Below are 57,671 nucleotides of genomic sequence, written 5' to 3'. Positions count from 1 at the left end.
CCCATTGCAATGCCAAGTCCTGCAAACTGAAGCATTTCGATATCGTTATTGGCATCGCCCATGGCCATAATTTCTGAGGGCTCGATTTTTAAAATCGCTGCTAGTCGTGAAAGAGCAGTAGCCTTGGTCGTTCCAAGGGGCATGGCTTCATATATGACAGGCTGCGAACGAACTCCACTAAATCGTTGGCAGAGCTCCTTAGCGAATCGCCGCTCAAAATCATCTGTTTGCTCTTTTGTTCCTAAAAACATGCCTTGGAACATACGATACTTACCACTAGTAGCTTCCTCAAGGGAAATTTCAGTCAGGTTTGAAAAGACTAGTTTGGCATCATTTTGAACGATTTGATTAGGCTTACCACTGAGAACAAAATAATGTTCCTCATCAAAAAGAGTCAACTGGACGTCGCTTTTTTCAGCTAGGTCATAGAGGTATTCAATGTCAGCTGGACTGAGTTCTTGCCAGTCAACTAGACTCAAATCACTGGTCTGGTGGGTTGAGCAACCATTGTTAGCAATGAGGTATTCGTTTTCTAGATCTAGACCAAGTTTTGCATAGTAAGGTAGGACACCAAAAAGAGGACGACCTGTACAGAGAACCAATTTCACCCCTTTTTCGATAGCTTGATGAATGGCAGTAATGTGGGCTTGCGGTATTTCCTTGGCTTCATTAAGGAGGGTTCCGTCCATATCCAAGGCTAGTAGTTTAATCATAAGACTTCCTTTTCTAGATGTTTTGCTTTTATTATAGCATATTTTGGTAATGAGGAGACAGAATCTTCTGTTAAAACATGGTATAATAAAAGGTAATGAAAAATTCCAACGAGGCTGAGATGAAATTACTTTATACTGATATTCGGACTTCTTTGACTGAAATTTTAACGAGAGAAGCGGAAGAGCTAGTTGCTGCGGGCAAGCGGGTCTTCTACATCGCGCCCAACTCTCTTTCATTTGAAAAAGAACGCGCTGTGCTGGAATGCTTGTCCCAGCAGGCTTCTTTTGCGATTACCGTCACGCGTTTTGCTCAGATGGCTCGTTATCTAGTTTTAAATGATTTGCCTACAAAGACCAGTCTAGATGACATCGGTCTTGGGATGGCTTTTTATAAATGTCTTGCAGAACTAGATCCTAAAGAGTTGCGAGTTTATGGTGCGATTAAACAAGATCCTCAGTTTATCCAGCAGTTGATTGAACTTTATCATGAGATGATGACTGCTCAGATGAGTTTTTTGGACTTGGAAAGTTTGACTGATGAGGATAAACGAGCAGATTTACTCTTGATTTTTGAGAAAGTAACTGCTTATCTCAATCAAAGCCAGTTGGCTCAGGGAAGTCAATTGTCCCATTTGATTGAGGCTATTGAGAATGACAATGTAAGTAGTGATTTCAGTCAGATTGCCTTGGTTATTGATGGCTTTACCCGTTTTTCTGCTGAGGAAGAGCGTGTAGTGGATCTACTCCATCGCAAAGATACCGAGATTGTTATTGGGGCCTATGCAAGCAAGAAAGCCTATACCAGTCCGTTCACTGAAGGAAATCTCTATCAAGCCAGTGTGGAATTCCTCCATCATTTGGGGGCAAAATACCAAACACCTGCTCAGGATCGTTCTCAGACACATGAGAAAATGGATAGTTTTGACAAGGCTTCTCGTTTGCTGGAGTCTTCTTATGACTTCTCAGAACTCGCTTTGGATATCGATGAGAAGGACCGTGAAAACCTGCAAATTTGGTCTTGCTTGACGCAAAAAGAGGAGTTGGAGCTGGTAGCCCGTAGCATTCGTCAGAAATTACATGACCATCCAGAACTAAGTTACAAGCATTTTCGTATTCTCTTGGGTGATGTAGCTTCTTATCAGTTATCTCTCAAAACCATTTTTGACCAGTACCAGATACCATTCTATCTTGGTAGAAGTGAATCCATGGCCCATCATCCCTTTACCCAGTATGTCGAATCTATTTTTCGTTTGAAACATTACCGTTTCCGTCAGGAGGATTTGATTAATCTCCTCAGAACTGGTTTGTATACTGACCTTAGCCAAGCGGATATTGATGCTTTTGAACAATATCTCCGCTATCTTGGCATCAATGGCATGCCAGCTTTTCAGCAGACCTTTACCAAATCCCACCACGGAAAATTTGATTTAGAGCGTCTAAATTCTCTTCGTCTGCGAGTTTTGGCACCACTTGAAACCTTATTTGCCAGTCGGAAGCAAAAGACTGAAAATCTCTTGCAAAAGTGGACTATTTTTCTAAAAAATGCTACCTTAAGCAAGCAGATGCAAGAATTGACAGCTACTATGGATACTCTAGAACAGGAAAGACAAGCCGAAGTTTGGAAAGCCTTCTGTCATGTTTTAGAACAATTTGCGACGGTTTTTGCTGGTTCACAAGTTAGTCTAGAGGATTTCCTATCCTTGCTCCATTCTGGAATGAGTTTGTCCCAGTATCGCACCATTCCAGCGACAGTGGACACCGTTCTGGTGCAGAGTTACGATCTGATTGCCCCTCTGACAGCTGACTTTGTCTACGCCATCGGGCTGACTCAGGATCATTTACCAAAAATCGCGCAAAACACCAGTCTTTTGACAGACGAAGAAAGACAAAGTTTAAACCAAGCAACTGAAGAGGGAGCGCAATTACTAATTGCAAGTAGTGAAAACCTCAAGAAAAATCGCTACACCATGCTTTCCTTAGTTAATGCTGCCCGCAAGCAGTTGATTTTGTCAGCTCCAAGTCTTCTCAATGAAAATGAGAGCAAGGAATCGGCCTATCTTCAGGAACTGGTGAGTTTTGGATTTAATCGGATAGAGAAGAAGATTCATCACAAAGGTCTGTCTAAGGATGATATGGGTTCTTATCACAGTCTTTTGTCTAGTCTGGTTGCTTATCATCAGCAGGGCGATACGGGTGAAAGGGAGCAAGATTTGACCTTTGTTAAGGTTCTGGCGCGTGTCATGGGTAAAAAACTTGATCAAAAAGGCCTTGCAAATCCTGCTATCCCAACTAGCCCAAGCAGCAAGCCATTAGAGAAAGAGACCTTGCAGGCTCTCTATCCAGCTGACAAAGAGTTTTACCTGTCTACCTCTGGTTTGACGGAGTTTTACCGCAATGAATATAGTTATTTCCTCCGTTATGTCTTAGGTTTGCAGGAAGAAGTGCGCCTGCGTCCGGATGCCCGCAGTCATGGTAATTTCTTGCACCGTATTTTTGAACGTGCCTTGAAACTCCCTGCTGAAAATCCATTTGACCAACGTTTGGAGCAAGCCATTCAAGAAACTAGTCAAGAACGGGAATTTGAAGTCATTTATCAAGAAAGTTTGGAAGCCCAGTTTACCAAGGAAGTTCTGCTTGATGTCGCTCGGACAACTGGGCATATCCTTCGGCATAATCCAGCTATCGAAACCATTCAAGAGGAGGCAACATTTGGTGGCAAGGATCAGGCCTTTATTCAATTGGATAATGGTCGGAGTGTGCATGTTCGAGGAAAGGTTGACCGTATTGACCGCCTGAAAGCTGATGGAGCACTGGGAGTGGTAGACTACAAGTCTAGTTTGACCCAGTTCCAGTTTCCTCATTTCTTCAATGGGCTTAATTCCCAACTGCCTACCTATCTTGCTGCCCTAAAAAGTCAAGGGGAGCAGAACTTTTTCGGCGCTATGTACTTAGAAATGGCTGAACCTGTCCAATCTCTGTTGACCGTTAAGAGTTTGGCTGGAGCAGTAGCTGAAGCCAGCAAGTCAATGAAATACCAGGGACTCTTTTTAGAAAAAGAAAGCAGTCATTTGGGCGAATTTTACAACAAAAACAAGGCCAATCAGCTGACAGACGAGGAATTCCAGCTCTTACTAGACTACAATGCCCATCTGTACAAGAAGGCTACTGAGAAGATTTTACAAGGCCAGTTTGCCATCAATCCCTATACCGAAAATGGCAGAAGTATTGCCCCATACGTCCAGCAACATCAGGCTATTACTGGCTTTGAGGCTAATTACCACTTGGGACAAGCCCGTTTCCTAGAGAAGTTGGACTTATCTGATGGCAAGCGTCTGGTCGGAGAAAAACTCAAGCAAGCTTGGTTTGAGAAAATGAGAGAGGAGTTGAATCGATGAAGCCCATTTCCTTTTTAACTGAGGAAGAAATTCAAAAACTGCAAGAAGCAGAAGCGAGTTCGAACAAGGAACAGAAGAAAACTGCCGAGCAAATTGAAGCCATTTATACGGCAGGGCAAAATATCCTAGTTTCAGCGTCTGCTGGTTCAGGGAAGACCTTTGTTATGGCCGAGCGCATTCTTGACCAATTAGCCCGTGGTGTAGAAATCAGTCAACTCTTTATCTCGACCTTTACCGTTAAGGCTGCTACTGAACTCAAAGAGCGCTTGGAGAAAAAAATCAGCCAACAAATCCAAGAAAGTAACGATGTCGATCTCAAACAACACTTGGGACGCCAGTTGGCAGATCTACCAAACGCTGCCATCGGAACCATGGACTCCTTCACACAAAAGTTTCTCGGCAAACATGGCTATCTGATTGATATTGCACCAAATTTTCGTATTTTACAAAATGAAAGTGAACAGTTAATCTTAAAAAACGAAGTTTTTCGTCAAGTTTTTGAAGCCCATTACCAAGGTGAGAATAAAGAGAAATTTAGTAGCTTAGTGAAGAACTTTGCTGGACGTGGCAAGGATGAACGAGGTCTACGCCAACAAGTCTACAAAATCTATGATTTCCTTCAATCCACCAGTAGCCCCCAAAAATGGCTGAACGAGTCTTTTCTCAAAGGGTTTGAAAAAGCTGACTTTGCAAATGAGAAAGACAAACAAACTGAGCAAATCAAGCAGGCGCTTTGGGACTTGGAAAGTTTCCTCCGTTATCATCTGGATAACGATGCTAAGGAGTTTCCAAAAGCTGCCTATTTAGAAAATGTGCAGCTGGTTCTGGATGAAATTGGCTCCTTAAATCAAGAGTCCGATAGCCAGGCTTATCAAGCAGTGCTTGCGCGTATTGTTGCAATCTCGAAGGAGAAAAACGGTCGAGCTCTGGCTAACTCCAGTCGTAAGGCCGATTTAAAACCACTGGCTGATGCCTATAACGATGAGAGAAAGGCCCAGTTTGCTAAACTAGGACAACTGGCGGACCAGATAACGATTCTCGACTACCAAGAACGTTATCATGAAGATACTTGGGAGCTAGGTAAAACCTTCCAAACCTTTATGAGCGATTTTGTAGAGGCTTATCGAGAACGTAAACGCCAGGAAAATGCTTTTGAATTCGCTGATATCAGTCATTGCACCATTGAGATTTTAGAGAATTTTCCGCAAGTCCGCGAGGCTTATCAGGAACGATTCCACGAAGTCATGGTCGATGAGTATCAGGATACCAATCACATTCAAGAACGGATGCTGGAATTGCTGTCTAATGGCCACAATCGCTTTATGGTGGGGGATATCAAGCAGTCTATCTACCGTTTCCGTCAGGCAGACCCGCAGATTTTCAATGAAAAATTCCAACGCTATACGAAAAATCCTCAAGAAGGCAGGTTGATTCTTCTTAAAGAAAATTTCCGTAGTAGTTCAGAAGTGCTGTCAGCAACCAATGATGTTTTTGAACGTCTCATGGACCAAGAGGTCGGCGAAATCAACTATGACAGCATGCACCAGCTTGTTTTTGCCAATACCAAACTAACTCCTAATCCAGAAAACAAGGCAGAATTTCTCCTCTACGATAAGGACGATAGTGGGCAAGAAGAGGAAGAGAGCCAAACAGAAACGAAACTCACAGGAGAAATGCGCCTAGTCATCAAGGAAATCTTGAAACTTCATCAGGAAAAAGGTGTTGCCTTCAAAGAAATTGCCCTTTTGACTTCCAGTCGCAGTCGAAATGACCAAATTCTCCTCGCCTTGTCTGAGTATGGGATCCCTGTCAAAACCGACGGTGAGCAAAACAATTATCTCCAATCCCTAGAAGTGCAAGTCATGTTGGATACGCTGCGAGTCATTCACAATCCCCTGCAAGACTACGCCTTGGTTGCCCTTATGAAGTCTCCAATGTTTGGTTTTGATGAGGACGAGTTGGCACGCTTATCCCTTCAGAAAGCAGAGGACAAAGTCCAAGAAAATCTCTATGAGAAACTGGTCAATGCTCAAAAACAGGATACCGTCCAAAAAGACTTGATTCACACAGAACTAGCTGAGAAACTAAATCAATTCATGGATATTTTGGATTCTTGGCGCCTCTATGCCAAAACCCACTCTCTCTATGACTTGATTTGGAAGATTTACAATGACCGTTTTTACTATGATTATGTTGGCGCATTGCCAAACGGTCCAGCTAGACAGGCTAATCTCTATGCCCTAGCTCTGCGCGCTGACCAGTTTGAAAAGAGTAATTTCAAGGGCTTGTCGCGTTTTATACGTATGATTGACCAAGTCCTAGAAGCCCAGCACGATCTCGCAAGCGTAGCCGTCGCACCGCCTAAAGATGCCGTGGAACTTATGACTATTCACAAGAGCAAAGGGTTGGAGTTCCCTTATGTCTTTATCCTCAACATGGATCAGGACTTCAACAAGCAAGACTCGATGTCAGAAGTCATTCTCAGCCGTCAAAATGGGCTTGGTGTCAAATACATTGCCAAGGTGGAAACAGGAGCAGTGGAAGCACACTATCCTAAAACCATCAAACTCTCCATTCCTAGTCTGACTTATACGCAGAATGAGAAAGAACTACAACTGGCTAGCTATTCAGAGCAGATGCGTCTGCTGTATGTTGCCATGACGAGAGCTGAGAAAAAGCTCTATCTTGTCGGTAAGGGATCTCGTGAAAAGCTAGAAGTCAAGGAATATCCAGCAGCAAACAATGGAAAATTAGATAGCAATACCAGACTGCAAGCAAGAAATTTCCAAGATTGGATCTGGGCTATCAGTAAAGTATTTGCCAAGGACAATCTCAACTTTAGCTATCATTTTGTTGGTGAAGACCAGTTGACTAGGGAAGCTATCGGTGAATTGGAAAACAAGAGCCCTCTACAAGATAGTTCTCAAGCAGACAACCGCCAGTCTGAAACGATTAAAGAATCCCTTGAAATGCTGAAAGAGGTGGAAGTTTATAATACTCTTCACCGCGCAGCTATTGAGCTTCCTAGTGTTCAAACCCCAAGTCAAATCAAGAAATTCTACGAACCTGTTATGGATATGGAAGGTGTTCGAATTGCTAACCAAACTCAATCAACTGAGAAAAAAATCAGCTTTGATTTACCAGATTTTTCAACTAAAGAAAAGGTAACTGGAGCTGAGATTGGTAGTGCCACTCATGAACTTATGCAGAGAATTGACCTCAGTCAGCAACCAACACTTGCTAGTCTAACAGAAACACTCAAACAAGTTCAGATTAGTCCAGCTGTGAGAGACAAGATCAATCTTTCTAAAATTCTCGCCTTCTTTGAAACACCACTTGGTCAGGAAATTCTCGCTAATACCGACCATCTCTACCGCGAGCAACCTTTCTCCATGCTCAAAAAAGATCAAAAAAGTCAGGAAGACTTTGTTGTTCGTGGGATCTTGGACGGCTATCTACTTTATGAGGACAGAATTATTCTTTTCGACTATAAGACAGACCGTTACGATGAACCAAGTCAACTCATAGACCGCTATCGTGGTCAGTTAGCTCTATATGGTGAGGCCTTATCACGAGCCTATTTGATTGAAAACATAGAAAAATACTTGATTTTGCTCGGAAAAGACGAGGTTCAAGTTGTAAAAGTATAATCTAGAAAGGAGACCTCATGCCACTTCCAGTTAGAAAATCCCTGCATGATGCGGTTTTACAGGCTTCAAAAGCTGATACTTGGGAACAAGCTACCAAGGAATGGAATGAAGTTTCCTTGATTTTTAATGGTATCGGCCGTAGTAATTGTATCTGTGGAAATGCGATTAAGTACGCTTACGAACTCTTTAACGGAGTTACAGGACAACGCCTCTTTCCGATTGGTAGCGATTGTGTTCGCCATTTTCATCGTATTAGCCTCGATCAGCAACTGGAAGAGGAAGACAAGCTTCTCAGAAAACTTGAAAACCTAAGCAGAAAGGCTCAGAAAAAGGAAAAAATCAAGGTCAATAAAAGCGACTTTGACGAACGACTTCTAAAATGGTTTTGGGAAAAAGGTGTTTTCAAGCCCAATCGTGGCAATCAATTCGCACCTGAGAGAGACTATCAGCTCTTCCTAGAAGTCTTCCAAGGCGGAAGTTGGACCAAGGCAGAGCCAAAGAAGAAGGCTCGTATGGAAGAAGTCCTTGAAAAGTGTATCAAACCTTTTTTACTTGGTAAGTCCGATGATCAACTTTACCTTGTCAAACTAGGCAAAGAGAAGATTGACTACGAGCAGCATTTACGGATTCAGGCAGAGAAGGAACGCAAGAAAAGAGATAAAATCGCCAAGCAATACGCTGACAATCTCATTCTTGCCATGGGGCCGGCAGAGCGTGCCTACCAAGATTATTTTGGCTTTACAGAAACCTTGACCCAAGAAGAACGAAATTGGGAAAAAATCCTCTTTGGTAAGAATAGAGACGAACGGGCTTTCAAGGCTAAACAAAACCAAAAGGAGCTGGAAAAGGATCAGCGAATTGCAAATCAAGATCCTATTGAACGAAAGCAGAAGCAAACTTGGCTTCTTAATTCCTATTTTCGTGATTTACCTGATGAAAAAGCTAGATTTTCTCGTCTCTTATTAGAATATCGAAAAAGTGGAGAAGTACGCTTTTCAGATGAATACTTATCTGAGCATCTCATCGACTTTTTCTACAAGATGAAAGCCTTTGAGTTTGAAATTGTACCAGAACAAGTCCGCGATTTTCTAAAAGAATGCCTTCAGGCAGAACAGCTATCATCTGCACAAGAAAGCTGGATTAGAGGAATTCTCCTTAATTGCCTTCACCCGTTCTTAAATAGGTTACTCATATAGAAAAAATCCTACCTTGTCTATGCATGGTAGGATTTAATTATCTCCGAAGATGTACTGGTAAAGTTGGACGACTTTCTGAAAACACTGCGTGTCCATCCTTGTTATTTTTTGAGCATTGCGCATCCGAAAATCAAAGGTATACAGTTGAAATGGATTGACAGCGCCATCTACCTTGTCCGACGAGACAGGAACGAGTAAGCCTTTTTCTGTCAAACGTTGTTGGCCATGAGTGATGGGACAGACAGCCACAAAACCAGTTTGCAAAGCATATTCTCTCCTAGACACAACCAAGGCAGGGCGCCGTTTCTGAATCTCCCGACCAATTGATGGATCAAAGTCCAGCCAAATGATATCCTGCTTTTCAGGAATATAGTCAGATTTCGCTACCAAGTGACCTTACCCCTTCAAAATCGTTTGTCATTCTCAAATCAGTAATCCCATCAAAAGGATCTTTCAGTTTTGGAGCTAAGACAATGACTCCGTCAATCCCTTTGTAGACAACCATTTCTTGACCTTCTGTCATACCTAAATTTTTAGGAATAGTCACAGTGAGCGAATTCCCCACCTTTCGAGTCTTTACTATATTCATTGCTCTACCTCCACGAAACCGTATATACAAAGTATATACCAAACAGCAAATTAAGTCAAGCACACACTTAGTTACATAAATTAAGTTATGTATTATAATGTAATTTTATTTTAGTCAAAGCCTGTGCAAAAGTACCTAATTTATGATAGAATAGATGATGAGAAAGAAAACGTTTTATTACGTTTTTTTAGTCGGAAGGGGAAATGTTTATGGCTACTATTCAATGGTTTCCGGGCCACATGTCAAAGGCTCGGCGACAAGTTCAGGAGAATTTAAAATTTGTTGATTTTGTGACGATTTTGGTGGATGCTCGCCTGCCTTTATCTAGTCAAAACCCTATGTTGAACAAGATTGTGGGTGATAAACCCAAACTATTGATTTTAAACAAGGCAGACCTAGCTGATCCAGCAATGACAAAAGAATGGCGTCAGTATTTTGAATCACAGGGAATTCAAACACTGGCTATCAACTCCAAAGAGCAAGTGACTGTAAAAGTTGTGACAGATGCAGCGAAAAATCTCATGGCTGATAAGATTGCACGCCAGAAAGAACGCGGTATCAAAATTGAAACCTTGCGGACCATGATTATCGGAATTCCAAATGCAGGCAAGTCAACTCTCATGAACCGTTTGGCTGGGAAAAAGATTGCAGTTGTCGGCAATAAACCAGGTGTTACCAAGGGGCAACAGTGGCTCAAAACCAATAAAGACCTTGAAATCTTAGACACACCAGGGATTCTCTGGCCTAAGTTCGAAGATGATGCTGTCGCACTCAAACTAGCCCTAACAGGAGCGATTAAAGACCAGTTGCTTCCTATGGATGAAGTGACCATTTTTGGTCTCAATTATTTCAAAGAACATTATCCAGAAAAGCTAGCTGAACGCTTCAAACAAATGAAGATAGAAGAAGAAGCGCCTGTTATCATCATGGATATGACGCGCGCCCTCGGTTTCCGTGACGACTACGACCGTTTTTACAGTCTTTTCGTGAAGGAAGTTCGTGATGGAAAACTCGGCAACTACACCTTAGATACATTGGATGATATCGATGACGACGATTAAAGAAATCAAGGAACTTCTTGCTACTGTCAAAGAATTAGACGATTCCCTTTTTCTTGAACTGGAAAAGGATACTCGTTCTGGAGTTCAAAAGGAAATCAACAAGCGTAAAAAAGCCATTCAGGCAGAACTGGATGAGGATCTTCGTTTGGAATCTATGCTTTCCTATGAAAAAGAGCTTTACAAACAAGGATTGACCCTAATAGCAGGTGTTGACGAGGTCGGTCGTGGTCCTCTGGCTGGACCTGTAGTCGCTGCAGCCGTTATTTTACCAAAAAATTGTAAGATTAGAGGCCTCAACGATAGCAAGAAGATCCCCAAAAAGAAACATTTGGAAATTTATCATGCTGTTCAAGATCAAGCCTTGGCAATCGGTATTGGTATCATGGATAATCATATCATTGACCAAGTCAATATCTACGAGGCGACCAAACTAGCCATGAAAGAAGCAATATCCCAGCTCAGTCCACAACCTGAGCACCTTTTGATAGATGCCATGAAACTGGAGTTACCAATTTCACAAACCTCCATTATCAAAGGAGATGCTAACTCCCTTTCTATCGCAGCTGCATCTATAGTGGCCAAGGTGACACGGGATAATATTATGAAAGAATACGATCAGCAATTTCCTGGCTATGATTTCACGGCTAATGCAGGCTATGGAACAGCTAAACACCTAGAAGGACTGGAAAAATTAGGTGTCACCCCAATTCACCGAACCAGTTTTGAACCAGTCAAAACACTGGTTTCAACTAAGAAAGACAAGTAAGAGGAAATGATTATGGAGGAACAGTCAGAAACACTCAGTTCCAAGAAAGAATTTGCCTTTGCCTCAAGCACCATATTATCCCAAGTTGGACGAGGAATCATTGTTGGTCTCGTCGTCGGGCTAATCGTCGGATCTTTTCGTTTCTTAATCGAAAAGGGCTTCCACCTGATACAAGGACTCTATCAAGATCAAGCGCACCTAGTGCGCAATCTTTTTATCATTGGTCTATTTTATGTATTCGTTTACTGGCTCAGTGCGAAACTAACTCGGTCAGAAAAAGATATCAAGGGTTCAGGAATTCCTCAAGTCGAAGCCGAACTAAAAGGACTCATGGCTCTTAACTGGTGGAGTGTCCTCTGGAAAAAATATGTCCTAGGGATTCTTGCTATTGCCAGTGGACTTATGTTAGGACGAGAAGGGCCAAGCATTCAACTTGGAGCTGTTGGTGGTAAAGGTATTGCCAAGTGGCTAAAATCTAGCCCAGTTGAAGAACGTTCCCTGATTGCCAGTGGAGCTGCTGCAGGTTTAGCCGCTGCCTTTAATGCACCAATCGCAGGTCTCCTCTTTGTTGTAGAAGAAGTCTATCACCATTTTTCACGCTTTTTCTGGGTCTCAACTCTAGCAGCCAGTCTCGTAGCAAACTTTGTCTCACTACTCATATTTGGACTAACACCTGTTCTGGATATGCCAGACAACATTCCTCTCATGACCCTAGACCAGTATTGGATTTACCTGGTTATGGGGGTTTTTCTAGGACTCTCTGGTTTTCTCTATGAGAAAGCTGTACTCAATGTTGGTCGAATTTATGACTGGATTGGTCAAAAAATCCATTTGGATAAAGCTTATTATCCAATCCTAGCCTTTATCCTTATCATACCAGTCGGGATTTTCTTGCCACAAATTCTTGGTGGTGGAAATCAGGTCGTTCTTTCTTTGACTGAGCAAGATTTTAGTTTTCAGGTTCTATTAGCTTACTTTTTGATTCGCTTTGTTTGGAGCATGATTAGTTATGGAAGTGGTCTCCCAGGAGGAATTTTCCTTCCCATTTTGGCGCTTGGTTCCTTACTTGGTGCCCTAGTCGGTGTCATTTGTGTCAATCTTGGGCTTGTCAGTCAGGAACAATTCCCTATATTTGTCATTCTGGGAATGAGTGGCTACTTTGGGGCAATATCCAAGGCTCCCTTAACCGCTATGATACTCGTAACCGAGATGGTTGGAGATATTCGCAACCTCATGCCACTTGGCTTAGTGACCTTGGTTGCTTACATCATCATGGATCTACTCAAGGGTGCTCCAGTATACGAGGCTATGCTTGAGAAAATGTTGCCAGAAGAAGCGACAGACGAAGGAGAAGTAACTCTTATCGAAATCCCTGTTTCAGATAAAATAGCTGGTAAACAAGTCCATGAACTCAACTTACCACACAACGTCCTCATCACAACCCAAGTCCATAATGGGAAAAGCCAAACCGTTAATGGCTCAACCAGAATGTATCTGGGCGATATGATTCATTTAGTCATTCCAAAAAGTGAAATTGGAAAAATAAAAGATTTGTTGTTGTAGTAGTATTATTACATAATTTAAATTATGTCTATTACATTCTCGAATTCTTAATAAATTACATTAGAAAACCGATTCTCGCGCAGAGATCGGTTTTTACTTCTTGTTTCGTTAAAATTAATTAAAATATTGTATAATAAGAAAAAGGAGAACAACTTAAATGAACAATTCTGGCACTAAAAAAAGTCATAAATGGCTATTAATCATTTTGTCACTTGTAATTATCACAGCAGGAGGTATATTTATGTTTAGCATGTTAGGGAAATCCCAAGAAGAGCGTCGAAATAGAGAATATGAAGTTAGTCTGGTTGAAACCTTAAAAGATAGTTATGAGGGTATTGAAAAAATTAGTTTTTCTAATGCTAACTACACAAACCCACCAGGAAGTTGGACTTGCGTAGTTGAACTATTTTTTAATGAGAAAAGTATAAAATATAAAATTAATTATTCGAAAAAAGATAAACGTATTTCTGACATATCTTTAGAGAGAGAGAACAGAAAAGAGGATCGAGATTTTTTGAATAGTCACTCGGGAAAGACAAATAAACTCACAAAAGTTATTTATTCAGATGGTTCAGAAGGAGAATATTAATGGTATACACTTATACTGATAAACAACTCAATGAATTAAATCACGGAAAAAATGTTTATAGTGTAAATTCTGAATATGCTGAAAGGGAAGTTGAAAAGAAAGTTGTAGCCAAAATAGATGATAAGTTATCTTCGGATGAAACCAACACTATAACCACCTCAGATGGTCAAGAATTCCGTGTCGTTGCCACTAAGTCTGACCCAGTATCGGGATTTGATGCAGTATCTGTGACAATTGACTTGATTTTCTCTATTCTACTGTTATTTATCTTTTAATTATAGTATAATAAGGAAAAGGAGAAAAGCTTAAATGAACAATTCCAGCACTAAAAAAAGTCATAAAAGGCTACTAATTGTTTTGTTAGTTTCATTCATTACAGCAGGAGGTATTTTTATGTTTTCTATGTTAGGAAAATCTCAAGAAGAGCGTCGGAATAGAGAGTATGAAGTTAGTTTGGTGAATGCTTTAAAAAATTCCTATGAAGGGATTGAAGAGATTAAGATTACGGAACCTTATTATAGTGAGAAGCCAGGATCATGGTCTTGTGATATTGAAATAAAGTTCAGTGATAATCAAATGATAACTTATGGAATTAATCACAGATTAACTTATAAAGAAAACCACGATGGCCTTATGAAAGGAAATACTGATGAAGAAATTAATCAACAATGGTTAAAACTAAAAAAACACATTGGTAAAACAGAATCTACTGTATTAGTGCAATATTCAAATGGTGAAACAGGAGAACAATAATGACATTTAATTATACTGATAATCAATTGAATAATTTAAATCAAGATTTTGCTGTTTATAGTGTTAATAAAGAATTTTCAGATAGAAATAAAAAGAAATTTGTGACAGCTATTCCAAAAAATGAAAATGAAACCAACACTATTACCACCTCCGATGGTCAAGAATTTCGTGTTGTTGCGACTAAGTCTGACCCAGGAACTGGTTTTGATGGACTGGCAGTTGCACCTATTGTCAACGGCGAACCGGATTATAAAAGTATAGCTGTGATTGCTGCAGGAACTGATCCAGATAGCCCTACTAAAATTGATGTCGTAACTGCAATTGCAGAAAGAGAGACATCTATATCACCTCAATATTTTGTAGCCGATCGATTTGTAAAAGAGATTATGGACGATCCTAGATATGAAGTCAGTCAACTATCAGGCTATTCACAAGGTTCATACATGTTGAAGGTGGGAGCTAAATACCACATCCCTACAACCACCTTTAATGCTTGGTTTTTTTATCTTTCACTTTCTAATGAAGAAAAAGCATTTATTGATAAAAATCCAGCTATGTTTATAGATTATCGTAAAAAGTCTGATAATGTTGTGGTTATCAATGATTTCAATCACCCCGAATGGTTTAATAAATCCTTCTTAAAAATGCCTGATACAATATACTGGCTTGATGGTGCTAGCCATAAAATTGAGGACTGGGAGTTTGATCCTGTAACTGGTCAACTTGTAGATGGTAAAGGAGGGAAACCCTTAATCAGTGGTGTTTATCGAGCATATGCCAACAGTCTCCGAGGAATGGCTCATTACAAGGACTTGAAGTCAAAATGGTTATCAGGTGGTATTAGTAGTTCTGAGGAAATATACTTAGATGCAGCTCAGGGTTCTATCTTATCATCATCTATGGCTACAGCAGCAAGAACTGGAGCTGATGAAGTGAGCGCCTTAGCCAAAAAAGCCAATCAGGAATTACAAGAAATTTGGTCAAAAATCGACTTTACGAGCTATACAGCCTTAGCTCCCTATGAGGTTGAGGCCCTTTTTGCTAGCCAAGGTATCACTCAAGCACAGTTTATCGATACTTTTCAAGCAGAAACAAAACAAACAGTCACTAAGATGGATGATTCTGCCCAAGCATTTGAAAATTTGGATCAACAATTACAGGAAGTTATCGAAAAAACAGTAGCAACAGACAAGCAATTAGCCAAGGAGTTTCGACAATGGAAAGAAAAGATGTAAAATGGGAAGAAATAAGAGAGAAAGAAAGAGAACTATTTGCTCTAGAAGACCAATATTATCAAGAAAAGAAGAAACTCGATAACAAAGCACTCGATCTAGACGAACGAAATGCAAACTTAGAAAAACTGATATCCGAAGAAGTAGATAAAATGTATCATATTTTGAGAAAATTTGAGACAAGTGCTGATGATGTTAGAGACTACTTTACAGAAATAGAAAATATGAGACACTTTTCAGATCAGGTATACAGAGAACGTAGAATTAAACTCGAAGATGAGAGAGAAAAATACGATAACGAGTTTCGCAAAAAAAGAAATGATTTAGACGAAGAATTTCACAAACTAAGGAGAGATTATGCAAGCGCCAATGAATGAATACTACACTGATGAAGAATATCAATATGCACTGAAACAAATGTATCGAATGATGGAAAGAAACCGAATTATTACGGAAGCAAGATTAGCAATATCAGCAAAAAATAAATTAAAAGAAAACTTTAATATGGCAGCTGAAAAAATTGCTACAGAAACCAAATCAACCATCACAAGCATAAATAGCCAAATGGACACTGCAATTAAAGGTAAAGTTCGCAAGAGTCTTGAAGCAAAGATTCCGAATATGTTACTCAAGTATGATGAAATTTAATAAAGTAGTTCAGAATAAATGGAATAAAGTTAGACTTCTGTTTTTAAGTTTCTTATAACATCTTTCCGAAAAACTATAATTTTCTTGAAAAATATACGAGTCTATGCTATACTACTAGTAGACTTATATATGGAGAGAACACATGAAACGTGAGATTTTACTGGAACGAATCGACAAACTAAAACAAATCATGCCCTGGTATGTCTTGGAATACTACCAATCAAAGCTTGCTGTGCCCTACAGTTTTACAACCTTGTACGAATACCTCAAGGAATACGATCGATTTTTCAGCTGGGTTTTGGAGTCTGGTATTTCAAATGCTGATAAAATGTCTGATATTCCTTTATCTGTCTTGGAAAATATGTCTAAGAAAGATATGGAAGCTTTTATCCTATATCTACGTGAACGTCCATTGCTGAATGCCAATACAACCAAACAAGGTGTCTCTCAGACGACCATTAATCGGACCTTGTCGGCACTTTCTAGTCTTTACAAGTATCTAACAGAGGAGGTTGAAAACGACCAGGGAGAACCCTATTTCTATCGTAATGTAATGAAGAAAGTTTCAACCAAGAAAAAGAAAGAAACACTTGCTGCTAGAGCTGAAAACATCAAGCAAAAACTCTTTCTAGGTGATGAAACAGAAGGTTTTCTGACTTATATCGACCAAGAGTACCCACAACAACTCTCAAATCGCGCTCTCTCGTCATTCAATAAGAACAAAGAACGTGATTTGGCCATTATTGCCCTTCTCTTGGCATCTGGTGTTCGCTTATCTGAAGCTGTTAACCTGGACCTAAGAGACCTTAATCTCAAAATGATGGTCATTGATGTCACACGTAAGGGGGGGAAACGTGACTCAGTTAATGTCGCTGCCTTTGCAAAACCTTATCTAGAGAATTATCTAGCCATTCGAAATCAACGTTATAAGACGGAAAAGACGGATACAGCACTCTTTCTGACCTTATACCGTGGCGTTCCCAATCGTATTGATACTTCTAGCGTTGAAAAGATGGTTGCTAAGTACTCTGAGGACTTTAAAGTCCGTGTAACTCCCCACAAACTCCGCCATACCTTAGCAACCAGACTCTATGATGCAACTAAATCGCAAGTTTTGGTCAGCCACCAATTAGGACATGCCAGCACGCAAGTCACTGACCTCTATACCCATATCGTAAATGATGAACAAAAAAATGCTCTAGATAGTTTATAGAATACATAAAATTATTTATGTAAAATATAACTCATAAAAAGAAGCTGGTCATACAACCAACTTCTTTTCTTTTTATCCCACTACTGCTTCAGCGATTTCTTCACGGCTAATACCAGCAAAGTAGCGTGTAATATCAATAGTTTCTAGAGCTTTAAGGACATCTTCGCGTTCGTATTTTACTCCACGAAGGACATCTTCTACAGCTGCAACGTCTTCGATACCGAAGAAGTCACCGTAAATCTTGATGTCTTGAATTTTTGATTCAATGACATTGGCAAAAACTTCAACCTTACCACTAGTGAATTTTGTACCACGACGGACGTTAAATTCAGGTGATTTACCGTAGTTCCAGTCCCAAGTACCGAACTTGGTATCCTTGATACGATTGATTTCGGCCAATTCTTCCTCAGAAAAAACGTATTCAGTCATCTCTGGGTACTCTTTTTTCATGTATTCCAATAGCAAATCACGGAATTCTTCAACTGTGATTTTTTCTGGTAATTCATTGACAATATTGGTTACACGGGCACGGACGGATTTCACACCTTTTGATTCAAATTTGTCTTTTGAAACCTTGAGGGCATTAGCAAGGACTGACAAATCAACGTCAAAGAGCAAGCAACCGTGGTGCATGATACGCCCATTGATATAGGCTTGGGCATTGCCACAGAATTTTTTTCCATCAATCTCAAGGTCATTACGGCCTGTGAACTCAGCTTTAACGCCTAGTTGAGCCAAGGTATTGATAACTGGACTTGAGAAGCTATTGAAGTCAAAGGCCTTGTTTTCATCTTCTTTTGAAATGATGGTGTAGTTGAGGTTGTTTAAATCGTGATAAACAGCTCCACCACCACTGATACGGCGGACTACCTCAATGCCATTTTCTCGAACATAATCACGGTTGATTTCTTCGATAGTATTCTGGTGACGACCAACAATGATAGAAGGTTTGTTAATCCAAAGTAGGAAGATTTGATCCTCATCCAAAAGGTGTTTAAAGGCATATTCTTCCAAGGCGATATTAAAAGCAGTGTCGTTTGAATGATTGATAATGTATTTCATAGTATTTCCAAAAATTTAGTTTTTAAATTCTGTTCATAGCAATCAAATTTTCTAAAGTGGTAAAAAGAAATGTAACGTGTTATCGTTACATTTCTCGGAAAAATTGAGACAAGAGGCTCAATTTTTAGGCATGGAACTCTAATAGAGGTCGCTGCCGTCCGTACTACTTTAAGAAAATTTAGTTGAAAATCTTATTTATTTTTTCTTAGGTGAATGGATAGCCATTCCTAAAACATCTGCAAATGCTTCGTACATCACTTCAGAGTAGGTTGGGTGTCCGTGGATGGTCTTCAGCATTTCCTCAACAGTGATTTCCATTTCGATAATGCTTGATGCCTCGTTAATCAATTCTGCGGCTGCAGGACCAATGATGTGCACACCAAGGATTTCTCCGTATTTCTTATCAGCGATAACTTTTACGAAACCTTGAGCCGCATCTGATGCAATAGCACGGCCGTTCGCTGCAAAGTTGAATTTACCGATGGCTACATCGTATTTCTCACGTGCTTGTTCTTCAGTTAGACCTACTGCTGCTACTTCAGGAAGAGTGTAAATGGCTGCAGGAGTCAAGTTAAGTTTTGCCACAACGTGGTTTCCTTTAAGTGCATTTTCAGCAGCAACTTCACCCATACGGAAAGCTGCGTGCGCTAACATCTTGGTACCATTGATGTCACCTGGTGCATAGATACCTGAAACAGAAGTTTCCATGTATTCATTGACCTTGATACGTCCACGATCCAATTCAAACTCAACATCACCAATTCCTTCAAGGTCTGGCACACGACCGATTGAAAGAAGAGCTTTGCTAGCGATGATATCGTCTTTTCCTTCAACCTTGATACGAAGTTGACCATTTTCTTCGATGATTTCTTGCAATTTTGTACCTGTCAAGATGGTCATACCTTTACGCTCAAGAATCAAGCGAAGATTCTTAGAAACTTCCGCATCCATAGCTGGAACGATACGGTCCATCATTTCGATAACAGTCACTTTTGAACCAAATGTCATGAATGCCTGACCAAGTTCGATACCGACAACGCCACCACCAATGATTACGAGGCTTTCTGGCACTTCGTTCATTTCAAGAATGTCATCACTGGTCATCACAAGTGGAGATTCCATACCAGGAACGTTAATTTTGCTAACCTTTGAACCACCAGCAAGGATAATTTTCTTGGTTTCAAGCAATTCAGAACCATTTACCAAGACATTCTTGTCTTTAGTAATAGTACCAACACCCTTATGAACAGTAACTCCGTAACTACGAAGAAGACCTGCAACACCACCTACCAAGGTATTAACAACTTTAGATTTTGTTTCTAAAAGTTTGTCCATATCAACAGTGAAGTTTGGATTTTCAATGACGATACCACGATTTGCTGCATGACCGATGTTTTCGATAATTTCAGCGTTGTGAAGGTAGGTCTTAGTTGGGATACATCCACGGTTCAAGCAGGTTCCACCGAGTTCAGATTTCTCAACAAGGGCAACCTTACCACCGAGTTGAGCAGCTTTAATAGCTGCTACATATCCAGCAGGACCACCACCAATCACAACGATATCAAAGGCATCATCGCTCTTACCATCGTCGTTTGAGGCACTAACTGCTGGAGCCGGGCTAGCTTCTGGCGCTGCTACTCCAGCTGTTGGGATGTTTTCCCCTTCTTCACCAAGGTAACCGATAACTTCAGTTACTGGAACAGTTTCACCATCTCCTTTGAGGATGGCAATCAAGTATCCATCTTCTTCGGCTTCCAATTCCATGCTGACTTTGTCAGTCATGATTTCCAAAAGGATTTCTCCTTCTTTTACAAATTCACCGACTTTTTTATTCCATTGGACGATTTGTCCTTCTGTCATATCCACGCCGGCTTTTGGCATAATTACTTCTAAGGCCATGTCTTACTTCCTTTATCTAAAACTCTAAAATAACAATAGCTGACTTAAACCAACATTGAGATTGGGTTCTCAATCAAGGCTTTCAAGTCTTTCATAAACTTAGCACCAGCCATACCATCTACGACACGGTGGTCAATGGTTAACCCTAGGCTCATGATAGGACGAATAACAATCTCACCATTGACAACTACAGGTTTTTCAACTGTTGAGCTAACCCCGAGGATAGCTGAGTTTGGTTGGTTAATAATCGGACCGAAGGACTGAACACCAAACATTCCCAAGTTACTAATTGTGAAGGTTGAGTTTTGCAACTCACTTGGAGCCAATTTACCATCCAAGGTACGGCCAATCACATCCTTAAAGGCTACAACTAACTCTGACAAGCTCATTTTTTCAGCATTATAGACAACAGGTGTCATCAATCCATTATCCATACCAACTGCCATAGCAAGGTTGACATAGTTATGAGTGATAATGGTCTTGCCGTCTTCGGTCAACGAAGCGTTGATGTATGGGTGTTTCATAAGGGTCTTTACAACAGCGAGAGAAAGAAGGTCTGTAACCGTTACTTTCTTACCAGTTGCTTCCATGATTGGATCAAGAACCTTCTTACGAAGAGCCAGCATCTCAGACATATCGACATCGTAGTTGAGCGTGAAGGTTGGCGCAGTCAGGTAGGATTCAACCATACGTTGGGCGATAACCTTACGCATTGGTGTCATTGGAATACGCTCAATATCACCATAAGGAGTGATAGTATCAGGAATCTCTTCCACTTTTTCGATTTGAGCAGGAGACTTTATAGTATCGTTTGCGATATTTTCAGGAAGCAAGGCCAAAACGTCCTTCTTCATGATCTTACCACGATGACCCGTTCCTTGGATTTCCTGCCAAGCAATGTTATGTTCGAGGGCAATTCGTTTTGCAAGTGGCGAAATGCGAACCACGTTTGTGTCTTTATAAGTTTCCACGTCTTCTTTGTGGACACGACCGTTTGCACCTGAGCCAGAAACGTCGTAGAGGTTGATCCCTAGATCATCCGCTAACTTTCTAGCCGCAGGAGTCGCTCTTAGCTTGTCATCAGCCATGACCTCTCCAATTCTATTTATGATACAAAGGGCGTTAAAAGTCAAAGTGAAAATAGGAAACTTGACGAAGAAACTTTAGTTTCTAGGAAAGTTTATCTTTTTCACACAGACTTTAGCCCGTGTTCGAATATAAGATATTAAGGACGCAGAGGGCAATGAAAAAATAGGAGATTGACGATGTGTTCGATGAACACAAGGAAATCTATCTTTTTTTCGCAGACCTCCGTCCGAATTCAACTCTACAAGCAACTTGGATACAACACGTATCTCAAGTTGCTACGGTTGCCGCTATAAGGCGTCCAACCTAGTAGACTTACTAATTCATTCGTCGAATATTATCGATTCGTCAAAAAACTGTCACAACTTTACAAATAACTTGGATACAAAATATATCTCAAGTTACTAAAGTTAAAAACTCAAAATGTTTACATAACTTATCTTATGCAACCTTATTCTTTGTTATAAGTTTTTCGGATGGCATCTTTGATGCTTTCAACTGTGGGAATCATTGCATTTTCTAGGTTTTGCGCGTAAGGCATTGGCACATCTTCTCCAGCGCAACGGCGGATTGGTGCGTCTAGATAGTCAAATGCTTCTGATTCTGAAATAATAGCTGAAATCTCTCCGATATAGCCACTTGTTTTGTGTGCATCGTTAACCAGAACGACCTTACCAGTCTTCTTCACTGAGTTAATGATGATCTCCTTATCAAGCGGAACAAGAGTACGTGGGTCCACAATTTCAACTGAAATTCCCTCTTCAGCTAATTCTTCAGCAGCTTGAACCACACGACGAAGCATTTTACCGTAAGTAACGACTGTCACATCCGTTCCTTCGCGTTTGATTTCGCCAACTCCAAGTGGGATTGTGTAGTTTGGATCAATTGGCACTTCCCCTTTTTGGTTAAATTCTGATTTGTATTCAAGAATGATGACTGGGTTATTATCGCGGATAGAAGACTTGAGCAGTCCTTTCATGTCTGCAGGTGTACCAGGTGCTACAACCTTCAGTCCAGGGATATGCGTAAACCAAGATTCTAGAGATTGTGAGTGCTGCGCTGCAGAACCAACTCCGTTACCAGCTGCACAGCGAATAGTCATCGGAACTTGCCCTTTACCACCAAACATATAACGTGTTTTAGCGGCTTGGTTGACGATATTATCCATAGCAATTACAGCGAAGTCCATGAAGGTCATATCAACAATCGGGCGAAGTCCAGTCATGGCTGCACCTGCTGCTGCTCCCGAGATGGCAGCTTCAGAAATCGGACAGTCACGAACACGTTCTGGACCAAATTCTTCGAGCATGCCAACAGAAGTTCCGAAGTCCCCTCCGAAGACACCGACGTCTTCTCCCATCAAGAACACATTTTCATCGCGACGCATTTCCTCAGACATAGCAAGGATAATGGTGTCACGGAACGACATTGTTTTTGTTTCCATTTTATCTCTTTCTCCTTAGTCTGCGTAAATATCTTCAAAGGCTGATTCTAGTGGTGGGAATGGACTTTCTTCCGCAAATTTAACAGAAGCTTCTACCGCTTCCTTGACTTGCGCTTGGATTTCTTCCAATTCTTCGGCACTTGCAATAGTATTTTCAATAAGGTAATTGCGGAGGTTTTCAATTGGGTCTTTTTGTTTCCACAATTCTACTTCTTCGCGCGTACGATATTTACCAGGGTCAGATGATGAGTGACCAAGCCAGCGATAAGTGACACTTTCGATCAAGACTGGGCCGCTACCACCACGAACATGATCTACAGCTTTCTTAAATCCTTCATAAACGTCGATGACGTTGTTGCCATCTTCGATAAACATTCCAGGGATTCCATATGCCGCACTACGTTGATGAATGTGCTCTACATTGGTCATTTTCTTGATATCCGCAGAGATCCCATAACCGTTGTTAATGCAGTAGAAAATGACTGGCAGCTTCCAGATAGAAGCCATGTTCACTGATTCGTGGAAAACACCTTCGTTGGTCGCACCATCCCCAAAAAAGCAAACAACGATTTTACCAGTATGTTGCATTTGCTGACTGAGGGCTGCACCGACAGCGATTCCCATACCACCACCTACGATACCATTGGCACCAAGGTTACCAGCATCTAGGTCGGCGATATGCATAGAACCACCTTTTCCTTTACAGGTTCCAGTGTATTTACCAAGGATTTCAGCCATCATTCCGTTGAGGTCAATCCCCTTAGCAATAGCTTGCCCATGACCACGGTGGTTAGATGTGATCAGATCATCTGGGTTAAGAGCCAGCATCGCCCCGACGTTAGCAGCTTCCTCTCCGACAGAAAAGTGAGTCATACCGGGAACTTTTCCCTTTTTCACTAACTGAGCGATTTTTAAGTCCATGCGACGGATTTCTTCCATCTTACGGAACATCTCTAGCAAAAGATTTTTATCTAAAGTTGACATAATCTTGCCTTTCTAACTTTGTTCTTTCCTTAACATTTTACCTCTTTTTGAAAACACTGTCAAAGTTTATGACTTACAAAATTTCACAAGACAAAAAAAGAAATCCCTGCGGAAACAGGGATTACCTTGAGTTAGAATTTTTTTCACAAAGTTTATTTGACATTGGAAACTTCAAATCTTTTCATAATTGTTTGCAAACGCCATTGATAGAGGATAGCACTAACGACCAAACTCGCTATTAGACCAATCCAGTAAGAATAGGCTCCCAAAGTTGTCACATGATCTAGGAATAAACCTAATGGAATGGAAACAGCCCAGTAAGCAATTACTCCCAGATAAAAGGGAACAACCGTATCCTTATAGCCTCTCAGGATTCCTTGTAAAGGAGCTGCAACGGTGTCAGCTAACTGGAAAAATAGACTATAAGTTAGGAAGGTAGATGTTAGTTCAATGAAGTCAGGATTATTGCCATATAAACTGGCTACGACATCTCTCAAAATATAGAGAAAGCTCAATGTAAAGCCTGCAAATATCAGTGCTATACAACGTCCAAGTTTGATATAGGTCTTAGCATCATAAAAGCGCTTAGCCCCTACCTCATAAGAAACAACGATGGCCATGGCAGAAGAAATACTCATGGGAAAAGCATACATGAGAGTTGAGAAGTTCATGGCTGACTGGTGGCTGGCAATAATCATAGACGAAAACTTAGCCATAATCAAACCAACGACTGAAAAAATGACGACCTCAGCAAAAACAGTACCACCGATTGGTAAACCCAAGCGAATTCCCTCCATAATTCTCTCTAAATTCAGAGGGGCGCGTCGTTCTAAATGAAGTTCTTTTAGGTTTTTCTGCTTGACCAAGATGATGATGGAAATTCCCAGTAGACACCAATAAGCAAGTGAGGTTCCTAGCCCTGCTCCTGCTCCACCTAACTCTGGAAACCCAAAGGCTCCGTAGATCAATAAATAGTTAAACCCACAATTTAAAGGTAGCAATAAGAGCATGAGGTACATGGATAGCTTGGTCAAACCGAGAGAATCAAGTAGCGATCGGATAACACTGAAAAGCAACAAGGGAATAATTCCGATAGACAAATACCAAAGATAACGAACTGAAACTACCGCCACTTGAGCTTCTAGTCCGATATGGTTTAAAACTGGAGGCGCTAGAAAAAGCACCATGCCAAGCAAAACCAAAGACAGCCCAAAAGCCAAATAAATAAATTGGTAAAAGTCAGATGCTACTTCTTCCTTTTTGCCTCTTCCTAGATGATGGCCGATGATGGGAACCATGGCCGAAACAATCCCTGTTAAAAAGGTGAAAAAAGGATTCCATAGACTCGTTGCAGTTGACACCCCCGCCAAATCCATGGTATTGTACTTCCCCGTCATGGTCGTATCGACAAAAGAGGCAGAATAATTGGCAAATTGATAGATCAGGATAGGGAAAAATATCTTAAGAAATAAAACAAACTTGTCTTTAAATTGATGGGTTGGATACATAAACGCTCTCTATTCTTATGGTTTATAGAGCAGAGTCCCATCTAGTTTTGGTAGACGATTTGTCCCTTACAGATAGTATATTTGACCTGCCCTTTTAAGGTTTCGCCGATAAATGGAGAATTAGCTGATTTTGAAGCAAAGTTTGGACCAACAGTACGATCAGCCTTGTCATCAAAGATGGTGATATCTGCTGGACCATTCTCAGCCAAGTAACCTGCTTCAAAGTTGTACAATTTAGCTGGATTAACAGTCATTTTTTCTAGCAATTCCATTAAGCTTAGTTCACCAGCTTGGACCAAATAAGTCAGACCGAGAGATAGAGAGGTTTCCAGACCAGTCATACCAGATGGTGCTTTAGTGATATCTTCTACATTTTTCTCATCTGCATGGTGAGGCGCGTGGTCTGTCGCAATCACGGTGATGACGCCTGACTTGAGGCCCTCGATAACGGCACGGCGATCTGACTCCAAACGAAGCGGAGGATTCATTTTGGCATTGCTTCCTTGTGTCAAAAGGAGAGCTTCCGTCTTAGAGAAATGCTGTGGCGCCACTTCTGCTGTGACTTGCGCTCCCAAACCTTGAGCGAATTCCACTACCTTGACACTTTCTTCCTTAGACAAATGCTGGATGTGAACATGGGCCTTAGTTGCATAGGCAATCATGACATCACGCGCAATCATGGCGTATTCTGCCACCCCTGTCGCTCCACAGATCTTGAAGTGGTCTTTAGCGATGTTTTCGTTAAAGCCAAGAATACCGTTCAATCCGGGATCTTCCTCGTGTAGACAAACAAAGGTGCCAAGTTTTTTAGCAGTTTCCAAGGCTTCTTTGAGAACCTTGCTACTTTCAAGTGGAATACCGTCATCAGAAAAACCAACCGCACCAGCTTCTAAGAGCGCCTTAAAGTCTGTCAAGTCTTGGCCATTAAAGTTCTTGGTAATAGTCGCAACTGTCTTGACATTGATTTTTTCCTTGGCAGCTGACTGAAGAACTTCTTGCAAAGTTTCTACGTCCGAAATGGTTGGACTAGTATTAGCCATCATGACAACCGTTGTAAAACCACCTGCAGCAGCCGCTAGTGCCCCAGTATGGATGTCCTCCTTGTGGGTCTGACCAGGTTCACGGAAATGAACATGAATATCAACCAGTCCAGGCGCAACCACAAGCCCAGTAGCGTCAATCACTTCTGCTCCTTCTTCCTTGATTTCAGGGGCAATTTTGACAATTTTCCCATCTTGGACCAAAACATCACACACTTGATCCAAACCAGACTTGGGATCCATTACACGACCATTTTTGATAAGTAGCATCTGCTTTCTCCTTTATTCATAGAAATCGACTTGGGTATCCAATAATTTATCCCCATCATAAACAAACTTGGCTGAAAAGAAGGGTTTATCTTCTAAAAGCCACTCAACAAAAGTGTGATCACCTTCCCAAGTTGGCTTGCTCAAGACCTCGTCATAGGGAACCCATTCTAATGTTCCCTCATTACAGTCAATCAAGTCACCCTCAAACTCTGTCACCTTAAAAACATAGGTGTACCAGTCTAAATCTGGCGTGAATTCTGGAAAAGTGATAACGCCTTTTAGTACTGGCTTGGCTTTGAGCCCTGTTTCTTCGAGGATTTCACGCGCAGCGCATTCTTGAGGTGTCTCCCCTCGCTCTAGCTTACCACCCACACCAATCCATTTCCCATCATGGACATCATTGGGCTTCTTATTGCGATGGAGCATGAGCAGTTCTTTTCCGTTATCAATGTAGCAAATCGTCGCTAACTGAGGCATATTCTCTCCTTATCTAAGCCAATCGATTGGCTCTTGTCCTGTCTCTGTTAAGAATGCATTGGCCTTGGAAAAAGGCTTGGAACCCCAAAATCCTCTGTAAACAGATAAAGGACTTGGGTGGGCTGATTCAATAATCAAGTGATGAGAATTGGTAACCAAGGCCTTCTTCTTGCGTGCATAAGTACCCCAGAGTAGAAAGACTGCAGGTCTGTCTAGATTATTGACAACCCGAATCACAGCATCTGTAAATGGCTCCCATATCTGCCCAGCATGACCATTGGCCTGACCAACAGGAACCGTCAAGCAAGCATTGAGAAGTAAGACACCTTGCTCAGCCCAAGCTGTCAAATCATGTGATTTCTTAACTCCGATATCATCTGACAATTCTTTCAAGATATTTTGCAAGGACGGCGGAGCTGGGATAGAGTCAGGTACAGAAAAACTCAAGCCTTGAGCTTGACCTGGCCCGTGATAAGGATCCTGCCCTAGAATCACCACCTTAACCTCTTCTAGGGGGGTTGTCAATAGAGCCTGAAAAACCTTTTCCTTGGGTGGATAAACAGTTCCCTGTGCATATGCCTGCTCTATAAATTGATTGATTTTCCTGAAATAACCCTCAGGTAATTGCTCCTTAATCAAAGCATGCCAAGATGAGTGTTGCATAGCCAACTCCTTCGTTTTTACTGCTTCTATTATAGCAAAAAGTGGCTATCTAAACCACTTTTTTAGTTTCTACAAATATTTCGAGAATTTTTGAAAAGAATCTCCATTTGAAAGTGACTACTTACCATCTTGTGAAGCATTAGAAAGGATAAATTCCTGGTCAATCTCATCGATAGTCATCTCAGTTCGGATATTTAGATTTTCATTAAATCTTTTATTCAATTCCCTTGTGACACTCGTCTTAAACTCATCACTCGATTTTTGTCTATAATAATCAAATCCTACAGAAGCTGCGCTACAGCAACTCCCCCAATCAGAAAGATAGCCAATAATTTCAAAAAAACTATCATTATATCTTTCAAATCTTTTCGTTGCAGAACTTTTTAAATACCCTGAAATACAATTTACAAAGGTATAGTAATACTTCGAGTCTCGAAATGAATTGTATTCTTGGCTATGAAAACTTGGATCGATAATCCGTGCTTCTCGCACATCTTTCATGGTGGGTTTTCTAGGAATTTTAATATCAGTCAGTAGATAAGCATAATAGGTTTCCTTGTCAAAAAAGGCTCCATCTGCGGCTATCAATGAACCATATACATCGTCTTCATATTGAAACACCATCACAGCACCATTCCTATATTTACTTTCGACAGGAACAGGTGGAGCAATTCTTTTTTTAGGCTTTTCTTTTTTGACACTAATTTTTTCTAAAAAATTTTCCAGATTTGCACTCCTCTGTTTTAAAAATTTACTATCTGCACCTAATTCTTGGGCAAGAGCTAACTCTTCCTTTTTATCAATAATCTCTTTGATTTCAAGTAAGAATCCATCATCTAATTGTCCAACTTCCCACATACAATGCGCCAGAGCGAACAAGACATTATATCTATCGTCATCGTCTAAATCCATTGTCAAGTCATTTTTGATAGTAGCTGTTTCTTCTCCTCCATTATATCTCTCGAAAAATTCTTCCTTAACATCTAAGGAGGTATCATTTCCAAAAATGGTTGCGCTCCATGTTCCCATAACTTCTTTACTCCTCTGCTTTTAATTTTTCCTACTTTTTAAAATTGATCCAAACATTCCAGCAGACTCTGGTAAGAATCTACAATGTGAGTTGGTTGCACTGGGCTCGTGTTTTCTAAGTGATCAGGGTTAAACCAGATTGTATCGATTCCTGCATTCACTCCGCCCTGAATATCAGCCGTTAAGGAATCTCCAATCATCAGCGCCTTTTCTTTACTAAATCCAGCAATCTGCTGACCGATTTTTTCATAGAATAGTGCATCAGGCTTTTGCGTTTGCAATTGCTCGGAGATAAAAACTTGGTTGAAATAGGGAGACAGACCAGATTGAGCCAAACGTCCTGTCTGAATGGCAGTAATGCCATTTGTCGCAGCGTACAGCTCATAATCACGTTCGATGAGGCTGTCCAAGAGTTCATGAGCACCCGAAAGAGTTTGTCCCTGTTGGGCTAAGTAAAATTGATAACGCTGGGCAAGTAACCTCCCGTCTTTTTCCTGTCCAAAATGGGCAAATAAACGAGAAAAGCGCGTGTTAATCAGTTCTTGTTTACTGATTTTCTTTTGCTCCAAGTCCTTCCAGAGAGCCTTGTTCATAGGAACATAATAGTCTTTATAGGCTTGAATATCTGCAACTCCTTCTTCCTTTAGAAGTTGCGTCAGTGCCACATCCTCAGCAGCATCAAAATCGAGCAAGGTGTGGTCCAGGTCGAAGAGTAGAAATTTGTAGGACATCGAGTTTCCTTTCTGAAAATTCATTAAGAATATTATAGCATAAATGAAACAGGTAGTTATCATAATCTGAATTGACTTAAAGGACTTATTCACCTTATTTTTATACTTTCTCTACTTTTGCATCGTTTTCGGATACAACGTCCACTAAAAAATGCGTAGACATTAATTTGTAGTGATGGAGTTTTTTATTAGCTATATTTGCAGAAGCGACCAAGTCACCAAATTCTGCATTCTCGACTTCATAGATATAGTTGGTCAGATAAAGTGGTCTGTTCTTTGCTAATCCTTGCTCCCAGTAACTATCTATTAATTCTAAACTTTCGTAGACTGAACGGAAAGCCCAAACTTTTGTAAAGGTAAATTTAAATTTTTCTGAATCTTCCAAGTAGGCAATTAAAGTATCCCCATCTATATTCATCTCAATACCATAGTCACCAAAAGGGATGAAGCCCGGTTTAATTTCCGTCCATTTTTCCATATCATTTCTCCAAGTTCTATTTTCTGATAATTGTACTACAGCGGTGTACATATTTAATTAGCAAATTTTCTAGTATTGACTGATACTTAAATCAGAATTTGCAGACACAAGAATCTCCACTACACTATCTTGAGTTATGATTATATAATGTTGTGAATACAGAGTTCTTGCACTACCATAGGCTGTATATCCGAGTTTATTCACTAATTGACTATTTTTGACTTCATAAATGATATTTTGAAAATTATTTTTTTCAAATTTTTTAAACATCTCTTTATCCAGAATTGCAGATAAATACAATTCCCTGCTAAAGAATCGTGCTTCATCATAGCAAAAACATGATAATTTAAAACGGTTTTGCTCTCCAATCAGCCTAATTTCTTGACCATCTGATAAGTTTGTCAACAAGACTTTTAACTTATACTTATCTACGGGAATCAAACCTTTAAAGACTTCTACCCATTCTTCATTTTTAGTTTCCATATCTAATTTCATACTCAACTCCACTATTCCTTTTTATAAAATTAAACATCTACTTTCCATCTATTTCATTCGATACTTCAATAAGCAAATCTTGAAGTTCTTCTAAATCAAGATATAAGTTTCTAACACCTACAAGTAACTGAGAAAATGCTTGTCTATCTAATTGATGATTCTCGCTCAATGACTCAACAATCCAAGAATTTCCCTTCTCTATCCATTCTAAATGAAGAGGTAAATAATCATTTAAAATATCATCTATATTCTCTAAATTAGTAGAAGATATCTTGTTAAAGATTTGGCTGTCATTTATTAAAGATAGACTTTTACTAATTTTTTTCAATTCTGTTTCTATCGTCACTTTCATCTCCTTTCTTATCTAGTTGCTGCTACTGTCTTCGAGTTCAATTTTTCTTCCAATATTTGTATCTATAAAATATCTCTGCTCACCTTCGTAAATAAGTGTAAGTTCTGTTCCGATAGGCATGTCGTAAATCAATAATACAGCAGGTTCAATTTCAACAATTGTACTCCAGTCGCATACTGACATATTTTCAGGATTTGATAAGTATTCGTCGGTATCTATTTCAGAAAGAAAGCGCCAGCCATTGTCTAGCTCATCTACGGCATCCTCGCGAAATACCCATTTCAATTTTGCTTTATTTTCTAAAATATGATTAGAAACTACTGAGCCACCTAGATGCATTTTTACTTCCTTTCCAAAAACATTCGTTTTAAATACAGGCTCCAGTATACAAGTCCATATCTTACTATAGATCCATCTTGCAATTAAATTTTTCCGAGCCTACTCGGAACTGTATAGTTACGGGTTTGTTCTGCACATAGCTATAGCGGTTCCGGTTATTTTACCTTATAAATTGTTCTCAATGCTTAGTTATGTAATACAAACCAGTTTCTCGTTCTTTGATTCTTTGGATGATTTATCTATAAAACATCATTATCCTGCCAAAAGAAATGAGCACTCTTTAAATCAAGATGTTCTATCTGAATGTCACGACAAACAATTGTTATTTGCAACAAACCAATATCAACCATACACTTCACAAAATCAGGATTCTCCTCATAAATTTGTAAAGAAATTTCTTGACCATGATGATGTAATTCTCCTCTAGTCATGTTTTTAACGGGTTGATCTTTTCTCCACTGAATGTCTAAAGCATCATTGCTATACTCTACTTTTGCGCATACTAAAAACTTAATTTCCCAGTATTTTTCTTTGTTATGATAATCTTCTATGCACAAAGAAACCTCATCTCCAAAATAGGATATCTTTAAATCTAGTATTCCCATTTCCCAATAATCTATTGCTGCAATCTCTTTTTGTTTGCTTTTTAAATCAAATCGTAACACGACTTCTCTCCTTAATACTTATATCTCAAATTTGTCTATGATGTTTATAGTAATATTATTTTCATGAAAAGTCCGAATCTCTAGCAATCTGCTTTTCAATTCATCAATCATTTTTCACCTCATTTAATCCACAACATCTCTAGTTCTATTTTCTCAATAATTTCCTATCCTACTTATATTTATGATTTCTATTTACACTGAGCAATTCTTTTTGACTATCAATTCCATCTATGCTGAAGTAACTACTGTAAAATAAAAATGTTTTCCATTACTATCTATATACTGGTTGATATAATCTTTTGCTACAGAAATTGACTGGAGTAAGTCGCTATCATTATTTTTAGGAGAATAATACCAGCTATCATAAGTCAATTCAAATCCTTCATCTCCTTCTACATAGACATCGCCACCAAGAATCATAAACTTTTTCGTCTCTATCCAGTCAATATATGCCAACATATCTTGATATGTATATGCATAACTTGCAACACCCAATTCTGCTAGCGACTGACCTCTATTTTCAAAATTAAATTTACTTAATTTCATATGATTAGACTCCCACTTTTTTATTTTTAGAAAGACAATTGATTTCATATTTTTCATCTGCCACGATAATCTCTACTTCTTCAATCTCCTTATCAAGCCATGTACTAGCTCTTACTATCATATCATACATCCTTCTAAGGCAATCCAGATAAGTCTGTCAGAGATTTTAAATGGAGAACAGGAATTGATTGAGCATTCTGTTATAAGATAAACTTTTTGAATAATTCTGGAATTCCACCTTCCTGTGTAAATAAAGTCTTTACAGCAAAATCATTATCGCAAAAAACAACTTCTTGAAAGTCATTATCAATTCTCCACTCAATATCCGTATAAGGAATATTATCATTTTCTACATTAACGATTTCAAACCAACCTATGGCTATTCCATAAAAAATAATCTCTTCCAATATCTGAGTTGAATATCCTTTGTTTCTAATAAAAAATGAAAATAAAGTCGAAATGATAGCATCTTCTTCCGCTATTGATAGTAGTAGTTCTCTTAAATCCTCAATAGTCATTCTTATCTACCTCATCAAATTAATAGAATTCGAGCTCCCAAAAGGTGCTGTCATCTATTTCTAACCTTACTAAAAAATCTTCCGTATCTGTTTCTATAGCATCAAATTCAACAGGAGATGTAGAGAAAACTAATATTAAGTTATTTATATCCTCTATTTCCTTTGAAAATTTTAAAAGCTCGTTCCAACTCATTTGATAGCCATATTTTGAATTTAAGACTAGATCTTCAAATTCTGACATAGTCAGATTATTCGGTGCTTTTCCAATGGCATCAAATTCAAAAATATACCATTTAGCATTATTAGATGGGATATTGGAAAGAATCTCAAAAAAAGAAATCTTTTTATTATATTTTGACATATTCCCACTTATTTTCATGGTATTTTCAACTCACTTTCTTCTAGTCTTTTGTGATAACATCAATTTCCAATTCATTCATCAAGAATATCTTGCATATATTTTATCAAAATTGCTTGGATATATGGCTTTACTCATCTCTATTTTTAGCAGGTAATTGATGCTTGCTGAGATGGTGCCTCATTTTATTAGCTCCAAAAGAAGTCCTGTTCTCTAACTAAAACTTTGGAGATTTGAATTGCTTGACACACAATCTTAATTAACATACTTGATAAAGTAATTGTAGCTTTTATCATATTATTTTTCTCTTTGATGAGACTAATGTCATGTACAGTGTGAGACATGAGATTTTCAAAAGGAACATCTTTCATATTGAAATTCCTTGTGCCACTCTTGCTTTCCCAACATGTCCAACCAGCATCCGTCTCATAGTCAACCTTAAAACAACGGTAGAAAACTATCTCCCAGCAATACTGATCCGATTTGCCATTTTCAATCTCGATATAGAGTTTACATTCGTCCCCGAAAAATGAAGCTCTAAAGTCTAATGCGTAGGAATCCCAGTACTTCGTACTGTCAATCTGTTCCTGTATTTTTAAAATATTCATTTCCTCTCTCCTTTATTTTATGAAAAGGCATAGGTTCTAGTAGCGGATTCATTATTTTTGTTTTTCATCCAATACATTTTTTATTTCATACAACGCTATTATATCTACTATCAGTTCAGCTACTCTATTCAGAAAAACTGAGTGGCACAATCTCTACATCCCCAAGATTGTCAACTGAGTAACGTTGACTACCATTTTTAAACCAGCGTTCTAGAACGACATCATAGAGCATGAAGTGAGATTTTTCTTTAATCCAAGCTTCATCAATCCCATGAGGTTTTAAATACTCTAGTACTTCGTTGGGATTTGTTAGGTAAAAATTAGGTATCGAATCCCCTGTTTTCGACTGACGTGATAATTCTTTATACGCCTCCAAATCTAGTTTTCCCTCATCCTTATTTCTTATATTATATCCAGCTAAGTCATACGCTACCGACCATTTAGAATCTGAGATTTCGACTGATTGGTTGAGTTTCTTATCATTGTAGTCATATTTTATATAAAGATATCTCCCATCAGATAATAGTTGCTGGTATTCAATAATAAAAGTTTCTTCAAAACCTACAATCACTGTTAAACTTTCATTTTCAGACAAGCCTGCATCAAGTCCTATAGGAATTATCCAGTCTGGATCTCTAAACGATTGACTCCCGTCAACGGCTTTACTAAAATCAGCAAGTCCAGGTAAAACACCACTATTTATCTCTGCATAGTTCATTTCTAAAAAGACATTACTTAAAGATTCATACACTCCCTTATAATAATTCTTTTGATAGACACGATATAGACCAAACAAAGTTAGAAAAACCAATACAGTTATGAATAGGATTTTTAAAAATTTTTTCATCTACCTTTTTCTCCTCTAAATACTTACATAAAACTTTTCTGCTATATTTGAAATCAAAACAATGATAGACGCCCCTACTCCAACTCCTTCGATATTCTGCTTTTTTCTAGTTTTCCCTTGGTAATTCGTTTCCATAATACAAGTGGATTCAAGCTATAAGATAGGCGTACGAGGAAATAATTAACCCATTCGATAAGGGCAAAAAGCTGTATCAGCGCGGCTAGGATAGTCCCTAGGATACTCTGGGTATTCCAGACAATAAAAGGAAAGCCGGCAATAACTAAAACAAGGTCTAGTATTCTTAAAACACCAAATAGTTTGGGAACACTGCTACTTCCGAACTGAGGATTTGACAGTCTTCTAATCAAAATTGCCCAATAGATTGAACCTTGAAGCAAAATAAATGTCAGTAAAGATAAAGGATATAGAATGGAGAATAGACTCCTCCAATCATCAATCCGATTTTTCAAAAGAAAAAAACACAACCAAAAGGATAGGATGGCTGAAAGTTCTCCCAAACAGAGGGATACCAACTCTTTTCTAACTTTCTCTTTTTGTATGTTCATCATCTCACCCATCTATCTATCATCCTATATCAGAAAAAAAGCCATTCGAATCATTTTCTAGTCAACATTTCACAGAATCAAGTCATTCTAAGAATCGAAAAGCCTAATTCCTTTAATATCATTGTAATTCTAAACTTAGAATTGCTATAAAATAAATGTTTTAGGGCTATTCTAAGTCTATGATAGCCCTAAATTTTAATTTTTGAAGGATTCTAAAGCTAGAAGAGCTCAAAAATCACGAGAACTAAGCTATTCGAAGCTTAGAAGAACCTTTGGTGAATTTCAATAGTACTTCAACTAGCTATTCTTACAATTTTTCTGATGAGCTTTGAGTTTTTTCAGAGCCCAGTCATAGTGACTGGAAGTGGCACTCACAAAGTAGGAGCCAAGACTTGTCCCACCCGTCCACTTATAGACACCTTTGGTAAAGAGTTGGTCATTGCTGAAGCCTTCCATCAACTCTAAAACCTCTTTATGCGATTGCTCTAGTAGCCTAGTCGCTTCTTCTAAGGACGTTCTCTGGTGCTTCTTCCAAAAAGCGACATTCATTTCCCCATAAGTTTTCCAATTATAAGGTTCAGGGAGAAAAGGTCTTTCATGACCCTTTTGATTGGAATGTACCCAGGTCAAAAGTAACTGATGCCATTCATAGAGATGGATCAGAGCATCCCGCAGATTTTTATCTCTTTTCCAGTGAGCTTCTTTTTTCTTTTGGTCTTTTGAAAAATCAAAAGGAGTCTGTAGTTCCTCTTCACTTAATTTAGATATAAAGTGATTGAGCTTTTCATAGTTTTCCTTAGAGGCTAGCACTAATTCCTCTTTTGTTCTTGGTCTAGGCATAGGAGTTCTCCCTTCATTTTTAAGTAGAATAAGCTATTTTCTTACTTCATTATACCATAATCAAAAAGCAGTTCTTCATTTTACGAAAAACTGCTTTTACTAACTATTCTTTTATGCTTATAGTCACTACTTTACATATAAATCTTTAAAGCGACCATCTACTTCTGCTATCTGATAGAGCAAGCGGGATAGTTCTTGGTAATCTTCTTTTAAACACGAAAGGTGGGCTTGGCCAAATAAAGAAGCCAATTTCTCTTTTAATCTTGCCCCTTCGGGATCATGCGCTTTTAAGAATTTACTGAGATAGATATTTCGAACAGCCGCAAGTTTAAAGCTAAAATACTGATGCAGTTGTTTTTGCTCCGTATTTAAGCCGTTTTCAGCAACTGCTTTTGCATAGAATGTCAAGACATTACTTTGCCCATCCAGATATCTAGTCCTCATAATCCTCGCCGTTTCTTGATAGATTTGAGTTTGACTAGAGCTCTTGATCTTCTTAAAATTTCCCCACATGGAGTATGCTCCACGCTTATAGTCAATAGCTTCCGCCTTCCAAGCTTCTAAAATGTCATTAAAAGCAACCTTCATACAGGCAAAACCAGCAGGATCATGCAAATAGAGATACTGACCATCAACAGCATACACAGTTATAAAGTGATCTACACCATAGAGGATTTTGTGATTGGGATTGTAAGTCAAATGGCCCATATCAAGAGGACCCAGTACGACAGGTCCATTGGACAGAAACGATTCCAACTTACCTTTAATCTCTTCCAAATCCACTTCCGTTCCATCTTTTAGATAGAATTCTTCAAAGTCAAATCCAAGTATTTTTAAAGAATGGGAGATGGAAAGATCTGGCATTCCATTATCAAAAAATACTAGAGGGTGTCGTTCATCTTCCTTTACGATACTAGCGCCATTTCCCATCACCATGATTGCCTCTAGAAAGTCTGCTTTAAAGTCATAGCCATCCAGTGCCATTGCCAATGAATAACTATAGCAAAGCGACACATCTCCAAAATACATCTGCATATTCATGCCTCCTTATCTTCTATGAGACTATTATACCGAGATAACGTTACTCATACCCCATAAAATCCACACAAAAAATATAGCATGTTTGATTTACAGACATGAATTTTCACAATAAAAAAACTCTGTAGAGGTTCTTTCTACAGAGTCAGGTTTGCATCTTTATAAAAAATCAGAAAATAATCTAGTCCTTGATCACTGGTATCCAGAGTTCCATTTGGTAGTTCGGTAAGGACATGTCTCCCTTGGTGTAAACTTCAAAGTCTGGCGCTCCTGAGTGGCGATAGCCAGTTTCTGGGAAAAAGGCTTTCAAAACATACTTCCAAGCATGGTGGATGCTGGTTGGTATAGCACCCTTGACTGGTACGATAGCATATTCAGCGGCTGGGATATCTTTGATGGACAGACCTAGTTCTTCTGCTTTAGTTTTATCCGTCACATCATAAGCAGCCATATAGTTGATGATTTCGCCTTCTTTGATATCCGAGCAGATGCCAAAGGATTGGCCACTGCCTAAACTTTCTAGGCTTTCAAAGCTGTGATGGGCATAGAGATGCTCCCAAGCAGACGGGCATTTGCTATTGTCAATAGCTTCCAATAGGACGCCTGCTACAGTAAAAGCAGATTTCTTTTGAATCTTGATATCCATATTCTTTCCTCCTGTAATCTTTAAGGATAATTGAAGTCTAGGAAAGACCCGATAAGCTTTTCCATTTCTAACTTCTGAGGGGGTTTCACCATGGAATTTCTTGAAAGCTGCGCTAAAGGCATCCGCAGACTCATAGCCGTATTTGAGTGCTATATCAATAACTTTCTCAGAGCTTTCCCGCAAGTCTGTCACAGCTTCTGACAGCCTGCGATTGCGCAAGTATTCTGCTAAGGTCATATCTGCCAGGATAGAAAAGAGCCTGCTAAAAAGAGGGTAAGAATAGCCCGATAACTGCTGAAATCTTTTCATATCCACTTCTCCAGTCAGCTGCTGTTCCAAATAATCCATGGTTTGATTGAATTGATGCATCATATTCTTCTTTTCTTACCTCCACAAGATACAAAGGTCGTTAAAAGCAAAGTGAAAATAGGAAAATTAACGCTGGTTCTAGGTAATTTTTTCTTTTTCGCATAGTTTTTAGGCCGTGTTCAATTCTATCTATATTCTAGCAAATACAAGATACTTCCACCCTAGAATCTTTGTACAAGATTTAAAAGTGTAAAATCTATAACTTATCCTTTAATTTTTCAACAAAGAGATAAGCTGCCGGGCAGGTCAAGGTATTCTTAATCGTCAAATGGTTGATTTGATGGATCTTCTTACGATCTGTGTGGGGAAATTCACGGCAGGCCTTTGGTCGAACGTCGTAGATTGAGCAGAGATTGTCTCCTCCTAAAAACGGGCAAGGCATGGATTTAAAAACCTTATCCCCATCTTCATCCACCTGCAGAAATTCTGCTTCAAAAGCTGGTAATTTCATCTTAAAATACTTGGCAATACGAGTAATATCCGCTTCTTTGAAGTCGAGCCCCAATGTCTTGCAACAGTTAGCACAGGCAGTACAATCAATCTCAGCAAAGACTTCTTGGTGGATCTGCTGTGCAATCTTATCTAAGTTTTTAGGAGGTTTTTTCTTTAGATTTGCTAAAACTTTGCGGTGCTCCTTCTGTTTTTGCAAGGCTAGTTGATGGTAATACTCAATATCAATTTCTTTAGACATAATTGCTTTCTAATACAAGTGTTTTTGTCTATTATACCATAAACTATTTTCTATTTTTTGCCTTTATATACAAAAAGCCCTTCGGATAAAATCCGAGGGGCTTTTAACGTTGTTAAATCAACGGCCGAACTTTTGAATTTCAAGGTTCGGGATAAAATAGTTCACTGAACTATTTTATTTTTTAAGGTTGTAGAATGATTTCAATCCACGGTATTCAGCTACTTCACCAAGTTGGTCTTCGATACGAAGCAATTGGTTGTATTTAGCGATACGGTCTGTACGTGAAAGTGAACCAGTCTTGATTTGTCCTGCGTTAGTTGCAACTGCGATGTCAGCGATTGTTGAATCTTCAGTTTCACCTGAACGGTGTGATACAACGGCAGTGTAACCAGCTTCTTTCGCCATTTCGATAGCGTCGAATGTTTCAGTAAGAGTACCGATTTGGTTAACTTTGATAAGGATTGAGTTGGCAGCACCTTCTGCAATACCTTTTTCAAGGTAAGAAGTGTTTGTTACGAAGAAGTCGTCACCAACCAATTGAACTTTACCACCAAGACGTTCAGTAAGAGCTTTCCAACCGTCCCAGTCGTTTTCGTCCATACCATCTTCGATAGTGATGATTGGGTATTTGTTTACCAATTCTTCAAGGTAGTCGATTTGTTCTGCAGCAGTACGTACAGCTGCTCCTTCACCTTCGAATTTAGTGTAGTCGTAAACTTTACGTTCTTTATCGTAGAATTCTGATGATGCACAGTCAAATCCGATAAATACGTCTTTACCAGGAACATATCCAGCAGCTTCGATCGCAGCAAGGATAGTTTCAACACCGTCTTCAGTTCCTTCGAAACGAGGAGCGAATCCACCTTCGTCACCTACGGCAGTTTCCAAACCACGTGATTTAAGGATTTTCTTAAGTGCGTGGAAGATTTCAGCACCCCAACGAAGAGCTTCTTTGAATGATGGTGCACCAGCAGGTACGATCATGAATTCTTGGAAAGCGATTGGAGCGTCAGAGTGAGAACCACCGTTGATGATGTTCATCATTGGAGTTGGAAGAACTTTAGTGTTGAATCCACCAAGGTAGTTGTAAAGTGGGATTTCAAGGTAGTCAGCAGCAGCACGAGCTACAGCGATAGACACACCAAGAATTGCGTTTGCACCCAATTTACCTTTGTTAGGAGTACCGTCAAGTGCGATCATAGCACGGTCGATAGCTTGTTGGTCACGTACATCGTAGCCGATGATTGCTTCAGCGATGATGTTGTTTACGTTGTCAACAGCTTTTTGTGTACCAAGACCACCGTAACGAGATTTGTCACCGTCGCGAAGTTCAACTGCTTCGTGTTCACCAGTAGAAGCTCCTGATGGAACCATACCACGTCCGAAAGCACCTGATTCAGTATAAACTTCTACTTCAAGTGTTGGGTTACCGCGTGAGTCTAGGACTTCGCGAGCGTAAACATCAGTAATAATTGACATTTTTTACTCTCCTTTGAGTTAAATTTTTTACACCTCTATGATACCTTAAAAATAAGCGTTTTTCAAGAAAAAACGTTATCTTTGTGCAAATTTTCCTTAACTTTATAAAGTAATCGCTTTCTTTTGTCTGTTTTCTTGCGATTTTTGTGATATACTGTTTTTATGACAGATTTATCAAAACAACTACTAGAAAAAGCTCATGGTGGGCCGAAATTAAACCCAGGCGAACAACGCCGCTATCTCGGCACTTTCGAGGAAAGAGTTCTTGGCTACGCGGATATCAGTACTGCCAATAGTCCTGAATTAGAACATGGATTTTTCTCTATTTTAGAGGGTTTTCAAGAAAAGGTAGAGGAACTTTTCTTGAAAATCTCACCAAATATCGAGTTTGACAAACAGGTCTTTTACTTAAAACAAGCAAAGGAAAGCAACTGTCAGGCGACTATTGTTTCAGACGATCATATCACCTCTCCTTTTGGTCTTGTCATTCACACGAATAAACCTGTTCAAGTAGAAGAAAAGGACCTTAGACTTGCTTTCTCAAGCCTCTGGGAGGAGAAAAAGGCAGAGGCTCCTAAAAAATCTATCTGGAAAAAATGGTTTGGCTAGTCTTTCCTCAACTTTAATAAACGACCAATATTGGCTGCTGTGTGCTCCAAATAGAGGCTTGCTTTTTTCAGACTATCTTCTAGTGGTTCACTTTTCTCTAAAATAGAAAAGGCTGCCTGTATATTTTCGAATGGTAGGGGAGGCAAATCGTCAGCAAGACTACCGCAAATAGCGATAACAGGAACTCCGTTAGGGGTTCTTTTTGCTACACCGATAGGAGCTTTTCCAGCAAAGCTTTGACAGTCCAGTCTGCCCTCTCCGACAATAACCAAGTCAGCACCTGCAACTTTCTTATCAAAGTCAATCAAATCCAAACAGGTGTCAATCCCAGATACGATACTAGCCTGAGCAAAGGCGCAGAGTCCAGCAGCAATCCCACCTCCAGCTCCTGCTCCTTTCAGAGATAGGGTGGAAGATGAGAATTTTTCATAGAACCGCCACATAGCCAAATCTACTGTCTCAAACAAAGCAGGATCCAAGCCCTTTTGTTTTCCAAATGTATAGGTTGCCCCTTGATGACCACATAAAGGGCTCACGACATCTGCTAAAATGCGAATCTTCACATCTTCGGGAATCCTATACAACTCGCTGTCTGAAACCGACTCGAACTCAAGCAAAGTCTGACCGCAAGCTGGCAATTCCTTTCCATTCTTATCATGAAAACGATAACCTAAGCCAGCAGCAATGCCTATCCCACCGTCATTACTAGCCGTACCACCTACACCGATATAGATTTCTTTCATCCCTTGATCAATGAGATGGCGAATCAACTCTCCGATACCGCGAGTTTGGATGTGGAGAGGATTTCGTTTCTCATGAGGGATCTTTCCTAACCCAACCAAGTCAGCAACTTCAAAGAGTACCCTTTGATCTTTCTGAAAGTATCGCATTGCTTCTTTATGACCAAAAGGTCCCGTCACTTCTTGCCATTGTTCTTCGAGGTCAAGGGAATGTCGAATGGCATCTACAGTTCCTTCGCCTCCATCCCCAACTGGGCATAGAGAACAAACTACACTAGGAATTGCTTTCTCGAAACCTCTTTTTATAGCTTTGGCGACCTGTTCTGCAGCCAAACTTTCTTTAAAAGAATCAGGTGCAATAACAATTTTCATATTTCCCTCTCATTCTAAGAAATCAATCAAAGGAAGAACTTCTAAGAAATCCCTTTGATCTACATGACAAGCTATCTCTGCTTTTACGACTTCTTTGGCACAAAAGGCTATACCGTGACCTGCTGACTCTAACATCAAAAGGTCATTGGCACCATCACCGATGGCAATCGTTCTTTCTTTGGGTAGTTTTAATTCTTTTCTCCATTTCTCAAGAGTAGCTTGTTTTACTTGGGCTGTCACAATTTCACCAACTAATTTACCTGTTAAAAAAACGTCTTTGACTTCCAACTGGTTGGCAGAGAAATAGGAGATACCGAGGGATTTTGCTAATCTCTCAACTATTGGTGTAAATCCACCAGACACTAGACCGACTAGAATACCATTCTTCTGAAGTATGGAGATAAATTCTTGAGCATTTTGGGAAAGATGAATGGATTTGAAGACAGTATCAAAGACCGAAATCGGAAGACCTTTTAACAAAGCTACCCTCGCTCGTAAACTCCCTTCAAAGTCCAGTTCTCCTTGCATTGCTTGATTGGTAATCTTTGAAATTTCCGCTTCGCAACCTGCTTCTCTTCCCAAAAGGTCAATCACTTCCTCTGCTATTAAGGTACCATCAACATCCATGACACAGAGCCCCATTACTTTAGTCATCACTTCTCCTCTTTTCTAAACAGCCCAAAAATCGTATGAAAGAATCATACGATTTTATCTATTAGTTGACTAAACTATGGTACAAGTCAAGATAAGACTTGCAGGCTGTATCCCATGAGAAATCGCATTCCATAGCTTGTTTTTGTAGATTTCTCCAAACATCTGGCTGGTTCTTATAAACATCCAAGGCTGTTTGGAAACTCCAGTTAAGCCAGTATGGTGTTAAATTGTCAAAGCTAAATCCTGTACCAGTTCCTTCGATTGGATTGAAAGCTTGAACAGTATCACGCAATCCACCCACTTCATGAACCAATGGTAGAGTTCCATATCGCATAGCCATCATTTGAGATAAGCCACATGGTTCAAAACGACTTGGCATGAGGAAGAGATCACAAGCTGCGTAGATTTCTTGAGCGAGCTTGACATCGAAAGTGATATTTGCTGATAGCTTGTCAGGATAGACTTGAGCAAACCATGAGAAAGAATGCTCAAAAGCAGGATCGCCTGTTCCTAAAAGGACTATTTGAACATCCTCTTGTAAGAAACGATGCAAGCTTTCTACAACGACATCAAAACCTTTTTGGCGCGTCAAACGAGAGACAATCCCAACTAGCGGAACATCTGCTCGGACTGGTAGACCAACTCTCTCTTGCAATTTTGCTTTGTTTTGTGCTTTTCCTGACAAGTCATCCTTATCAAAATGATAGTCTAAAAGCGGGTCTGTTTGAGGATTATAAAGATCTGCATCGATACCATTGACAATACCTGAAACCTTACCTGACTCCATCCGAAGAATCTGGTCCAAACCGCAGCCGAACTGACTGGTCATAATCTCGTGCGCATAGCTAGGGGAAACAGTTGTGACACGATCCGCGTAGAGAATACCTGCTTTCATCCAGTTAAGGCAATCATTCCAACGAAGGGTTCCATCAGCATACCGTTCAAATCCTACACCGAACAAATCCCACAACATTCCTTCAGAAAATTGACCTTGGAATTCCAAATTGTGAATGGTTAAAACGGTCTTGATTCCTTGGTAAGCCTGAATCCATCTGTATTTTTCCTTCAAGAGAAAAGGAATCATAGCGGTGTGATAATCATGGGCATGGAGAATATCTGGAATGAAATCAATTCGCTCCATGGCTTCAAGAGCAGCCAGTTGGAAGAAGGCAAAACGTTCACCATCATCGAAATCTCCGTAAACATGACCTCGGAAGAAATACGTTTGATTGTCTACGAAGTAGAAGGTAACACCATTCAAAACGGTCTTCTTAATACCACAGTACTGTCTACGCCAGCCTACACTCACTTCAAAGTGAAGAACATCCTCAATCTGGTCGCCGAACTTAGCTTCTACCATGTCATAGTAAGGTAAGACAACCGCAACTTCGTGCCCTGCCTTTACCAGTGATTTGGGAAGAGCGCCAATGACGTCTCCCAAACCACCTGTTTTTGAAAAGGGCGCACCCTCTGCTGCTACGAATAAAATTTTCATGAATGAATATCCTCTGTAACTTTTTCGCCTTTTTTGACTACAACTGGGTGTTCTGCAGTACCGCGAATAACGACACCGTCAGCAACTTCAACCCCTTTGTCCAAGATTGCATACTCAACTTGGGCACCTTGACCAATCACAACACGTGGGAAGAGAAGGCTGTCTTTAACTAGACTATCCTTATGCACGTGAATATTACGTGATAGGACCGACTGAACTACTTCACCCTCTATGATACTACCAGAGGCGAACTGCGAAGTACTTACCTTAGAGGTGTTTGAGTAGTAAGTTGGTTCTTCATTCTTAACCTTGGTATAAATTTTTTGGTTAGGTGAGAAGAGAGAGTAGAATTTTTGAGACTCCAGCATATCAATATTGGCTTGATAATAGGACTGAACAGAGTGAACATTGGCTAGGTAGCCAGTGTATTCATAAGCAAAAGCACCTTCTTTAGCTGCCAACTCACGTAAAACATAGCGTAATTTTTCTGGGTATTCTTTTTGAACTTCTTCTTCCAAACGCTTAATCAACCACGGAGTATCAACGACGAATATATCTGTAGACATGTTGAAAAGTTCATCTGTTGATTTGGCATCAAAAAGTTTATGAGAAAGAACATGGTCTGTTTCATCCACTTCCAAGATGGCATTAACATCTGAAATATCCTTTTTAGGTAATTTCTTATAAACAACTGTAATCGGACGACCGGCAGTAGTATGTAAATGGAATACTTGATTGAGGTCAATATTCACCACGATATCACAGTTAAGTGCAACCGTCTGATTTGATCCTGAACGTTTCAAATAAGTGAGAAGCTGTTGGTAATATTCTTTCCCAACTGTGCTACTTTCAACACGCGTATTATAAATACCTAGATAGTAGTGACTGAGAAGGGTAGATAAGCCCCACTCACGTCCTGAACGAATGTGGTCAAAGACTGAACTGATATTGTCTTGTTGGAAAATTCCAAAGACACTACGAACACCAGCATTTGCAAGGCTAGAGAGAGGGAAGTCGATCAAACGATATTTTGCTCCAAATGGCAAGCTGGCTACTGGACGATGATCTGTCAAAGTTGACATATCGTGAAAACCAACGGTGTTTCCTAAAATGGCTGAATATTTATCAATCTTCATCTGTTGCTACCCCCACTACTTCATCATATCCTACTACTTGTACTTCGTCTGTTCCATCAATTTCGACACCTTCAGAAATAACAGCACCTTCACCAATGATGGCACGTTTAATTTTTGCACCTTTTCCGATAATGGCACCACTCATGATTACAGAGTCTACTACTTCAGCACCCTCACGTACTTGCGCTTCTGTTGAGAGAATAGAATGCTTAACAGTTCCATCCACGAGACAGCCATCCACAACTAAAGAATCTTCTACATGAGCGTGTTTTCCAATAAAGTTTGGTGGTGAAATCAAGTTCCGTGAGTAGATTTTCCACTGACGATCACGACTATCCAAAGCGTTATTTGGATCAATGTATTCCATATTTGCTTCCCATAGAGACTCGATAGTACCAACGTCTTTCCAGTAGCCTTTGAATTCATAAGCATAAACGCTTTCTCCAGACTCAAGGTAATTTGGAATAACGTTTTTACCAAAGTCTGACATATCTACCTTGTTCTTTTCAGCGGCTACTAGCATATTACGGAGACGTTGCCAATCAAAGATATAAATCCCCATAGAAGCTTTAGTAGACTTAGGTTGAGCAGGTTTTTCTTCGAATTCGACGATACGATTGTTTGCGTCAGTATTCATGATACCAAAACGGCTAGCTTCTTTGAGGGGTACATCCAAGACAGCTACTGTCAAACTGGCATTGTTGTCCTTGTGAGATTGGAGCATGTCATCATAGTCCATCTTGTAAATATGGTCTCCAGAGAGGATGAGAACATATTCTGGGTTAACACTATCGATGTAGTCAATGTTTTGGTAGATAGCGTGGCTAGTCCCTTCAAACCAACGGTTTCCTTCACTTGCAGAGTAGGGTTGAAGGATGGAAACACCTGTGTTAATACCATCTAGTCCCCAGCTCGAACCATTTCCGATATGGTTGTTCAAGGCAAGAGGTTGATACTGCGTAATAACACCGACGTTGTGAATCCCAGAGTTAGCACAGTTTGAAAGAGCAAAGTCAATGATACGGTAGCGCCCACCGAATTGCACTGCTGGTTTGGCAATGCTTTGAGTGAGTTTCCCGAGACGTGTTCCTTGCCCACCTGCAAGGATCAAAGCTAGCATTTCATTCTTCATTTTCTACTCCTTTTTGGGTTTTATTTGTGACAGTTTTAGTTGGTTTCAAGCGACGTTTAATCTTCCAGATACTTGCTCCCATAGCTGGCAAGGTAAAGGTCAAGGTCTGCTCATAATCTTTCCATAATCCTTCTTGAGTTTGAACCGTTTGGTTGTATTCTTTCCAGACACCACCCCATTGTTCCAATTCTGTATTCCAAACTTCTTCATAAACTCCTGCGACAGGAAGTCCGATTGTAAAGTCTTTTCGTTCAACAGGCGCCATATTAAAGATACAGACTAGCATTTCACCCTTTTTACTCTTACGAATAAAGGAAAGGACACTCTGATCTCTATTATCCGCATCAATAATTTCGATGCCGTCGTAGCTGGTGTCAATTTCCCAAAGGCAACGATGCTCTTTATAGAATTGATTAAGTTGAGAAGTGAAGTACTTCATCTTAGCATTCATTGGATCTTCCAAGTTAGACCATTCTAGCTGTTCCTCAGACTTCCACTCTAAGAACTGACCATATTCGCTTCCCATGAACAAGAGTTTCTTACCTGGATGACAAATCTGATAAGTGTAGAGATTGCGTAGTCCTGCAAATTGATTGTAGCGATCTCCCCACATCTTGTGCATCATGCTCTTCTTACCATGTACGACTTCATCATGTGAGAATGGTAAGAGGTAGTTTTCATTGAAAACGTACATGAAGCTGAAGGTTACCAAGTTAAAATCATACTTACGATAAATTGGGTCTTCCTCGTAGAAACGGAGAATATCATTCATCCAGCCCATATTCCACTTGTAGTCAAATCCTAGACCGCCCATTTCTTTCATACCAGTAATCTTTGTTGCTGATGAACTTTCTTCTGCAATCATCATCACATCTGGATGCGCTAACTTGATAACAGTGTTCAAACGTTGAAGGAAATAGTAGCCTTCGTAGTTGAGATTGCCACCGTCTTTGTTTGGAGTCCAAGGAGCATTATCATAGTCTAGGTAGAGCATATTGCTGACTGCATCCACTCGAATACCATCTAAATGATAAAATTCAATCCAGAATTTAATGCTAGAAATCAAGAAGGACTGGACTTCATTCTTCCCAAGGTCAAAGTTAAGAGCTCCCCAACCGTAGTTATGGGCCTTATTGTGGTCTTGGTATTCAAAAGTTGGTGTTCCATCGTAATAAGCAAGGGCGTCATCGTTGATGGTAAAATGACCTGGAACCCAATCCACAATTACACCGATATTGTTTAAATGACATTCCTCAACAAAATCTTGGAATTCTTCTGGTCGCCCGTAAGAATGCTCCATAGCAAAGTAACCCATAAGCTGGTAGCCCCAACTCAATCCAAGCGGGTGAGCCATTAAAGGCATAAACTCGATGTGAGTGTAATTCATCTCAACAAGGTATGGAATGAGTTCTTCCTTGAGTTGTGCAAAGCTGTATGGACTACCATCTGGATTTCTCTTCCAAGATCCAGCGTGGGCTTCATAAATATTGACTGGTCTCTCAAAAAAGCCCCAGCGTTTTCTCCTAGCTAGCCAAAGACCATCTTTCCATTTTTTCTCTGGAATATCAGTCAGGATGGCTCCAGTCTCCGGACGAGCCTCAAAACGAACCGCCAATGGATCAATTTTCATAATCTGGTGCCCATTTGCACGCGTGATATGATACTTATAAATCTGTCCTTCATGAGCCAGACTTGTGAAGACTTCCCAAACACCTGCTTCATTACGAACCATGGGAATTTGATGCTCTGTCCAGTTTGTAAAATCACCAACTAAGTGCACAGCCTGAGCGTTAGGTGCCCAAACACGGAAGATAAAACCAATTTCTCCGTCTTTTTCCTCTTTATGTGCTCCTAGATAGTGCTGAAGATGAAAATTTTCTCCAGTAGTGAAGGTTCTCAATGCTTCTTGATTATTCATCCAATCCCCTTTCTTTTTGTAAGCGTTTTCTATAATTCTATTATACTATCTTTTAAAAGAACTTTCAAGCAGTTTACGGAATTTCTTAAAAAATATCTTGAAAATTTTAGAAAATATATTTTAACATTATATAATTTTTCATTTAATTGTTGAAAAAATAAATGATTTACATATATTTGCTTAGTATAATATCAAAACATTCGTTATTTTTCAAATTCTAACTGAATTTTTGAGCAAAAATAAAAATCAGGAAGCTAAATTCCTGATTTTTTAGATTACTTCACATCAAAAACAATGGATTTGACATTTGTCATTGCTTCAATGCTGTATTTAATCCCTTGCACTCCTGCACCAGAACCCTTTACACCAAGGAATGGGAAATTATCTGGTCCACGTTGTGTTTTGTTATTAATATGAACCGTTCCAACTTCAAGTTTTTCAGCAATTTCAAATGCCTTCTTAAAGTCGTTTGTAAAGACAGAGGATTGAAGACCGAACTCAGATTCATTGGCAATTGCTACCGCTTCATTTGCATCGGAAACACGGATAATTGGGAGAACAGGGCCAAACGGTTCCTCCCATGCTAATTTCATATCTCTTGTGACATAATCAAAAAGTCCTGGCCAAATGAGATTGCCCTCACGTTTGATTGGACTGAGCGCTTTGGCACCCTTTTCTTGAGCGTCCTGAATCAATCCCCAGATGAAATCAGCTGAAGCATTGTCAATAACAGGTGTGATATCTGCATTGTCAAATGGGTCACCGACTGTTAGCTTAGCAACTTCAGCTTGGAGCAATTCAGTCAATCTGTCTGCTACGCTTTCCACAACCAAAACACGTTTGATAGCGGTACAACGCTGACCAGAGTAGCTAAAGGCTCCACCGACGATTTGTTTAGCTGCGTGTTCCAAGTCTGCATCTTCGAGAACAATAGCTGCATCTTTCCCACCAAGTTCAAGCATGATAGGACGCATTCCAGCTAAACGACCGATTCGCTCACCAATTGGAGTCGAGCCAGTAAAGTTGATAAAGTTAACTTCTTGGTGTTCAATGATATAGTCACCGATTTCAGAACCACGGCCAGTTATCGTATTAAATACTCCTGCTGGAATACCTGCCTCATCAAAAGCCTTGGCTAATAACAGACCTGAGATAGATCCTTGTGTTGGTGGTTTAAACATGACGACATTTCCTGCAATCAAAGCCGGAGCAATCTTAGATCCAGAAAGGTTAACTGGATAGTTAAATGGCGCGATAGCTAAAACGACACCAACTGGCTCACGACGGACAACGGCTAGTTTGTTTTTACTTGCAGCTTCAAAACCGCCCCTTCCATTGCTTGTCCAGTGATACGGAGACCTTCTTCTGCAGCAAAACGAATCAAATCTGCTGTACGTACTACTTCTCCAATGGCTGCTTTTATCCCTTTAGCAACCTCTTTGGCAAGAATTGTACCAATTTTTTCTTTATCACGTTCCAAAATGTCTGCTGTCTTATGCAAATAGGCTGCACGCTCAACTGATGCTAAATCACGCCATGCTGGGAGAGCTGCACGCGCAGCTTTCATAGCCTCATCTACTTCAGCTTGACTCATAGCCGGTACTGTCCCCAGCTTTTCCTGATTAATGGGTGAATAGATTGTAATTTCCTTTTCAGATGATTTCCAATTTCCATTTACTAAATTCTGATATCTTGCCAATTTTCTTCCTCCTGAAAATTATTAAGACTTATTTTATCAAATTTTCAGAAAATTACAACCCTTTTGTGAAAAAATTGAGATTTTTTTCACAATCTTGATCCTTCAAATTATTTGAAACTTAATTCTACTCTTCATTAAAAATCTCATAAATGACAAAAAGGATTAGATAATCTAACCCTTTTTACTACATTAATTTATGAGAGCACTTTTAAAACTGCGACGCTAATATCATCAATAACATTTTCTTGTTTTGAACGACTGTTGGTAAGGAACATTTCAAGCTTACCTGCATTTTCAAAGTAGAAGGAGGTTCCCTTAGCATTGAATACCACCAATAAGTGCTCTGCTCCACCGTGAATCTCATAAACAATCCACCCGCTATTCTCAGCAGCTGTATGGACAAAGACATGACGGTAAATTTCTTCATATGTTGGATAAGAGAAGGCACTGATTTGCGTTTTTAGGCGGATAATCTGACGAATAAACTCAATGCTGTCTTGGCGTTCATTGATCAGATCCCAGTTGACTTGGTTAACACTGTCCGGAGCATTATAGCTATTCATAGCACGTTCTCGGTCTGCAGGAGTTAGTTCTCCATGTTCACCAGTTGGAATCAACTTAGTTCGTCCAAACTCTTGACCAAGTTCCATAAAGGACATACCTTGCATGAGAAGGTTCATAGCTGTCGCTGTCTCAACCTTGCGCATAATCTGGTCGGAACTCTTATCAGGATGAAGGGTTGCTAGCAAGTCATGAAGATTGTAATTGTCATGAGCTTCAACATAGTTGAGAACTTGGTTTGGACTGAGATAGGATCCCAACTCTCGGCTACCAAGAATAGCCCTGGCGACGATTGGTTCTGTAGCAGCACCACTCACAAATCCTGATTTGATTGCTCCATAAACTTCTCCTCCTTTGATCGCATCACGCTGATTATCGTTAAAGAAACCTATATTTGGCATCTGATAGGCGTTATCCTTCTTAGCCTTATCATAAGGAGCAAGACCTGTTCCCATATCCCAGCCTTCTCCATAAGTGAGAATACGCGGATCGACCTCATCCAGTGCCCAACGAATTGCCTGCATAGTTTTGACATCATGAATGCCCATCAAGTCGAAACGGAAACCGTCAATATTGTATTCTTTCACCCAATAAAGGATGGAATCAATCATATACTTGCGGAACATCTCGTGCTCACTTGCAGTTTCATTTCCTACTCCCGTACCGTTTTGAAAAGTTCCATCACGATTCATACGATAGAAATAATCGGGAACAGTTGTCTGGAATGGAGCGTCAACTGTTGAAAAGGTATGGTTATAAACCACGTCCATAATGACACCGATTCCTGCATCATGATAAGCCTGAATCATGGTCTTGAGGTCTCGAATAACTTGTCCGGGATCATCTGGATTGCTAGAGAAGCTCGTTTCTGGTGCGTTGTAGTTTTGAGGATCATAACCCCAGTTATAGGTTACATTTCCATCTTGATCATATTCCTTATGACGATCAAAGATGGGTTGAAGTTGAACATAGTTGCAACCAAGTTCTTTAATATAGTCAAAGGCGGTTGCTTGACCGTACTGGTTAACTGTTCCAGTCTGAGCAGCACCCAAGAAGGTTCCGCGGAGTTCTTCAGGAACACCAGATGTAGGCGATTTGGTAAAATCTCGAATATGCATTTCACAGATAACTGCTTTACATGGATTCTCCAAACGCCATGGCGCTTCTGTCCCATGTTTGACTTCAAATCTTTCTACTTGTCTGTCTTTGCGAGAAAGAATAACAGAACGTTTCCCGTCAGGACTTGTTGCAGTTGTGTAAGGATCTCTCGTCAAAGTCTGGTGGTGAGGAAATTCAATTTGATACTGATAAGCCTTACCAGCAAGATTTTCATCTAAGTCTAGACTCCACACACCAATGGTATTGTACTTATGACTATATGAATAGCTATTGCCACGCTCTAGATTAAAGGTTTTCCAAATAGGTGCATCGTTACTAGTGTTTTCATAGACAACCACCTGAACAGCTGTAGCTGTTGGAGCCCAAAGTTTAAAACTGGTCTGGGAATCAGATCCTTGGCAGCCCAAGTCTCCTTGATATCCCCAGTGATGATCAAAGCTTGCGCTATGGATGGCTTTATCAAAGGCAAAAGGATTTTGATCTTTATAGTAAGGACTAGCAATAGCTGGGTTTTCAGAATAATAAACAGTCTCGTCGCCCTCTAAAATCCATGCTTCTGTTAGCAAGGGATAGTAGTTAAAACGTACAAGATATTCTTTTAATACACCATCTATCTCGGCTTTGAAGGTGAAACTATCCACCTTTTCCTGACTGGTCACGGTAAAAGAAAACTGAAGACCAAAATAAGTGGTCTCTGAAGTTAAAGAGTTTTTGTTTTCATCTCGGTCTGTGCTAAATGAGCAAGCTGTATAATCTCCATTTTTTCTATGAAAATGGAGAAGAACGGGATAATTGTACATGTTTTTTCCTAATTTCTAATTTCTATTTTAATTTTATTTGATTCTGATGGATTCAGTTGGCATTTAATCACGATGGACAACAGATTTTAACCATGTCAAAACACATCAGGAGAGATAGTTTGAGACTATCTAACACCTAGCTTTCTGCTATTCTTTACAAACTTTCCAACCAAGCTTCATCGCGAACTTCGATACCAAGTTCTTGAGCTTTTTGGAGCTTACTTCCTGCATCGGCTCCTGCTACGACTAGATCTGTTTTCTTGGATACGCTACCTGTTACTTTGGCACCCAGACTTTCGAGTTTACTTTTGGCTTCAGAGCGCGTGAGGTGTTCCAATTTCCCCGTGAGTACAACGGTCAAACCTGATAAAGCCGCATCCGCTACTACTTGCTTTCCTTTGTAATTCAGATTAACTCCAGCTTCTTTCAACTCGTCTAAGAGAATCTTCGATCCTTCTGTAGCAAAATAAGTCTGAAGACTTTGAGCAATCACACTACCCAAACTTTCGATACTTGCCACTTCCTCTGGATCAGCTTGGGCTAGATTTTCAATAGAGTGGAAGTGTTGGAGCAAGAGCTGACTAGCCTTACTTCCGACATGGCGAATTCCCAAACCAAACAAGAGTTTTTCAGCAGAGTTTTCCTTGGATGCTTGAATAGCCTGATACAGTTTAGAGGCAGACTTTTCCTTGACACCTTCTAAAAGGAGGAAGTCTTCTTCTTTCAAACGGTAAATATCTGCCACATCCTTAACAAGATTGGCAGCAAAGAGTTTCTCAACTATGGAAGGACCAAGTCCGGTGATATTCATGGCATCACGAGAGGCAAAGTGAATCAAACCTTCCATAATTTGAGCAGGACAGCGAGGATTGATACAACGAAGAGCCACTTCATCTTCAAAGTGAAGCAACTGGCTATCACAACTTGGACAATTAGTCGGAATATCTAGTTTTTCTTCAGAAACACGCTTGGACTCTACTACACGCAAAACAGCAGGGATGATATCTCCAGCCTTATAAACGATAACCGTATCGTCTTTTCGGATATCCTTTTCAGCGATATAATCTACGTTGTGAAGAGTTGCACGGCTAACAGTTGTCCCAGCAAGCTGAACAGGTGTTAGATTGGCAGTCGGAGTCACAACACCTGTACGACCTACTGTCCAGTCAACTGAAAGGAGCTGAGCTTCTTTTTCTTCAGCAGGGAATTTATAGGCGACTGCCCACTTGGGCGCTTTAACGGTAAAACCAAGTTCCTCTTGACCTGCTAGGTCGTTGACCTTGATTACTACCCCATCGATATCATAAGGCAGTTTCTCTCGTTCTTGTCCTACTTCTTGGATAAAATCCCATATCTCATCTATACTTTCAGCTAGAATACGTTTAGGATTAACTACAAAGCCAAGCTGTTCAAGATGCTTCAAGACCTTTTCTTGGCTGTCTCTGGTAGAGGGGCTAGCTTCTTGATAGAGGAACGTGGCAAGATTGCGTTTGGCCACTACCGCCGTATCCAACTGACGCAAGGTGCCTGCTGCCGCGTTACGAGGATTGGCAAATTCAGGCTCCCCATTTTCTTGGCGAGCTTGGTTAACCTGATCAAATGAAGTGCGTGGCATATAACACTCTCCACGAACGGTAATATCAAGTTCTTCTGGCAAGGTCAAAGGAATGTCCTTGACACGCTTGAGGTTTTCTGTGATATTTTCACCAACAGAACCATCCCCACGTGTGGCACCGACAACCAAAATCCCCTTTTCATACGTAAGCGAGATGGACAAACCATCTATTTTCAACTCACAGATATAGGTGGGATGGGGTAATTCTTTGCGAACACGCGCATCAAAAGCTTCTAACTCTTCACGTGAAAAAGCATCCTGCAAACTATAAAGAGGATACTGATGACTGTATTTTTCAAAACCATCTAAAACCTTACCACCAACGCGATGGGTCGGACTATCTGCTAAAACTTGATCTGGATAGGCAGCTTCCAACTCAACTAACTCTCGGTAGAGGCGATCATACTCGCTATCTGACACCGAGGGATTGTCACTCGTATAGTACTCGGTCGCATAGCGATTGAGCAAGGCAACTAACTCATTCATTCTTTCATTCATAAAACCATTTTACCACAAATCAAGCCCTCCTCACAATAGAGAAGGACTGAAAAATGGTTAGTATTGAAATATTTTCTAAAAAATAGAAATTATGACTCTTTTTCGAAACGACTTCGTACGTAAACAAGGGATAGACAAGACAGGATAACGACCCCGCTTCCAATTATCAGGAAAGAAGAGAGATGTACACTTGGCAGCACTGTCATAAGGCCTTTTGCAATTGGCATAAAGAGAATGGCTAAAGTAAAAATGGTGCTTAGCACCCTCCCCAAGTATTCCCCCTCAACCTTGGTTTGCACCTGAGTAAAAAAGTGAATATTAAAAATCGTCATAAACAGTTCACAAACTAAATTTCCAGAAAAGGAAAGAAAAGTTGGCAGTGGTAATCCCATCATAAAAACTCCAACTCCAGTCAAAGCCAATAGAATCAAAAGATTATAAACACTTGCCTTTATTTTACTAGCTAGGAGAGCTCCCACAATGGAACCAATAGCGCCCATAGTTAAAATAGTTGCATAAGCTCCTTCTACCCCGTAAAGCCGATTTGAAAAAGGGAGGAGAAACTCAAAAGCTGCAAAAAAGAAATTAACACTGGAAGCTACTAACAAAAGGAAAAAAATCTCTTGCTGGCGCCAGATATAGCCAAGTCCTTCTTTCATATCAGCAAAAATATTTTTCCAGCTGAAAGTCTTTTTCTCTTGTTCCTGAGTCTCTTTTTTGGGAAGGAAAGCTACTAATGTAAATGCGATGAAAAAACTAATGGCATCTAAAACAAGCGTCATATGGAGACTGGCAAATTGTAAAACGAGGAAAGAAAGTACAGGGGAGCTAACACCTACAACCTGCAAAACGAGCTCTAAGCGAGCATTATATGTCACAATCTCGTCTTTTTCTACAACCTCAGTTATAATGGCTTTATTGGCTGTACGAGAAAATGCAAAGGCAACCGCCTGAACAATATTGGCAAAAATCAAGGCAGCAATCATCAAGCTATCATTTCTGATGAAAGAAATAGCTAAACAGAGAATACCGCAAATCAAGTCTGTCGTCATCAAAATTTTGCGACGCGAAAAGCGGTCTGAAATCACTCCGCCAAAGGGATTGACTAGAATCGATGTAACCAACTCAGAAATTTGATAAATCCCAAGAACAGTCTGTCCTATCGTCCCCATTGATGCTAACCAAACACTATTTCCATAATCATAGAGCATATTTCCTATTTTATTAATAGCCCCACGACTAATCAACTGGATTGCATGTCGATTCATATAAAAAGCTCCTCTCAAATTTTGAAACTATTGTATCAAAACTGAAAGGAGTCTCTTTATTTTTCCCTTATTTGGGAAATTTAAGGATTTACAAATTTTTCATAATGTTCCTGATAGTAAGCCACTTGCTCTGGAAGTCCAAGCACATCAAAAATATGCATGGCTTCCTGCATCTGACTACAACCTTCTTCTTTCAAATCTCTCTGGTAGAGGGAGAAACCTTTGAGATAATGGAAGATATTGCGCTCATAAAGCTTGATACCATTTCCAATCAACTTCTCCACATAGCCCTCAAAATAGTCCGCATCCGTAAAGGAACGGTTTTCCAAACAATGCTGGTAACAGTTAAGAGCTAAAATCAAAACAAGTTTTCGATGCCGACCAATTTCTTTGTAGTAGTCTTCTCGCTCCATGACTTCTCTGCCAATCCGAGCCACATAGTCCACATTGTAGAAAGTATAGAGATTTCCGAAAAGAATCAACTCATACATGGTCCATTCCTCTGTTTGAAAAAGATAATCTGCTACTTTTTCCAAATCACTCTGACTCATCGTGTAATGAGCATCTCTTTGACAAATCAGACCCTGTAACAAAATCCAATTCAGCTCAAAATAGAGGGGATTGGTCGAACTCTTCGCTTTCTTGAGCTGTTCCTTTTGAAGCTTTTGAAAACCTGCAATATCATTTGAGTAGTAAAGCGGAATAATCTGTGCCATTAAGGCAACATGTTCATGATTTTGAAAATTCCTAGCCTTGTCCATGAAATTTTCAATAGTCACATGAATATTATCCAAAATCTCAAAGAAACGGGAAACTGCTAGATCAGATTCCCCAAGCTCGAAGCGAGATAATTGAGAGGTTGAACACGATTCACCTGCCGCCTCTTTTAAGGAGTACTTCCCGCTTGTTCGAAATTCACGAAATACCTTTCCAAGATGTTCCATCTCTTACACCCTTTTTAACAAAATAAACACTCAAAATTAATGAATTAACGATAAGATATTTGCGACTTAGTTACTTCAATATTTCGATCAACGAATTTTATATAGGGAGCAACAAAATCAATATCATCACATTTAGGACCAAGTTTAATTTTTGAATATTTTAGTTCTTTGTCAATATAAGCATATAGACCAGGAATCACACTGTTAGAACTTTCGCTAGAAAAAATAACATCTTCCTCTCCTTCATAAGATTTAATAATTCTATATTCATTTTCATAACTATAATCTACATCTTTAAATAAATAACGGATATCATCAATTAGGTTTAATGCTGATAAAAAGATAGCTTCTTTTTCTTTATCATCGCTATAATTTTTAATTTCGTTAAATGCTGATTTTATTGAATTTATTTCTTCATTTAATAATGCATCTTTTGCAGGATTATAACAAACTTTATAAATTTCTATTCCTTCTTCCATTAAGCTTTTAATGTACTCAGAATGATATGTTAGATTAATCCCTTTTGCATCATCACCATACTGCTTCCACATTGGAAGACTATCATCTAGATTTGATTCACTTCCAGTTTGTGTCATAGAAGCAAAGAAGAACGGTGATGTATCATAATCAGTTTTAGGTAACTCATTTTTTTCAATACCTATAAGCTTAAAAAGTGTATATCCTTCGTTTGGATCATTCATCTGTCGCGCATTGC

At 39.7% G+C, this 57,671-nt stretch carries 55 protein-coding genes and 1 pseudogene (1 of these 56 cut by a window edge); 14 read left to right on the top strand and 42 right to left on the bottom strand.

Annotation, left to right across the window (positions count from 1 at the left end):
• Positions 1-713, bottom strand: partial view of a Cof-type HAD-IIB family hydrolase gene (locus SORDD05_RS02055; RefSeq protein WP_061416875.1) — the 5' portion only. 97 nt of this gene lie to the left of the window's left edge; 713 of the gene's 810 nt are visible here — the first part of the coding sequence; the start codon lies at positions 711-713; its stop codon lies beyond the left edge, outside the window.
• A gap of 119 nt (positions 714-832) precedes the next feature.
• On the opposite strand from SORDD05_RS02055, the gene rexB reads away from it, so the two are divergent.
• From rexB to SORDD05_RS02040, 3 genes are read left to right on the top strand one after another with little or no spacing between them, the layout of a single operon-like run.
• Positions 833-4,108: an ATP-dependent nuclease subunit B gene (rexB, locus tag SORDD05_RS02050; RefSeq protein ID WP_061416874.1), complete on the top strand. Its 3,276-nt coding sequence runs from the start codon at positions 833-835 to the stop codon at positions 4,106-4,108.
• Positions 4,105-7,758, top strand: a complete 3,654-nt coding sequence (gene addA, locus SORDD05_RS02045) for a helicase-exonuclease AddAB subunit AddA (protein WP_061416873.1) — start codon at positions 4,105-4,107, stop codon at positions 7,756-7,758. The genes rexB and addA overlap by 4 nt, the downstream gene beginning before the upstream one ends.
• A 17-nt stretch (positions 7,759-7,775) precedes the next feature.
• Positions 7,776-8,954, top strand: coding sequence for a hypothetical protein (locus SORDD05_RS02040; protein WP_061416872.1), 1,179 nt, complete (start codon positions 7,776-7,778; stop codon positions 8,952-8,954).
• A gap of 33 nt (positions 8,955-8,987) precedes the next feature.
• Here the strand turns inward: SORDD05_RS02040 and SORDD05_RS02035 are convergent, their stop codons facing one another.
• Both SORDD05_RS02035 and mazE read right to left on the bottom strand, forming a co-directional pair.
• A complete protein-coding gene (locus SORDD05_RS02035; protein ID WP_061416871.1) occupies positions 8,988-9,344 on the bottom strand; it encodes a type II toxin-antitoxin system PemK/MazF family toxin in 357 nt (118 codons plus the stop codon).
• Positions 9,328-9,543 carry a type II toxin-antitoxin system PemI/MazE family antitoxin gene (mazE, locus tag SORDD05_RS02030; protein WP_061416870.1) on the bottom strand — a complete coding sequence of 72 codons (216 nt, stop codon included), beginning with the start codon at positions 9,541-9,543 and terminating at the stop codon, positions 9,328-9,330. The genes SORDD05_RS02035 and mazE overlap by 17 nt, the downstream gene beginning before the upstream one ends.
• A 209-nt stretch (positions 9,544-9,752) precedes the next feature.
• Here mazE and ylqF point away from each other — a divergent pair, with 209 nt between their 5' ends.
• The 10 genes from ylqF to xerS all read left to right on the top strand — a co-directional run bounded on the left by ylqF (position 9,753) and on the right by xerS (position 17,368).
• On the top strand, positions 9,753-10,604 hold the full coding sequence (gene ylqF, locus SORDD05_RS02025; RefSeq protein ID WP_061416869.1) for a ribosome biogenesis GTPase YlqF: 852 nt from the start codon (positions 9,753-9,755) through the stop codon (positions 10,602-10,604).
• Positions 10,591-11,370: a ribonuclease HII gene (locus SORDD05_RS02020; protein ID WP_061416868.1), complete on the top strand. Its 780-nt coding sequence runs from the start codon at positions 10,591-10,593 to the stop codon at positions 11,368-11,370. The genes ylqF and SORDD05_RS02020 overlap by 14 nt, the downstream gene beginning before the upstream one ends.
• A gap of 12 nt (positions 11,371-11,382) precedes the next feature.
• A complete protein-coding gene (locus tag SORDD05_RS02015) occupies positions 11,383-12,933 on the top strand; it encodes a ClC family H(+)/Cl(-) exchange transporter (protein WP_061416867.1) in 1,551 nt (516 codons plus the stop codon).
• A gap of 157 nt (positions 12,934-13,090) precedes the next feature.
• Complete coding sequence (locus SORDD05_RS02010; protein WP_061416866.1) at positions 13,091-13,522, top strand: hypothetical protein; 432 nt, start codon at positions 13,091-13,093, stop codon at positions 13,520-13,522.
• Positions 13,522-13,797, top strand: a complete 276-nt coding sequence (locus SORDD05_RS02005) for a hypothetical protein (RefSeq protein ID WP_231077312.1) — start codon at positions 13,522-13,524, stop codon at positions 13,795-13,797. The genes SORDD05_RS02010 and SORDD05_RS02005 overlap by 1 nt, the downstream gene beginning before the upstream one ends.
• Before the next feature lie 34 nt (positions 13,798-13,831).
• A complete protein-coding gene (locus SORDD05_RS02000; protein ID WP_061416865.1) occupies positions 13,832-14,275 on the top strand; it encodes a hypothetical protein in 444 nt (147 codons plus the stop codon).
• Entirely contained in the window at positions 14,275-15,510 is a 1,236-nt protein-coding gene (locus SORDD05_RS01995; RefSeq protein WP_061416864.1) for a hypothetical protein, read from the top strand. Before SORDD05_RS02000 ends, SORDD05_RS01995 begins: the two co-directional genes overlap by 1 nt.
• Positions 15,492-15,884, top strand: coding sequence for a hypothetical protein (locus SORDD05_RS01990; RefSeq protein ID WP_061416863.1), 393 nt, complete (start codon positions 15,492-15,494; stop codon positions 15,882-15,884). The genes SORDD05_RS01995 and SORDD05_RS01990 overlap by 19 nt, the downstream gene beginning before the upstream one ends.
• Positions 15,865-16,155, top strand: a complete 291-nt coding sequence (locus SORDD05_RS01985; protein ID WP_038805249.1) for a hypothetical protein — start codon at positions 15,865-15,867, stop codon at positions 16,153-16,155. The genes SORDD05_RS01990 and SORDD05_RS01985 overlap by 20 nt, the downstream gene beginning before the upstream one ends.
• A 142-nt stretch (positions 16,156-16,297) precedes the next feature.
• Complete coding sequence (gene xerS / locus SORDD05_RS01980) at positions 16,298-17,368, top strand: tyrosine recombinase XerS (RefSeq protein ID WP_061416862.1); 1,071 nt, start codon at positions 16,298-16,300, stop codon at positions 17,366-17,368.
• 72 nt (positions 17,369-17,440) lie between these two features.
• On the opposite strand, the gene SORDD05_RS01975 is transcribed toward xerS, so the two are convergent.
• The 27 genes from SORDD05_RS01975 to eno all read right to left on the bottom strand — a co-directional run bounded on the left by SORDD05_RS01975 (position 17,441) and on the right by eno (position 40,396).
• Positions 17,441-18,430, bottom strand: a complete 990-nt coding sequence (locus SORDD05_RS01975; RefSeq protein WP_061416861.1) for a lipoate--protein ligase — start codon at positions 18,428-18,430, stop codon at positions 17,441-17,443.
• 195 nt (positions 18,431-18,625) lie between these two features.
• A complete protein-coding gene (gene lpdA, locus SORDD05_RS01970) occupies positions 18,626-20,329 on the bottom strand; it encodes a dihydrolipoyl dehydrogenase (protein ID WP_061416860.1) in 1,704 nt (567 codons plus the stop codon).
• A 44-nt stretch (positions 20,330-20,373) separates the two neighbouring features.
• Complete coding sequence (locus tag SORDD05_RS01965) at positions 20,374-21,417, bottom strand: dihydrolipoamide acetyltransferase (RefSeq protein ID WP_061416859.1); 1,044 nt, start codon at positions 21,415-21,417, stop codon at positions 20,374-20,376.
• A gap of 449 nt (positions 21,418-21,866) precedes the next feature.
• A complete protein-coding gene (locus SORDD05_RS01960) occupies positions 21,867-22,859 on the bottom strand; it encodes an alpha-ketoacid dehydrogenase subunit beta (protein ID WP_061416858.1) in 993 nt (330 codons plus the stop codon).
• A 15-nt stretch (positions 22,860-22,874) separates the two neighbouring features.
• Positions 22,875-23,843, bottom strand: coding sequence for a thiamine pyrophosphate-dependent dehydrogenase E1 component subunit alpha (locus SORDD05_RS01955; RefSeq protein ID WP_061416857.1), 969 nt, complete (start codon positions 23,841-23,843; stop codon positions 22,875-22,877).
• 152 nt (positions 23,844-23,995) lie between these two features.
• Complete coding sequence (locus SORDD05_RS01950; RefSeq protein ID WP_061416856.1) at positions 23,996-25,351, bottom strand: MATE family efflux transporter; 1,356 nt, start codon at positions 25,349-25,351, stop codon at positions 23,996-23,998.
• 41 nt (positions 25,352-25,392) lie between these two features.
• A complete protein-coding gene (locus SORDD05_RS01945; RefSeq protein WP_061416855.1) occupies positions 25,393-26,661 on the bottom strand; it encodes a dihydroorotase in 1,269 nt (422 codons plus the stop codon).
• A 12-nt stretch (positions 26,662-26,673) separates the two neighbouring features.
• Positions 26,674-27,138: an NUDIX hydrolase gene (locus SORDD05_RS01940; RefSeq protein ID WP_061416854.1), complete on the bottom strand. Its 465-nt coding sequence runs from the start codon at positions 27,136-27,138 to the stop codon at positions 26,674-26,676.
• A gap of 9 nt (positions 27,139-27,147) precedes the next feature.
• Positions 27,148-27,801 (bottom strand): uracil-DNA glycosylase, encoded by a 654-nt coding sequence (locus SORDD05_RS01935; RefSeq protein WP_061416853.1) that lies wholly within the window; start codon positions 27,799-27,801, stop codon positions 27,148-27,150.
• Positions 27,802-27,918: 117 nt separating this feature from the next.
• Complete coding sequence (locus tag SORDD05_RS01930; protein ID WP_061416852.1) at positions 27,919-28,830, bottom strand: hypothetical protein; 912 nt, start codon at positions 28,828-28,830, stop codon at positions 27,919-27,921.
• A 38-nt stretch (positions 28,831-28,868) separates the two neighbouring features.
• The gene (locus tag SORDD05_RS01925) at positions 28,869-29,561 is read right to left on the bottom strand and encodes a pyrimidine 5'-nucleotidase PynA (RefSeq protein WP_061416851.1); all 693 of its coding nucleotides are present in this window, start codon (positions 29,559-29,561) and stop codon (positions 28,869-28,871) included.
• A gap of 100 nt (positions 29,562-29,661) precedes the next feature.
• On the bottom strand, positions 29,662-30,039 hold the full coding sequence (locus SORDD05_RS01920) for a hypothetical protein (protein ID WP_061416850.1): 378 nt from the start codon (positions 30,037-30,039) through the stop codon (positions 29,662-29,664).
• A 69-nt stretch (positions 30,040-30,108) separates the two neighbouring features.
• Positions 30,109-30,534 carry a hypothetical protein gene (locus SORDD05_RS01915; RefSeq protein WP_061416849.1) on the bottom strand — a complete coding sequence of 142 codons (426 nt, stop codon included), beginning with the start codon at positions 30,532-30,534 and terminating at the stop codon, positions 30,109-30,111.
• 37 nt (positions 30,535-30,571) lie between these two features.
• Complete coding sequence (locus tag SORDD05_RS01910; RefSeq protein WP_231077311.1) at positions 30,572-30,886, bottom strand: hypothetical protein; 315 nt, start codon at positions 30,884-30,886, stop codon at positions 30,572-30,574.
• A 12-nt stretch (positions 30,887-30,898) separates the two neighbouring features.
• Complete coding sequence (locus SORDD05_RS01905) at positions 30,899-31,225, bottom strand: immunity protein Imm33 domain-containing protein (protein ID WP_061416847.1); 327 nt, start codon at positions 31,223-31,225, stop codon at positions 30,899-30,901.
• Between the two features lie 239 nt (positions 31,226-31,464).
• A complete protein-coding gene (locus SORDD05_RS01900; RefSeq protein ID WP_061416846.1) occupies positions 31,465-31,890 on the bottom strand; it encodes a hypothetical protein in 426 nt (141 codons plus the stop codon).
• 228 nt (positions 31,891-32,118) lie between these two features.
• On the bottom strand, positions 32,119-32,436 hold the full coding sequence (gene imm40, locus SORDD05_RS01895; protein ID WP_061417789.1) for an Imm40 family immunity protein: 318 nt from the start codon (positions 32,434-32,436) through the stop codon (positions 32,119-32,121).
• A 200-nt stretch (positions 32,437-32,636) separates the two neighbouring features.
• The gene (locus SORDD05_RS01890) at positions 32,637-32,954 is read right to left on the bottom strand and encodes a hypothetical protein (RefSeq protein ID WP_061416845.1); all 318 of its coding nucleotides are present in this window, start codon (positions 32,952-32,954) and stop codon (positions 32,637-32,639) included.
• A gap of 19 nt (positions 32,955-32,973) precedes the next feature.
• The gene (locus SORDD05_RS01885; RefSeq protein WP_155718808.1) at positions 32,974-33,315 is read right to left on the bottom strand and encodes a hypothetical protein; all 342 of its coding nucleotides are present in this window, start codon (positions 33,313-33,315) and stop codon (positions 32,974-32,976) included.
• Positions 33,316-33,500: 185 nt separating this feature from the next.
• Positions 33,501-33,920, bottom strand: coding sequence for a hypothetical protein (locus tag SORDD05_RS01880; RefSeq protein ID WP_061416843.1), 420 nt, complete (start codon positions 33,918-33,920; stop codon positions 33,501-33,503).
• Positions 33,921-34,044: 124 nt separating this feature from the next.
• Positions 34,045-34,767, bottom strand: coding sequence for a TipC family immunity protein (locus SORDD05_RS01875; RefSeq protein WP_061416842.1), 723 nt, complete (start codon positions 34,765-34,767; stop codon positions 34,045-34,047).
• Positions 34,768-34,841: 74 nt separating this feature from the next.
• Positions 34,842-35,345 carry a hypothetical protein gene (locus tag SORDD05_RS01870; protein WP_061416841.1) on the bottom strand — a complete coding sequence of 168 codons (504 nt, stop codon included), beginning with the start codon at positions 35,343-35,345 and terminating at the stop codon, positions 34,842-34,844.
• 285 nt (positions 35,346-35,630) lie between these two features.
• Positions 35,631-36,173, bottom strand: coding sequence for a ClbS/DfsB family four-helix bundle protein (locus tag SORDD05_RS01865; RefSeq protein WP_061416840.1), 543 nt, complete (start codon positions 36,171-36,173; stop codon positions 35,631-35,633).
• 126 nt (positions 36,174-36,299) lie between these two features.
• On the bottom strand, positions 36,300-37,208 hold the full coding sequence (locus SORDD05_RS01860) for a peptidase (protein ID WP_061416839.1): 909 nt from the start codon (positions 37,206-37,208) through the stop codon (positions 36,300-36,302).
• A gap of 184 nt (positions 37,209-37,392) precedes the next feature.
• The gene (locus SORDD05_RS01855) at positions 37,393-38,229 is read right to left on the bottom strand and encodes an AraC family transcriptional regulator (protein WP_061416838.1); all 837 of its coding nucleotides are present in this window, start codon (positions 38,227-38,229) and stop codon (positions 37,393-37,395) included.
• Positions 38,230-38,422: 193 nt separating this feature from the next.
• Complete coding sequence (locus tag SORDD05_RS01850; protein WP_061416837.1) at positions 38,423-38,917, bottom strand: YkgJ family cysteine cluster protein; 495 nt, start codon at positions 38,915-38,917, stop codon at positions 38,423-38,425.
• A gap of 174 nt (positions 38,918-39,091) precedes the next feature.
• Complete coding sequence (gene eno, locus SORDD05_RS01845; RefSeq protein WP_061416836.1) at positions 39,092-40,396, bottom strand: surface-displayed alpha-enolase; 1,305 nt, start codon at positions 40,394-40,396, stop codon at positions 39,092-39,094.
• Between the two features lie 162 nt (positions 40,397-40,558).
• Here eno and SORDD05_RS01840 point away from each other — a divergent pair, with 162 nt between their 5' ends.
• A complete protein-coding gene (locus tag SORDD05_RS01840) occupies positions 40,559-41,005 on the top strand; it encodes a DUF1694 domain-containing protein (protein ID WP_061416835.1) in 447 nt (148 codons plus the stop codon).
• On the opposite strand, the gene SORDD05_RS01835 is transcribed toward SORDD05_RS01840, so the two are convergent.
• The 12 genes and pseudogenes from SORDD05_RS01835 to SORDD05_RS01780 all read right to left on the bottom strand — a co-directional run.
• On the bottom strand, positions 41,002-42,117 hold the full coding sequence (locus SORDD05_RS01835) for a glycerate kinase (protein ID WP_061416834.1): 1,116 nt from the start codon (positions 42,115-42,117) through the stop codon (positions 41,002-41,004). The genes SORDD05_RS01840 and SORDD05_RS01835 overlap by 4 nt on opposite strands.
• A 9-nt stretch (positions 42,118-42,126) precedes the next feature.
• Positions 42,127-42,771 carry a phosphoserine phosphatase SerB gene (serB, locus tag SORDD05_RS01830; protein WP_061416833.1) on the bottom strand — a complete coding sequence of 215 codons (645 nt, stop codon included), beginning with the start codon at positions 42,769-42,771 and terminating at the stop codon, positions 42,127-42,129.
• Between the two features lie 61 nt (positions 42,772-42,832).
• Entirely contained in the window at positions 42,833-44,266 is a 1,434-nt protein-coding gene (gene glgA, locus SORDD05_RS01825; protein ID WP_061416832.1) for a glycogen synthase GlgA, read from the bottom strand.
• Positions 44,263-45,402, bottom strand: coding sequence for a glucose-1-phosphate adenylyltransferase subunit GlgD (glgD, locus tag SORDD05_RS01820; RefSeq protein WP_061416831.1), 1,140 nt, complete (start codon positions 45,400-45,402; stop codon positions 44,263-44,265). The genes glgA and glgD overlap by 4 nt, the downstream gene beginning before the upstream one ends.
• Positions 45,392-46,534 carry a glucose-1-phosphate adenylyltransferase gene (locus SORDD05_RS01815; RefSeq protein ID WP_061416830.1) on the bottom strand — a complete coding sequence of 381 codons (1,143 nt, stop codon included), beginning with the start codon at positions 46,532-46,534 and terminating at the stop codon, positions 45,392-45,394. The genes glgD and SORDD05_RS01815 overlap by 11 nt, the downstream gene beginning before the upstream one ends.
• Positions 46,524-48,452 carry a 1,4-alpha-glucan branching protein GlgB gene (gene glgB / locus SORDD05_RS01810; protein WP_061416829.1) on the bottom strand — a complete coding sequence of 643 codons (1,929 nt, stop codon included), beginning with the start codon at positions 48,450-48,452 and terminating at the stop codon, positions 46,524-46,526. The genes SORDD05_RS01815 and glgB overlap by 11 nt, the downstream gene beginning before the upstream one ends.
• Before the next feature lie 275 nt (positions 48,453-48,727).
• Positions 48,728-50,151, bottom strand: a pseudogene (locus SORDD05_RS01805) (NADP-dependent glyceraldehyde-3-phosphate dehydrogenase).
• Between the two features lie 194 nt (positions 50,152-50,345).
• The gene (pulA, locus tag SORDD05_RS01800; protein WP_061416828.1) at positions 50,346-52,631 is read right to left on the bottom strand and encodes a type I pullulanase; all 2,286 of its coding nucleotides are present in this window, start codon (positions 52,629-52,631) and stop codon (positions 50,346-50,348) included.
• A 154-nt stretch (positions 52,632-52,785) separates the two neighbouring features.
• A complete protein-coding gene (gene ligA / locus SORDD05_RS01795) occupies positions 52,786-54,744 on the bottom strand; it encodes an NAD-dependent DNA ligase LigA (RefSeq protein ID WP_061416827.1) in 1,959 nt (652 codons plus the stop codon).
• A gap of 89 nt (positions 54,745-54,833) precedes the next feature.
• Positions 54,834-56,012, bottom strand: coding sequence for an MFS transporter (locus tag SORDD05_RS01790; protein ID WP_061416826.1), 1,179 nt, complete (start codon positions 56,010-56,012; stop codon positions 54,834-54,836).
• An 80-nt stretch (positions 56,013-56,092) separates the two neighbouring features.
• The gene (locus tag SORDD05_RS01785; RefSeq protein WP_061416825.1) at positions 56,093-56,956 is read right to left on the bottom strand and encodes an Rgg family transcriptional regulator; all 864 of its coding nucleotides are present in this window, start codon (positions 56,954-56,956) and stop codon (positions 56,093-56,095) included.
• Between the two features lie 44 nt (positions 56,957-57,000).
• A partial coding sequence (locus tag SORDD05_RS01780; RefSeq protein WP_155718845.1) for a DUF2971 domain-containing protein occupies positions 57,001-57,671 on the bottom strand: 671 nt, incomplete at its 5' end.

The organism is Streptococcus oralis (assembly GCF_001578705.1).
Lineage (GTDB): Bacteria > Bacillota > Bacilli > Lactobacillales > Streptococcaceae > Streptococcus > Streptococcus oralis_J.
This window is presented reverse-complemented; position numbering and strand designations above follow the sequence as displayed.

Excerpts from the sequence above, each read along its gene's own strand:
- rexB (WP_061416874.1), top strand. The coding sequence starts at position 833 with ATGAAATTACTTTATACTGATATTCGGACTTCTTTGACTGAAATTTTA.
- addA (WP_061416873.1), top strand. The coding sequence starts at position 4,105 with ATGAAGCCCATTTCCTTTTTAACTGAGGAAGAAATTCAAAAACTGCAA.
- SORDD05_RS02040 (WP_061416872.1), top strand. The coding sequence starts at position 7,776 with ATGCCACTTCCAGTTAGAAAATCCCTGCATGATGCGGTTTTACAGGCT.
- mazE (WP_061416870.1), bottom strand. The coding sequence starts at position 9,543 with ATGAATATAGTAAAGACTCGAAAGGTGGGGAATTCGCTCACTGTGACT.
- ylqF (WP_061416869.1), top strand. The coding sequence starts at position 9,753 with ATGGCTACTATTCAATGGTTTCCGGGCCACATGTCAAAGGCTCGGCGA.
- SORDD05_RS02020 (WP_061416868.1), top strand. The coding sequence starts at position 10,591 with ATGACGACGATTAAAGAAATCAAGGAACTTCTTGCTACTGTCAAAGAA.
- SORDD05_RS02015 (WP_061416867.1), top strand. The coding sequence starts at position 11,383 with ATGGAGGAACAGTCAGAAACACTCAGTTCCAAGAAAGAATTTGCCTTT.
- SORDD05_RS02010 (WP_061416866.1), top strand. The coding sequence starts at position 13,091 with ATGAACAATTCTGGCACTAAAAAAAGTCATAAATGGCTATTAATCATT.
- SORDD05_RS02005 (WP_231077312.1), top strand. The coding sequence starts at position 13,522 with ATGGTATACACTTATACTGATAAACAACTCAATGAATTAAATCACGGA.
- SORDD05_RS02000 (WP_061416865.1), top strand. The coding sequence starts at position 13,832 with ATGAACAATTCCAGCACTAAAAAAAGTCATAAAAGGCTACTAATTGTT.
- SORDD05_RS01995 (WP_061416864.1), top strand. The coding sequence starts at position 14,275 with ATGACATTTAATTATACTGATAATCAATTGAATAATTTAAATCAAGAT.
- SORDD05_RS01990 (WP_061416863.1), top strand. The coding sequence starts at position 15,492 with ATGGAAAGAAAAGATGTAAAATGGGAAGAAATAAGAGAGAAAGAAAGA.
- SORDD05_RS01985 (WP_038805249.1), top strand. The coding sequence starts at position 15,865 with ATGCAAGCGCCAATGAATGAATACTACACTGATGAAGAATATCAATAT.
- xerS (WP_061416862.1), top strand. The coding sequence starts at position 16,298 with ATGAAACGTGAGATTTTACTGGAACGAATCGACAAACTAAAACAAATC.
- SORDD05_RS01975 (WP_061416861.1), bottom strand. The coding sequence starts at position 18,430 with ATGAAATACATTATCAATCATTCAAACGACACTGCTTTTAATATCGCC.
- lpdA (WP_061416860.1), bottom strand. The coding sequence starts at position 20,329 with ATGGCCTTAGAAGTAATTATGCCAAAAGCCGGCGTGGATATGACAGAA.
- SORDD05_RS01965 (WP_061416859.1), bottom strand. The coding sequence starts at position 21,417 with ATGGCTGATGACAAGCTAAGAGCGACTCCTGCGGCTAGAAAGTTAGCG.
- SORDD05_RS01960 (WP_061416858.1), bottom strand. The coding sequence starts at position 22,859 with ATGGAAACAAAAACAATGTCGTTCCGTGACACCATTATCCTTGCTATG.
- SORDD05_RS01955 (WP_061416857.1), bottom strand. The coding sequence starts at position 23,843 with ATGTCAACTTTAGATAAAAATCTTTTGCTAGAGATGTTCCGTAAGATG.
- SORDD05_RS01950 (WP_061416856.1), bottom strand. The coding sequence starts at position 25,351 with ATGTATCCAACCCATCAATTTAAAGACAAGTTTGTTTTATTTCTTAAG.
- SORDD05_RS01945 (WP_061416855.1), bottom strand. The coding sequence starts at position 26,661 with ATGCTACTTATCAAAAATGGTCGTGTAATGGATCCCAAGTCTGGTTTG.
- SORDD05_RS01940 (WP_061416854.1), bottom strand. The coding sequence starts at position 27,138 with ATGCCTCAGTTAGCGACGATTTGCTACATTGATAACGGAAAAGAACTG.
- SORDD05_RS01935 (WP_061416853.1), bottom strand. The coding sequence starts at position 27,801 with ATGCAACACTCATCTTGGCATGCTTTGATTAAGGAGCAATTACCTGAG.
- SORDD05_RS01930 (WP_061416852.1), bottom strand. The coding sequence starts at position 28,830 with ATGGGAACATGGAGCGCAACCATTTTTGGAAATGATACCTCCTTAGAT.
- SORDD05_RS01925 (WP_061416851.1), bottom strand. The coding sequence starts at position 29,561 with ATGTCCTACAAATTTCTACTCTTCGACCTGGACCACACCTTGCTCGAT.
- SORDD05_RS01920 (WP_061416850.1), bottom strand. The coding sequence starts at position 30,039 with ATGGAAAAATGGACGGAAATTAAACCGGGCTTCATCCCTTTTGGTGAC.
- SORDD05_RS01915 (WP_061416849.1), bottom strand. The coding sequence starts at position 30,534 with ATGAAATTAGATATGGAAACTAAAAATGAAGAATGGGTAGAAGTCTTT.
- SORDD05_RS01910 (WP_231077311.1), bottom strand. The coding sequence starts at position 30,886 with ATGAAAGTGACGATAGAAACAGAATTGAAAAAAATTAGTAAAAGTCTA.
- SORDD05_RS01905 (WP_061416847.1), bottom strand. The coding sequence starts at position 31,225 with ATGCATCTAGGTGGCTCAGTAGTTTCTAATCATATTTTAGAAAATAAA.
- imm40 (WP_061417789.1), bottom strand. The coding sequence starts at position 32,436 with ATGAAATTAAGTAAATTTAATTTTGAAAATAGAGGTCAGTCGCTAGCA.
- SORDD05_RS01890 (WP_061416845.1), bottom strand. The coding sequence starts at position 32,954 with ATGACTATTGAGGATTTAAGAGAACTACTACTATCAATAGCGGAAGAA.
- SORDD05_RS01885 (WP_155718808.1), bottom strand. The coding sequence starts at position 33,315 with ATGTCAAAATATAATAAAAAGATTTCTTTTTTTGAGATTCTTTCCAAT.
- SORDD05_RS01880 (WP_061416843.1), bottom strand. The coding sequence starts at position 33,920 with ATGAATATTTTAAAAATACAGGAACAGATTGACAGTACGAAGTACTGG.
- SORDD05_RS01875 (WP_061416842.1), bottom strand. The coding sequence starts at position 34,767 with ATGAAAAAATTTTTAAAAATCCTATTCATAACTGTATTGGTTTTTCTA.
- SORDD05_RS01870 (WP_061416841.1), bottom strand. The coding sequence starts at position 35,345 with ATGGGTGAGATGATGAACATACAAAAAGAGAAAGTTAGAAAAGAGTTG.
- SORDD05_RS01865 (WP_061416840.1), bottom strand. The coding sequence starts at position 36,173 with ATGCCTAGACCAAGAACAAAAGAGGAATTAGTGCTAGCCTCTAAGGAA.
- SORDD05_RS01860 (WP_061416839.1), bottom strand. The coding sequence starts at position 37,208 with ATGCAGATGTATTTTGGAGATGTGTCGCTTTGCTATAGTTATTCATTG.
- SORDD05_RS01855 (WP_061416838.1), bottom strand. The coding sequence starts at position 38,229 with ATGATGCATCAATTCAATCAAACCATGGATTATTTGGAACAGCAGCTG.
- SORDD05_RS01850 (WP_061416837.1), bottom strand. The coding sequence starts at position 38,917 with ATGTCTAAAGAAATTGATATTGAGTATTACCATCAACTAGCCTTGCAA.
- eno (WP_061416836.1), bottom strand. The coding sequence starts at position 40,396 with ATGTCAATTATTACTGATGTTTACGCTCGCGAAGTCCTAGACTCACGC.
- SORDD05_RS01840 (WP_061416835.1), top strand. The coding sequence starts at position 40,559 with ATGACAGATTTATCAAAACAACTACTAGAAAAAGCTCATGGTGGGCCG.
- SORDD05_RS01835 (WP_061416834.1), bottom strand. The coding sequence starts at position 42,117 with ATGAAAATTGTTATTGCACCTGATTCTTTTAAAGAAAGTTTGGCTGCA.
- serB (WP_061416833.1), bottom strand. The coding sequence starts at position 42,771 with ATGACTAAAGTAATGGGGCTCTGTGTCATGGATGTTGATGGTACCTTA.
- glgA (WP_061416832.1), bottom strand. The coding sequence starts at position 44,266 with ATGAAAATTTTATTCGTAGCAGCAGAGGGTGCGCCCTTTTCAAAAACA.
- glgD (WP_061416831.1), bottom strand. The coding sequence starts at position 45,402 with ATGAAGATTGATAAATATTCAGCCATTTTAGGAAACACCGTTGGTTTT.
- SORDD05_RS01815 (WP_061416830.1), bottom strand. The coding sequence starts at position 46,534 with ATGAAGAATGAAATGCTAGCTTTGATCCTTGCAGGTGGGCAAGGAACA.
- glgB (WP_061416829.1), bottom strand. The coding sequence starts at position 48,452 with ATGAATAATCAAGAAGCATTGAGAACCTTCACTACTGGAGAAAATTTT.
- pulA (WP_061416828.1), bottom strand. The coding sequence starts at position 52,631 with ATGTACAATTATCCCGTTCTTCTCCATTTTCATAGAAAAAATGGAGAT.
- ligA (WP_061416827.1), bottom strand. The coding sequence starts at position 54,744 with ATGAATGAAAGAATGAATGAGTTAGTTGCCTTGCTCAATCGCTATGCG.
- SORDD05_RS01790 (WP_061416826.1), bottom strand. The coding sequence starts at position 56,012 with ATGAATCGACATGCAATCCAGTTGATTAGTCGTGGGGCTATTAATAAA.
- SORDD05_RS01785 (WP_061416825.1), bottom strand. The coding sequence starts at position 56,956 with ATGGAACATCTTGGAAAGGTATTTCGTGAATTTCGAACAAGCGGGAAG.